Source organism: Microbacterium enclense (assembly GCF_001456955.1).
GTDB lineage: Bacteria > Actinomycetota > Actinomycetes > Actinomycetales > Microbacteriaceae > Microbacterium > Microbacterium enclense.
Genome location: NZ_KQ758474.1, coordinates 113746 through 168114, shown reverse-complemented (window position 1 = coordinate 168114; position 54369 = coordinate 113746). Strand labels below are relative to the sequence as shown.

Below are 54369 nucleotides of genomic sequence, written 5' to 3'. Positions count from 1 at the left end.
GGCTTGGACGGTGCCGGCTTCGAGGGCCTTGACCTGGGCGGGGCCGGCGTCGAAGCCGACGATGGTGACCTGTCCCTGCTTGCCGGCCTGCTGGACGCCGGTGGCGGAGCCTTCGGCGGCGAAGAGGTTGGCGGCGAAGATGCCGACGATGTCGGGGTCCTTCTGCAGCGCAGCGGTCACGATCTCCGCGGCGGTGGAGGGCTCGTTGTGCGAGTACTGCACGCCCACGGATTCGAACTTGCTGTCTTCGGCGACGGCGTTTTCGAAGCCTTCGGCGCGGGCGTCGGTGGTGGACACACCGGGGTCGGTGGAGACCACGAGCACCTTGCCGCCGTTGGGGTTGGCATCCTGGATCGCCTTGAAGGCGGCGGCGCCGCCGCCTTCGTTGTCGGAGGAGATCTGCGAGACCGCGCCGGAGGGGTCTTCGAGCGTGGTGTCGACGAGGACGACCTTGATCCCTGCCGCCTCGGCCGCAGCGATCGGCGCCTGCATCGCGGAGACGTCGGTCGGCGCGATCAGCAGCGCGTCGGGCTTCGACGCCACAACGGCGTCGACGATCGGCTTCTGAAGCGTCGGGTCGAACTTCTCCGGACCCTGGGTGGTGACGGTTGCGCCTTCCTTCTCTGCTTCGGCCTCGATGCCGCACTGCATGGAGATGTAGAACTCATCCCCGGCGACGCCCTGCACGAACGCGATCTTGTACCCGCCGTCGCCGCCGCCGGACGCGCCGCCGGAGGCCGAACCGCCGGAGCAGCCCGCGAGGGTGAGGGTCGCCGCCATGCCGAAGACCGTCAGTGCGGTCGCTTTGTTGTTCCACTTCATTGTGATCACCGTTCTCGAGTGTCGGGTTCTGGGTTGGGGGTGGAGGAAGGGATGCCGCCGCGGCTCAGCCGCGCCGACCCCCGCTGACGAACTTGCGCCAGAGGCTCTGGGAATTGCCGCGGGTCGCGGCGGTGCGGCGCACCTGGTCGACGTAGACGGCCGTGATCAGCACCGCGCCGACCGCGACCTGCTGCCAGAAGGGCTGCACGCCGGTGATGACGAAGCCGTTCTGCAGCACCGCGGGGATGAACAGGCCCACGACGGTGCCCATGATCGTGCCGACACCGCCGAAGAGCGAGGTGCCGCCGATCACCACGGCCGCGATGACGTTCAGGTTCGTCTGCGACTGGCCGGCGATGGCGGTCGTGGAGAACTGCGAGAGAGACAGGATGCCGCCGAGCCCGGCCAGCGCGCCCGAGATCGTGTAGATCTTGATCAGCTGCGCGTCGACCTTCACACCGACCCGGCGGGCGGCGATCTCGCTCGATCCCACGGCCAGCGTGTACAGGCCGAAGCGGGTGTAGTGCAGCACGACCGCACCGATCACGACGACCACGAGCGCGATGACGCTGATGATCGGCACACTGCCGAAGACGTTGCCGTAGCCGATCGAGACGGTCAGCACGGTGGGGACGTCGCGGATGTCGACACCGCCGGTGAGGATCTGCGCGAGACCGAGGGCCATGCCGAGCGATCCGAGCGTGACGATGAGCGGTGGGATCTTCGCCTTGGCGATGAGGAAGCCGTTGAGCAGCCCCCAGCAGACACCGCTGAGCACCGCGACGAGGATGCCGACGATGGCGACGCCCCAGCCCTCGCCGCCCATGGCCCGCATGACGAGGGCCGCGACGACACCGGAGAAGACCAGGACCGACCCCACCGAGAGATCGATGCCGGCGGTGATGATCACGTAGGTCATCCCCACGGCGAGGACGGCGAGGATGGAGGCGTTCTGGATGATGAGGCGGAAGTTCGTCCACTGGGCGAACGACTCGGGGGCGAGGATGCTGAAGACGATGATGATCGCGAGCAGCACCAGCAGGATCTGGAACGCCTGGGTACGCAGGACCGCGGCGATCGGGTTGACCCTCTGATTGTCGAGGGTGCCGATGGCGACGGTTTCGGTCGGGGGTGTTTTGAGGCTCATTTCTGGTCGTCCTTCGTGACGGCGCCGGTCATGAGCCCGACGAGTTCTTCCATGGAGGTGTTCTTCGCGTCGATGTTGGCCACGCGGGTGCCCAAGCGGAGGACTTGGATGCGGTCGCAGACCTCCATCACGTGCGGCATGGAGTGCGAGATGAGGACCACGGCGATGCCCTTGTCGCGCACCCGGCGGATCGTTTCGAGGACGTTCTTCGTCTGACGCACCCCGAGGGCGGCGGTGGGTTCGTCGAGGAACACCAGGCGCCCGGCCCAGTGCACGGCGCGGGCGATCGCGATCGCCTGCCGCTGCCCACCCGACATCTCCCCCACCGGCGAGGAGAGCGAGCGCACCGTCGCACCGAGTTCGTCGAACGCGGCGCGGGAGGCTTTCGCCATGTCCTTGGTCTTCATGAACCCCAGCGCCCCGGCGATGCCCGGGCGGCGGATCTCGCGACCCAGGTACATGTTCTGCACCGGGTCCAGGTGCGGGGCGAGCGCGAGGTCCTGGTAGACCGTCTCGATGCCCAGCGATGACGCGACCTGCGGGTTGGTCATCTCGATCGGCTTGCCGTCGAAGAGGATCTGCCCCTCGTCGACGGCGAGGTTGCCCGACAGCGCCTTCACCAGGGTGGACTTGCCGGCACCGTTGTCACCGATCAACGCGGTGACCTCCCCGGGGTAGACCTCGAAATCGACGTTGTTCAACGCCCGGACATGACCGAACTGACGCGACAACCCGCGCGCCTGCAACACCGGCACGGTCGTGGTGGTGCTCATGACGAAGCTCCTTCGTGATGGCCGAGGCCCCCGGCGGGGGCGTCGGAGACGGTGATGACGAGGTGGGCGCGGTGGCGTCCGCGTTCGACGACGGCCGCGTTGGCCTCGTCGACGTCGCGGACCCACGCGACGGCCTCGTCGTGGGGGTGGTCGTGGGAGAGGCGGCGGGCGACGAGCCGCTCGCGGCGCTCGGCGGCCTCGACGTCGAGGAACCAGATCTCGTCGAGACGGGATGCCACGGCATCCCACCCGAAGGCGTCGTGCAGCAGGTAGTTGCCCTCGGTGATGACCAGGGGCACCTCTGCGGGCACGAGCACGGCCGAGCCGATCGACTCCTCGAGGCTGCGGTCGAAACGCGGCGCGTAGACGGTGCGCCCGGCGCGGATGCGGTCGAGCAGCGCGATGTATCCCTCGACGTCGAACGTGTCGGGAGCGCCCTTGCGGCCGCGGCGGCCGAGCCGCTCGAGCTCCTCGTTGGCGAGGTGGAAGCCGTCCATACCGACGAGGATCGCCTCGTCGCCGAGAGCGCCGAGAAGCGCGTCGCTGACGGTCGACTTGCCGGCGCCCGGGGTTCCGGCGATGCCCAGCAGGCGACGCTCGCCGGTCGCGACGAGCGCCCGAGCGCGGTCGACGAGGTCGTCGATGCTCAGGGTCGCAGCGGCGGGGGCGCCGGCGTCATCGAAGGTGGGGGTCACGGCTGTGTGGGTCCTTCCGGGCGGCGCCGCACGTCGTGTGCTGCGTCGATGGAGCGGGTTCGGCGAGGTGGTCGCCGGTCGAACTCTGGTCACCGTACGGCCACCATGTCACCGGTGTCAACAGTCGTGACGAATTCGTCATGACACCGAAGTCATCCGCGTGATTCTGTGGTTATAGTGGGCCGCGACGACACCGATGTCGTCCTCGACCACCCGACCCGCGAAAGAGCCGCCCCATGACCGAATTCACCGACCGCACCATCCTCGTCACCGGCGCCGGCGGCGGCATCGGCGGAGCGACCGTCCGCCACCTCGTCGCCGCGGGCGCCACCGTGCTGGCCGCCGGGCGCACGGCCGACAGCGTCGCCGCGATCGCCGACGAGACCGGCGCCGAGCCGGTGGTCTTCGACCTGGAGTCCGAGGACGAGATCCGCTCCGCGATCGAGGGTCGCGACCTCTACGGCGTCGTCAACTGCGGCGGCTGGGGCGGCGAGATCGCCACGCCCATGGAGACCGACATCGACGTCTTCGACAAGGTCATGAGCATCAACGCCCGCGGCTCGCTGCTGGTCACCAAGTACGCCTCCCGCGAGATGATCCGCGTCGGCAAGGGCGGCGCGATCGTCAACGTCTCGAGCCAGGCCAGCCTCGTGGCTCTGACCGGCCACATCTCGTACGGCTCGTCGAAGGCGGCGCTCGACAACATCACGCGTGTGTCGGCCCTCGAGCTCGGCGGCTACGGCATCCGGGTCAACAGCGTGAACCCGACCGTCGTGATGACGCCGATGTCGGCCTGGTACTGGGGTCGCCCCGACATCGAGGGACCGTTCCTCGAGGCCATGCCGCTGCACAAGTGGGCGACCGAAGACGACATCGCCGCCCCCATCGTGTTCCTCCTCAGCGACGGCGCCGGCATGATCTCGGGCGTCTCGCTCCCCATCGACGGCGGCTACTCGAGCCGCTGATCCCGGATGCCACGCCGGCGGCGCCGCGGTGGGCGGCGTCGCTCGCGTGGTTCGCTTCCGTCGGGGGAACGCGCGGAAGGTTCGGCGCGTCCGCGTTCCCGCTGGTGGGATATCCGTCGTTGCGCACAACCTCCGCGATGCGCGCATAGTCAGTGGCATCCGGACCGAGTCTGCTGAGGTTGTGCACATCGCGGAGTACGCGCCGCACGTGTCGACGGATGCCACGAGGTCGAGGATGGCGCCGTTGCCCGCCGACGTCGTCGCGCACAACCTCCGTGATGCGCGCAAAGTCAGTGGCATCCGGGCCCGCTCTGCTGAGGTTGTGCACATCGCTGAGGTTGTGCACATCGCGGAGTACGCGCCGCACGTGTCGACGGATGCCACGAGGTCGAGGATGGCGCCGTTGCCCGCCGACGTCGTCGCGCACAACCTCCGGGATGCGCGCAAAGTCAGTGGCATCCGGGCCCGCTCTGCTGAGGTTGTGCACATCGCTGAGGTTGTGCACATCGCGGAGTACGCGCCGCACGTGTCGACGGATGCCACGAGGTCGAGGATGGCGCCGATGCCCGCCGACGTCGTCGCGCACAACCTCCGCGATGCACGCAAAGTCAGTGGCATCCGGGCCCGGTCTGCGGAGGTTGTGCGCATCGCTGAGGTTGTGCACATCGCTGAGGTTGTGCACATCGCTGAGGTTGTGCGCATCGCTGAGGTTGTGCACATCGCTGAGGCTATGCTGCGACCTGCCGCGACCGAGCCTGTGCGCTGGGTTACAGCCCGAGCGTGCGGCGGAGGAAGTCGTTGCGGAAGACGCCTCGCGGGTCGGCCGCGCGTGCGGCGCCCACGAACTCGTCGACCCGCTCGAGCGTCGCCCGCACGTCGGCCCCGGGCATCGTGAACGCCTTGCCCCAGTGCGGCCGCACCTCGAACGGGGCGAGAGCGGCCTCGATGGCGGGCAGCACGCCGAGCACTCCGGCGGTGTCGTTGCGCCAGGTGAAGTGGATGGCGAGCACGTCACGCTGATACGCGGGGCTCAGCCAGAGCTCGTCGGCGGCGACCGTGCGCAGCTCGGTGACGAGCAGGTGCGCGTCGAACGCGGGCGCGATCGCCCGCACTGCCGCGAGGGCCTCACGCGCCGAGGCGAACGGCACGAAATACTCGGATTGGATCTCATCGCCGTCGCTCGGCAGCGCGTCGGCGCGGAAGTGCGGCAGGCGCGTGTGCCAGGGCCCGGGCGTTGCGCGCGGGGTGGTGTTGTCGACGGTGCGGATGCGACCGAGGTGGATGTCGTCGCCGACGGGCTGCCCGCCGAGTTCTTCGACCCACGCCGGGTCGCCGTCGTCGCTCTTGGCCCAGATGAGGTCGTGCGCCGGGTCGCCCCAGGTGGTGAAGACGCTGACGCTGCGCGAGCCGCCGAACACCCGCTCGGGGTCGCCCGCGATATCGCTCCACGAGACGCCGGTGTACGCCTGCTGCGTGACCTCGTAGGTGGGCTCGGTCTGCAGCTCGACGGCGGTGACGACGCCGAACGCCCCGATCCCGACCGCCGCCGCGGGGAACCACTCGTGCGTCTGATCGATGCGCTGCGTGTGCCCCTCGGCATCCATGATCTCGAGCGCCCGCACCGCGCTCGACAGGTTGCCGTTCCGCACCCCGGAGCCGTGCGTGCCGGTCGCCGTGGCTCCCGCGACCGAGATGTGGGGGAGCGAGCCGAGGTTGTGCAGCGCGCGCCCCTCGGCCTCGATCACGGGCGCGAGCTGCGCGAAGGTGACCAGGCCCTCGACGCGGACGCGGTCGTCGATCATCTCGATGCGGGTCGGCAGGCGCTCCAGCGAGACGAGGGAGGCATCGCAATCGGCGACGTCGTTGAACGTGTGCCGCGTCGCCTGCACGCGCAGCGAGTCAGCGGATGCCACGACCTCGGCGAGCTCGTCGAAGTCGCTCGGCAGCAGCACTTCGGTGGCGCGGTAGCGGTGGTTGCCCGACCAGGTGGCTCCGGCCTCGCGTGTCTGGATCACGCTTCCATCCTGCCCCGCCCCGCCGACATCGGGGTCGGGCCGGCGGTCTTCGCTGTCGCGGGGGAGGTGGGCGGAGGGGTGGGAGGGAGGTTCGGGACGGTCTCATCGGTCGATGGGGAGGCGGACGGAGGCGCCGGCGGGAGGAGATTCGGGGAGGGGAGGATGCCGCGGTCCTCAGGGGTCCTCCGCACGCGGAATGTCCTCCCGTGCCGGCGTCGACCGCGGGTGCCGGGTCTCGTGTCGGCGTCGGTCGCGGTCGCCCGGTTTCGTGCCGGTGTCGATCGCGGAGGTGCGGTCCGTGCCCGCGTCGGTCGCGGCCGCCCGGTCCCGTGCCGGCGCCGACAGCGGCCGCCCGGTCTCGTGCCCGCGCCGGTCGCGGTCGCCCGGTTTCGTGCCGGTGTCGATCGCGGCCGCCGTGAGATCGGCCCCGCCCCGCCTCAGCGCGTCGGGAACAGCTGCGCCTCGAATACCGCCTCGGCGGCGCCGACGAGCAGGCGGTCCGCGCCCAGTTCCGCGACCGCCAACCGCAGGTCGTCGGCGCAAGCGGGCATCGTCTGCGCGCGGACGGCGGCGTCGAGACCATCGAGGTCGTGTGCGGCGAGCACCGCGAGGAATCCGCCGAGCACGATCACGGCCGGGTTCAGCACGTTCGCCGCGTTCGCCAGGGCGGTCGCGAGGATGCGTCGCTGGCGCTCGATCTCGGCGAGCGCCGACGGATCGACGGTGGATGCCAGGGCTGCGGCCAGGGCGGTGTCGTCACCGCCGTCGAGACCCACGGCCTCCAGCAGCAGCGTGCGGCTCACCTCGTCTTCGAGCACGCCGTCGAGCGCCCGGCGGTCCGCCGGGTCGACGATGCCCGGACGGTTCTGCCCGAACTCCCCGGCGTACCCGCCGGCGCCGCCGAGCAGCGCGCCGCCGATGATGACGGCACCGCCGATGCCGCTCGCGCCGCCATTGAGGTAGACGACGTCGTGCGCGCCGCGCGCGGCACCGAAGAGGTACTCGGCCAGCGCGCCGTGGGCGGCGTCGTTGCCGACATGGGTGGGGAAGGCCGTGGCATCCGTCATCAGATCGGACAGGGGGGCGTCGAGCCATTCGAGGTGGGGGGCCTCGCGTACGAGTCCGTCGGACGCGCGCACCGGACCGGGCACGGCGACGCCCACGCCCACGACGTGGGATTCTGCGAGCGGACCGCTGCGCCAGTCGGCGAGGGTCGCCTCGACGAGCTCGACCGTGCGTTCGGGGGTCAGGAGGGCGCTCTGCTCGAGTCGCTCGCGCGCGACGATCTCACCGTCGAGCGCCACCGCGCCGATGTCGAGGGCGTCGACCTCCGGGTTGACGGCCACGGCGACGACGCGCGGGTCGGGCGCGACGATGGGGGAGGGGCGGCCGACGCGACCCAGTCCCTCGGACGCGCGCTCGACGACCAGGCCCGCGCGCTGCAGTTCGCCCACGAGGTCGGCGATGGTGGAGCGGTTCAGGCCGGTCGTCTCGGTCAGGGCGGCACGCGAACGCGGACCCTCGCGGTGCACGGTGCGCAGCACGAGCGCAAGATTGGCGCGGCGCATGCCGTCGCCTCGACTCCCCGCGGTGACCATGCGACAACTGTGCCACGGGCGGGCCGGTCGGCGCGGCTCGCGAGAAACGCTCGGCGCCCGCACAAACGCCGCGCCGCGCCGTTTCTTCCGCGCGATGCCGTTTCTCGACGGCTCTTACGCTGCGGCGCGCCCGCTTCTTGCGCGCGATCCCATCGCACCGCCGTACCCACCCCGCAACCCCGCCCGGTCATGCGGGCCGGTCGGCGGGGCCCGCGAGAAACGCTCGTCGCCCGCACAAACGCCGCGCCGCGCCGTTTCTTCCGCGCGATGCCGTTTCTCGACGGCTCCCGCCCCGCAGCCGCGCCGCTTCTTCCGCGCGATGCCGTTTCTCGCCCGTACCCACCCCGCAACCCCGCCCGGTCATGCGGGCCGGTCGGCGGGGCCCGCGAGAAACGCTCGTCGCCCGCACAAACGCCGCGCCGCGCCGTTTCTTCCGCGCGATGCCGTTTCTCGACGGCTCCCGCCCCGCAGCCGCGCCGCTTCTTCCGCGCGATGCCGTTTCTCGCCCGTACCCACCCCGCAACCCCGCCCGGTCATGCGGGCCGGTCGGCGGGGCCCGCGAGAAACGCTCGTCGCCCGCACAAACGCCGCGCCGCGCCGTTTCTTCCACGCGATGCCGTTTCTCGCCGGCTCCCACCTCGCAATCGCGCCGTTTCTTCCGCGAGGCGCCGTTTCTCGCCGGCTCCCACCCCGGTCGAAGCCGGCGGTGCGAGGATCGGAGCATGGACCTCTCCGGCATCCCCGTCACGACCCTGCAGGGCGAACAGACCACCTTCGGCGCACTCACCGACGGCAAAGCCGCGCTCGTGGTGAACGTCGCTTCGCGCTGCGGGCTCTCCGGCCAGTACGAGACCCTCGAAGAACTGCACAAGCGCTACGCCGACCGCGGGTTCACCGTGATCGGCTTCCCCAGCAACCAGTTCCTGCAGGAGCTGAGCGACAGCGAGAAGATCGCCGAATACTGCTCGTCGACGTGGGGCGTCACCTTTCCGATGACCGAGAAGGTCAAGGTCAACGGGCGAAACGCCCACCCGCTCTACAAGGAGCTCACGCAGACTCCGGATGCCGAGGGCAAGACCGGCCGTATCTCGTGGAACTTCGAGAAGTTCGTCGTGGCTCCCGACGGTCGCGTCACCCGCTTCAGCCCGCGCACGCAGCCCGACGCCCCCGAGGTCGTCGCCGCGATCGAAGACGCGCTGCCGCGCTGAGCCGCCTGCCGGTCGCGCGCATCTGGGTGGGGGGCTGGACGTCGCACCCTCCGGGGTATATGTTGTGAACACCAACAAAACCGGCGCGCATCACCGCGCGCTCGAGCGTCTCCATGCGAAGGAGCAGGAATGCCCACCCCCACCCGCGACGACAAGTTCTCGTTCGGCCTCTGGACCGTCGGCTACAACGGCACCGACCCCTTCGGCGGCCCGACGCGTAAGCCCCTCGACGTCGTGCACGTCGTGGAGAAGCTCGCCGAGCTCGGCGCGTACGGCCTGACCTTCCACGACGACGACCTGTTCGCCTTCGGCTCCACCGACGCCGAGCGCCAGACGCAGATCGACCGGCTCAAGGGCGCGATGGATGCCACCGGCATCGTCACGCCGATGGTGACTACCAACCTCTTCTCGGCCCCGGTCTTCAAAGACGGCGGCTTCACCTCGAACGACCGTCAGGTGCGCCGTTTCGCGCTGCGCAAGGTGCTGCGCAACCTCGACCTCGCCGCCGAGCTCGGCGCGAAGACGTTCGTCATGTGGGGCGGCCGCGAGGGCGCCGAGTACGACTCCGCGAAAGACATCCGCCAGGCGCTCGAGCGCTACCGTGAGGCCGTCAACCTGCTCGGCGACTACGTCACCGACAAGGGCTACGACATCCGCTTCGCTATCGAGCCCAAGCCCAACGAGCCCCGCGGCGACATCCTGCTGCCGACCCTCGGCCACGCGATCGCGTTCATCGACTCGCTCGAACGTCCCGAGCTCGTGGGCCTGAACCCCGAGGTCGGCCACGAGCAGATGGCGGGCCTGAACTTCGCCGCCGGCATCGCCCAGGCGCTGTACCACGGCAAGCTCTTCCACATCGACCTCAACGGTCAGCGCGGCATCAAGTACGACCAGGACCTCGTCTTCGGCCACGGCGACCTGCACAACGCGTTCGCGCTCGTCGACCTGCTCGAGAACGGCGGCCCCGGTGGCGTGCCCGCCTACGACGGACCCCGTCACTTCGACTACAAGCCCTCGCGCACCGAAGGCGAGACGGGTGTCTGGGATTCGGTGTCGGCCAACATGAACACGTACCTGCTGCTCAAGGAGCGCGCCGCGGCCTTCCGCGCCGACCCCGAAGTGCAGGAGGCCCTCCAGGCCGCCAAGGTGTTCGAGCTCGCCGAGCCCACGCTGAACGAGGGGGAGTCCTACGACGACTTCCTCGCCGACCGCTCGGCCTACGAGGACTTCGACGCCGACGCCTACCTCGGCGGCAAGGGCTTCGGCTTCGTGCGCCTGCAGCAGCTCGCGACCGAGCACCTGCTCGGCGCGCGCTGAGCCTCGAAGGACCCGGATGCCGCGGCGTCCGGGTCCTGCCGGCTCCCCGTCGGATGCGCTCGTGTGTCCGCGCGCCTCCGGTTCGGCGGCGGCGCGGGTCGGATCCTGCGCCTCGCTTCGACCCTCGACATGTGCGAGACACGCCGCGCCGGTCGCGGCGTTTCTGCGTCGCGGAACATCGAGTCGCGGCCGGGGCCGGCCACGCAATACCGGGTGGCATCGGACCGCCGTCCGCGGCATCCATTCGTCGAGCATTCACGACACGTCGCACGGGCCGCATCCGCTAGGGCTTCTGCGGGACACTCGATCAGGGCGGCGACCGCAGCCGCAGCATCACACCGACATCACGCCGCGCCGAAGAGGGCGCGGCAGACAGAAGGGCAGAGCATGGCGCTCGTCATGGGAGTCGATTCGTCGACGCAGTCGTGCAAGGTCGTCGTGGTCGACGCCGAGACCGGACGTGTGGTGCGCGAAGGGCGAGCGTCGCACCCCTCCGGCACCTCGGTAGACCCCGAGGCGTGGTGGAGCGCGCTCCAGGATGCCATCGCCCAGGCGGGCGGTCTCGACGACGTCGCGGCGGTGTCGATCGCCGGTCAGCAGCACGGCATGGTCGTGCTGGATGCCGAGGGGAACGTCATCCGCGATGCCCTGCTGTGGAACGACACCCGTTCCGCGCAGGCGGCCCGCGACCTCATCGACGAGGTCGGCGCCGACGCCTTCGCCGAGCGCACCGGTGCCGTGCCGGTCGCCTCGTTCACCGGCACGAAGCTGCGGTGGCTGCGGGATGCGGAGCCCGACAACGCCGCGAAGGTCGCCGCCGTCGCCCTGCCGCATGACTGGCTCACCTGGCGTCTGCGCGGGTTCGGCCCGGGCGATGCGGCGCTCGACGAACTCGTCACCGATCGTTCCGACGCCTCGGGCACCGCGTACTGGGGTGCCGACGGCTACGACCTCGACCTCTTCCGCCGCGCGTTGGGCCAGGACGCGGTGCTGCCGCGCGTCCTCGGCCCGTGGCAGAGCGCGGGGACCCTGCCCGGCGGCGCCGTCGTCGGGCCGGGCGCCGGAGACAACGCCGGCGCGGCGCTCGGGCTGGGCGCGGGCGTGGGCGACGTCGTGGTGTCGCTCGGCACCTCCGGCACGGTGTTCGCCGTCGCCGACGCGCCCACCCATGACACCACCGGCACGGTCGCCGGGTTCGCCGATGCGACGGGCAGGTTCCTGCCGCTCGTGGCCACCCTCAACGCCGCCCGTGTGCTCGACGCCGTCGCCGGACTCCTCGGTGTGACGCACGACGAGCTGGGCGCTCTCGCCCTCGAGGCCGAGCCCGGCGCCGGCGGCGTCGTGCTCGTGCCGTGGTTCGAGGGGGAGCGCACGCCGAATCTGCCGCACGCCCAGGCGTCGCTGACGGGGCTCACCCTGGCATCCACGAACCGCCCGAACCTCGCCCGCGCGGCGATCGAAGGGATGCTGAGCGGCCTGGCCGTCGGGCTCGAGGCCATTCAGGCTCAGGGCGTCGAGGTGCGGCGCATCCTGCTGATCGGCGGCGCGGCCGCCAACGACGCGGTCGCCCGCATCGCCGCGCAGGTCTTCGACGCCGAGATCGTCGTGCCGGCCGCGGGGGAGTACGTCGCCCTCGGCGCGGCGCGGCAGGCGGCCGGTGTGCTGGCGGGCGGTCCCGTCGACTGGGCCGTCGCCACGACGCGCGCCGTCGAGCCCGACCACCGCCCGTCGATCCGCGACCGCTACGACGTCGTCGCGGGTCTGCGTGCGGCAGAGTAGACCTGGGGCCGCCGGCATCTTGTAAGGGGGATGCCGGCGGTCTCAGCCCGTGACCGGCGCTCGTGATCCGCCACCCGGCGCGTCGACGGGATGCCGGTCGTCTCAGCCCGCGGCCGGCCGCCGTCGTCAACCACCTGGCGCGTCCACGCTGCCGCGCCGTACGGTCCTGCCATGACTCGCATCCGCCTGCACGCGCCCACCCTCCAGCGCGACGTCGACGTCGATGCCGCCGACGACCTCATCGAGGCCGAGGGGATGACCTGGGTCCGCGACGGAGACGTCGACGGCCTGCCGCGCTACGTGCCCGTCGCCGCGGGCTGAGGCGTCGCCGGCATGCGGATCGGGGCGTCGTCGGGCTGAACGCGCACGTACGACGGCTGGCGCGCCGCCCGAACCCACGCGTAGGTGCGCGCACCCGGGACGGGGTGGCGAATCGCGTCGAAGCGCAGGCCTTCGTCGGCTTGATCCGGGTCGAGCCGCACCTCGAGCTCGGCGAACGGATGCCACGGCCCCCATGCCGTCGCGTGACCGAGCGTCAGCACCCACGGTGCGGTGTCGCGGGTGGGGAGCTCGCGTGGATCCGTCGCCGGGGGCTGCCCCGACCGCGTGCGCGCGATGAGGAGGACCGGACCGCGGTCGCCCCGATAGGGCAGCAGGATGCCGAGACGCGCGCGTTCCGCGCGGCGATGCGCGAGCAGGGTGAAGCGCAGGGGCACGTTCCAGCCGGTCGAGGCGAACTCGATGTCGGCGGGTCGGCCCGCGACCTCGAACCTCACGGCCAGGCCGATCACATCGGGCAGCGGCGCGGGGAGGCCGATCGAGCGCGAGAGGCGCGCGACGACGGGGACCGGTCGCGTCGGGGCATCGTCGACGAACGCGAGGCCGGCGGGCCGAGCGCCCTGCAGCCACCGCATCTCTCCACCGAGAACGACTCCCCGGCTGTGGATCGGGCGCGGGTTGCGCAATCGCTGCGCGACCGTGAACGCGCGCGCCAGGGCGGATCCCGCGGCACGAGCGACAGGTGCGCGGGTGGGGGAAGTGATGCCGGTGGGCGGGTTCATGCCGACATCGCACCCCGGCGGGGCGAGTCTTCCGAGGGGGTTGCGCGCCGGCGTGCGGCGGCGAGGAACTGTGGGTATCCGGCCTCGCAGAAGGGCGGATCACGGCGCTCGGACGGAATGCGACAGCCTCAGGACAGTGTGCGATGCCGGTCGGCGACGGACCTATGAATCCGTTGTGGGAATTTGTGGTGAGAGGTAACTTAATCGGAAGTTAGCGCTCACACCCCCCCCCCGGATCGTGGGCGCGACGCTCCATCCCGGAGCGATCTCTTCCGGCAAAGGAGCCGTGACATGATCGACCGTTCCCCGACGACGTCCCCGCGTGGCCGCCTCCGCCTCCGCCCCGGCGCCGCCCTCGGCCTCGCCGCGGAGGTCCGCACGTCGTACGACGCGCGATCCTGCGGCTGATGAGCGGCCACGAACTGCTCCCCACGACGTCTTACCGGGTCCGGGCTCTCACCGGCCCCGGTACGACCGGCGGCTCCTCGGGGCCGACGAACTCCCCACACCGACGAAGGAGAGAGAACGTGCAACGAACACACACGCGACGCACCCCGTTCCGGGCGCTCGCACTGGCTGCGGCCGGGGTGCTGCTGGCGGCGGGTTTCGCCGTCACCACCCCCGCCAACGCCGCGCAGGAAGAACTCATCGCCAACGGCGGCTTCGAGAACGGCACGACGTCGTGGTTCTCGAACAACGGCAACGCAGCCGACGGGGCCACCCTGGCATCCACGACCGACGCCTACTCCGGGTCGCAGGCGATCCGCGTGACGCAGCGCAAGACCACCGGCTCGGGGCCGATGCAAGACCTGTCGGGCAAGCTGCAGGCGGGCCAGACCTACACGGTCAAGGCGCGCGTGAAGTACGACAACCCCGAAAGCCCCGCGACGAAGCAGTTCTTCGTCACGATGCACTACGGCGGCGGCACCTACACCAACCTCGGCAGTGCCACCCCGGCGCGCGGGGAGTGGGGCTACGTCAACTCCACCTTCACCATCCCCGCCGGCCAGAGCGTCGCGACGACCCGCCTGTTCGTCGAGACCCCGTGGACCTCGGCCGCGAACGCGGCGGCCGCTCCGGCCACCCACCTCATGGACTTCACCGTCGACGACGTCTCCCTCGTCGGTGCGGCACCGCCCGCAGCGCCGTCGAAGACCATCGAGGTCGTCGGCAAGCTCCCCGGCGAGCACAACCCGCTGATGGGCCACAAGTTCGGTGCCGACGGCTACGGGTTCGTGCACGACGGCCGCGTGTACATGTACATGACGAACGACACGCAGGGCTACGCTCCCGACTCCAACACCGGCATCTCTCCGCAGATCAACTACGGCGCGATCAACCAGATCACGCTGATCTCGTCGGACGACCTCGTCAACTGGGTCGACCACGGTGAGATCCAGGTCGCGGGCCCGAACGGTATCGCCCCCTTCACCGGCAACTCGTGGGCTCCGGGCATCGAGAGCAAGGTCGTCAACGGCAAGGAGAAGTTCTTCCTCTACTACGCCAACGGCGGCGGCTCGAGCAACGTCGTGACCGGCGACTCCCCGCTCGGCCCCTGGACGAGCGAACGCACCAGCACGCTCATCAACAGCAGCACTCCCGGTGCGCAGGGCGTCAACTGGCTGTTCGACCCGGCTCCGCTGGTCGACGACGACGGCAAGCAGTACCTGTTCTTCGGCGGCGGCCCGGCCTCGACGAGCTTCCCGGCCGAGGAGCGCTTCAACAACCCCAAGAACATCCGCGTCATCGAGCTCGGCGACGACATGATCTCGACCAAGGGCACGGCGGCCGTGGTCGACGCGCCCGTCGCCTTCGAAGCGGCTCAGGTGTTCAAGCGCGGCGAGAAGTACTACCTGTCGTACTCGTCGCACTTCGGCGGCAACGACTTCGGTGGCAACCAGCCCCGCGTGCCCGGCTACCCCGGTGGCGGCGAGATCGGCTACATGATTTCGGACGACCCGATGTCGTGGCCCAAGGAGGCGTACGCCGGCGTGATGTTCCCGAACCAGTCGCAGTTCTTCGGTGCGGGTACCGGTGGCAACAACCACCAGTCGGCGTTCGAGTACGAGGGCAAGTACTACTTCTCGTACCACGCGCCCACGCTCAACAAGCGCATCAACGGCAACACCACGCAGGGCTACCGCAGCGCTCACCTGCAGGAGCTGACCTTCAAGGAAGACGGCACCGTCAACCAGGTCGTCGGCGACTACGCCGGTGTCGAGCAGGTGCGCGACTTCAACCCGTTCCGCACCTTCGAGGCGGAGACCCTCGGCTGGACCAAGGGCATCGCCACCGCGAAGATCGACGGCGGGTCGGCGGAGTTCGGTGCCGCGGCGCCCAACCTCGTCGTGAAGGACATCGACAACGGCGACTGGACGGGTCTGTCGTCGGTGGCGTTCGGTGAGAACGGCGCTGCCAAGGTGAGCGTCAAGGTCAAGCCGCTGCAGTCCGGCGGTTCGATCGACGTGCGCTCCGGCAGCGCCACCGGCCGGATCCTCGGGACGATCCCCGTCACCGGCGAGGCCGGTCAGTGGACCGAGCTGTCGGCAGACCTGGCGGGCGCCACCGGAACGCAGGACGTGTACTTCACGTTCAACGGCCCGACCGGCGACCTCTTCGAGATCGACACGTACGCGTTCACCGAGGCCGAGGCGGCACCGTCGCTCGACGTCGCGGCCGCGGCGTCGGTCCGGTGCATCGCGGGCAAGGCGTACGTCGCGGTGCAGGTGACGAACAACGACGACACCGCCGCCGCGGTGGAGGTCTCCTCGACCTACGGGACGAAGTCCTTCGCCTCGGTCGCGGCCGGCAAGGTCGCGTCGCACGTGTTCACGACCCGTCAGGTCGACCTCGCCGCCGGTGAGGTCGCGGTCACCGCGACCGCGACGGTCGACGGCCAGCAGGTGGGATCCCAGGTGAGCGCCGCCTACCCGGCACGCTCCTGCGGCTGAGCCTGCGCCTCCCGGTGCGGGCTCCGGGCCCGCACCGGGAGGCATCCCCCTCCGGTCCCTCGACACGGCACGCCGCGCCGAGGGGCGCCCGATAACCCTCCTCTTCGACGACCGGACAGTCCGGTGGTCGTCTGTCGCGACCGGCATCCGCGCCGGTCGGAAAGTGAAGCAACCATGAAGTCGTCCCAGGGCCTCTCCGCCCGCCTCGCCGTGGCCGCCGTCGGTGGCCTCCTGCTCGCCGGTACCGCCGGTGCCGCCTTTGCCGCCGACGAGTTCGGCGACAGCGACGTCGACGTGAACGTCGACATCGCCCCCGTGGTCGCGCCGGGCTCGCTGAGCATGACCGTCGCGGGCACGAGCGCGACGCTGACCGAGGTCGCCTCGGGTGACGCCCTGCTCCGCCAGTTCGACGGCACGCTGCCGACCGTGACGGTCACCGACACCCGCGCCGTCGACGACATCGGCGCCGACCGTTGGTGGTACGTGCTCGGTCAGGCCACCGACTTCGTCGGCGATGCCGGACAGCCCGCCATCGGTGCCGGTCACCTCGGCTGGACCCCCGACGTCATCGACGACGGAGACGGACTCGTGCTCGAAGGCGATCAGGTTGACACCGTCGAAGACGGCGGCCCCAACGCGGTGGGTCTGGTCGACCAGGAGCTGCTGTACGGCGCCTTCGACTCGGCCGCCCTCGTCGACGCCGGCGGCACGTCGTGGACCGCGAACGCGTCGCTCTTCCTCAAGACGGGCGCCGATGTGGCTCCCGGGTCGTACTCGTCGACCCTGACGCTCTCGCTGTTCGAGGACGCCATCGGCTGATCACGTCGCACATCGGCAGGGGCGGGCTCCTCCGGGGGCCCGCCCTTCTGCGCGACGCACGCGGATGCTGGTGGCCCGTGGTTCCGGAGACGTCGAGGCCGGCCCTCAGTGCACGGCATCCCTCAGAGACCCGTCCACCCACCGCTCGACGTCTCGCGGGCGGCGCAGGCGCACCACCGGCAGGTCGGAGCGCACGGCCGCGACCCGGTCGCGGTAGACGTTGCGCGTCGAGAACGACCAGCGCACGATGTGTTCGGGGTCGGTGAAGAACGTGTGGAACGGCGGCTCGACGTTGCCGTTCCACAGTTGCTGTCGCGTCATGCGTCGCCGCACCGTCCGCGCGACGACGCGGGGCAGGGTCACGGTCGCGAACGGCAGATCGAGCCAGACCAGGAGGTCTGCGCGCGCGGTCAGAAGCGGGCGCGCGCCGCCGTACTGCCACTCCGTGACCCACTCGTCGCGCGCGACGAAGGCGCGCACGTCGTCGAGGAACTCCGGCCGCGGCGTCCAGTCCCGACCGTGGAACAGCGCGTCGATCTCGACGTGCGGGATGCCGACCACCTCGGCGATGCGCGCCGACAGCGTCGTCTTGCCGACGCCCGAAACCCCGGCGACGACGATGCGCCGCGGGCGCGCGGGCAGCGGGTCGGTGGCGTGGAGCATCCGTCCACGCTACGCCGCGCAGCGCTTCGCGCCCAGGCCGCGTCGCTGCCGGGACCGCAGGTCTGCCGGGAGGGGCGGATTCGGGGCGACTTCGGCCGTTCGGGGCGGGATTTCTCCGCCCCGAGTGGCGGATCGCGCCCCGAACCGACGGTGGGGAGGGCGGCCTACAGCCGCTGCCCCAACGCCCACAGCCGGTCGGCGCGGCCCGAGATCGCCTCCGACAGTGCGAAGGCCTGCGAATCGGTGAGGGATGCCACGTAGTCGACGATCCCGCGGCTTCGCGCGAGCGTCTCGGCTTCGGCATCCGAGGGTCGACGGTCGCCGGGGAGGGCCGCGTACTGCTCGCGGGCGAGCGCGATGAGCTCGCGCAGGCGCCGCGGGGTGCGGGCGCGGTCGAGGTCGTCATCGAGCCATTCGCCCAGCGCCCGCACCGAGCGGGCGAGGATGCGACTCATGCCGCGTTGCTGGATCGCCAGGTCGGGGCGGCTCAGCACGAAGCGCTTGTGCACGAACTTCAGCACCTCGACGTGGTGCCAGGCCCATGGCGACAGCACGACGGGCCCGGCGCGCGGGGTGTCGAGCGGACGCAGGCGCGCCGACTCCTGGAATCGACGGATCCACCGGTCGGTGAAGCCTGCGAGGCGGCGCTCCGCCGTCAGCGAGCCGTCGAAGGGGCGGGCGAGCAGGTCGGTGACCATCTCGGCATCCACGTCGCTCACCGCGGCGAGGAAGGCCTCGTCGTCGGCGATCCACGGGTCGTCGCGGCGCATCTTGCGGCGCAACCTCTCGAGACCGGCGCCCGGAGCGAGCTCGGCGCGCACCTCGGCGTCGTCGCGCTCGCGCCACTCGAGCACGTCATCGAGCCAGCCGCGGAACTCGGCCGCGATGGGAGCGTGATCCAGGATGCCGGCGCGATAGAAGTCGTCGACGTCGTGCACCGAGTACGCGATGTCGTCGGCGAGGTCCATCACGGCGCCCTCGATGCTCTGGCGCAGGGGCTCGGCATCCACGCCCTCCCGGGCGGCGTCGAGATCGGCGAGGTCGAGGTCGTAGGCGGAGTACTTGTGCACGCGATACGCCCCGTCGGAGGAGCGACGGATGCCACGGGGCGGGCCGATCCGCTCGACGTCAGCCGCCTCGACGGACGGGGCCCACGGATACTTCGCCGAAGCGGCGCGCACGGCCGCCGTGAGGTTCAGACCGCGCGGGGCGTCCTCGACCACATCGAGCGCGGTGAGGATGCGGTAGGTCTGCGCGTTGCCCTCGAAGCCGTCGGAGAGGCCCAGCTCGGTGCGCGCGAGGCGGTCGAGCGTCGATTCGCCGAGGTGCCCGAAGGGCGGGTGGCCGAGATCGTGCGCGTAGGCGGCGGCCTCGACGACGGTGGCGTTGCACACGTCGCCCTCGCCGGCCTGCCGCGAGCGGGTGTTGAGCTGCAGCGCGACGACGCGCGCGATCGCGCTGACCTTGAGCGTGTGCGTGAGGCGGTTGTGCACGGGCGCTCCGCCGATCGACGGCGACACGACCTGGGTCACGGCCGATAGGCGCGAGAAGTACGGCGAGAACTGGATGCGCTCCAGGTCGATCGACCACGGATCGGCGCGGGCGTCGTCGCGATCGGGGTGGATGCGGGATGCCGGGTTGCCGACGATGGCGTCGGGCGCTGACGCGGTGCCGGGCGCTGATGCGGTGCCGGGCGCTGATGCGGTGCCGGGCGCTGATGCGGCGGGGCGCGAGTCCGTGGCCGGGGGAGCGGTCTCGTCGTGCAGTGTCATCGGATCCTTCCGCGGCGTCGATGGCGTGGGTCCACGCTAACGCGGATGCGGTACGGGAGCTCGTGGGGAGCCTCCTCGCGCACGACTCCGGTCCACGTCGGTGCGGGACGTGTCGAGGGGTTCCCGGGCACGGCCCCGTCGACATCGGCGCGGGGACTGTCGAGGTGTCTCCGAGCACGTCAGCCGATGTCGGTGCAGGGAGTGTCGAGGATTCCCGGGCACGACTCCTGCATATCTCAGTGCCCGCAGTGACGGAGCCGCCCCGCGGCCCCGGTCTTCAGGAGCTGTGCACCCGCTCCGGAACGCGACGCCCACCGTCGTGCGGGAGCAGGACCGGTTCGGGGCGGTGGCCGGGGCGTGCACAACTCCTGCGGAAGCCGGTGCGACAGCGCGGTGCGGCCTTGAAGCGTCGCGTTCTGCAGGAGTCATGCGCGGGCGGGCGGTTGCACGCAGCGGCCCGCCCACGCGAGGCAACCGGGGCCGTCAGTCCCGCCGCACCTCCACGTCGACGACGCGCGCATCGCCGACGCTTAGCTCGTACAACGGGCCGGTGATCCGCAGTGCCACCGCCTCATCGACCTCGGCGCATGAGGGCCCGAGGCGGAGCTCGACGTCGCCCGGCTCGACGACGCGGCGCATCGCGCGGTCGCTGTAGGCCAGCCGCGACGCGGGCACCGTGAAGCGCACCTCGGCGCTCTCGCCGGGCTCGAGGTCGACACGGGCGTAGGCCACCAGCTGTGCGACGGGGCGCGTGACGCTGGCGACGGCGCGATGCGCGTAGACCTGCACGACGTCGGCACCGTGCCGGGCTCCGGTGTTCGTCACGCGAGCCGACACGGTGAAGGCGTCGCCCGCGCGAACGTCGGCGACAGTTCCGGAGCCCGGCACCTCGACCGCCGCGATGCCGCTCGAGACCGCGGCCGAACCGGACACCCCGTCCGCCCGCAGATCCCCGCGCTCGAACGTCGTATACGAGAGCCCGAACCCGAACGGCCGCACGGGCGTCGGGTCGGTGCTCGTCACCCCCGACGGCCCGCCGAGCAGAGGGTGCAGGTACGAGTACGGCTGCGCACCGGCCGAGCGGGGGAGCGAGACGGGCAGGCGGCCCGAGGGGGTTGCATCCCCCGCCAGCAACGCCGCGAGCGCCGGCGCCCCCTCCTCACCGGGGAAGAAGGCCTGCAGCACCGCCGCGGGGCCGGACGCACCGTCGAGCGCCCAGTCCAGCGCGTAGGGCCGCCCGGTCAGCAGCACGAGCACCACCGGCGTGCCGGTCGCGACCACCGCCTCGACGAGCTCACGTTGCACGCCCGGCAGATCGAGCGAGTCGGCGTCGTTGCCCTCGCCGACGGTTCCGCGGCCGAAGAGGCCGGCGCGGTCGCCGACGACGACGATCGCGATGTCGGCAGCCTCGGCGGTGGCGACGGCCTCCGCGAAACCAGTGGTGTCGGAACCCTCGACGGCACAGCCCGCGGCGTACGAAACCGCCCCGAACCGCGAAGCCAGAGCCTCGCGCACCGTCGGCAGCGAGAACCCGAGGGGAACGCCGGGGTGGTGGGCGAGCACGTGGTTCGCGAACGAATAGCACCCCATCAGCGCCTCGCCGCTGTCGGCGTTCGGACCGATCACCGCGATGCGCCCCGGCGCGCGAAGCGGCAGCACGCCGTCGTTGCGCAGCAGCACCACACTTTCGAGAGCGAGACGGTGAGCGAGCGCCCGGTGCTGGGCGTCGTCGAGGTCGATCTCGGCCGGGGCATCGGTGAAGTCGGCATCCAGGAGTCCGAGGTCTTCCTTCTCGGTCAGCACGCGTGCGACGGCGCGGTCGACCACGGACTCCGGAAGGGCTCCGGATGCCACTCGCTCGGCCAGGTGCGGATACGCGTCGGGCCCGGGCAGCTCGACGTCGATGCCCGCCTCGAGAGCGAGCTGCGCCGCCTCGCCGAGCGAACCCGCGATGCCGTGCATCGACCGCAGGAACTCGACGGCGAAGTAGTCGGAGACCACCGTGCCGTCGAAGCCCCAGCGGCGTCGGAGCAGGTCGGTCAAAAGGTCGGGGTTCGAGGCGACGGGCACCCCGTCGATCTCGGTGTACGAGTTCATGACGCTGCGCACCCCGCCGTCGCGCACGGCCATCTCGAACGGCGGGAGGAAGACGTCCTGCAGCTCGCGTTGCCCGGCCGACACGGGCGCGTGATTGCGTCCGGCACGCGAGGCGGAGTAGCCCACGAAGTGCTTGAGCGTCGCGTGCACGCCGGCGCCCTGCAGCCCCCGCACGTAGGCGGTCCCGATGGTGCCGACCACGTAGGGGTCTTCCGCGATGCACTCGTCGACGCGGCCCCATCGCGCGTCGCGCACGACGTCGAGCACGGGAGCGAGCCCCTGGTGCACGCCGACCTCTCGCATGGAGCGTCCGATGGCGGATGCCATGAGCTCCACGGCATCCGGATCGAACGAGGCGCCCCAGGCGAGCGGCGTCGGGAACGTCGCCGCCTGCCACGCCGCGAAGCCCGTCAGGCACTCCTCGTGCACGAGGGCCGGGATGCCCAGACGCGTCTCGGTCTGCAGGCGGCGCTGCTCGCCCCACAGCCATTCGGCGCGCTCGACCGGATCGACCGGCCGCGTGCCGTAGACGCGGGTGAGGTGACCGAGGCCGTGCACCGTGGCATCCGTGTAGGCGGCGGTCGTGACCTTCTCGCCCGAGAGGGGGGCGACGACCTCGTCGCCCTGGTCGACCCAATAGCCCACGAGCTGCGCGAGCTTCTCGTCGAGGGTCATCTCGGCCACGAGCGCCTGCACCCGGGGGGAGACGCCCGCGGGGAGGGCAGCGCCGACGTCGGTGTTCTGGATGGTCATGATCGGATCAGCCCTTCACGGCGCCGGTCAGGCCGCCGACGATCCGCCGCTCGAAGACGCTGAAGAACAGCAGGGCGGGGATCATCGACAGCGAGGTGAACGCGAGCACGCGCGCGGTGTCGACGGAGTACTGCGAGGCGAACGCCTGGGTGCCCAGCGGCAGCGTGTAGGCGGCTTCGTTGTTGAGGATGAACAGCGGCAGCATGTACGAGTTCCAGCTGTTCACGAAGGCCAGGATGCCGACCGTCACCACCGCGGGAACGGCGAGCGGCAGCACCATGCGCCAGAAGAAGCCGAGCCGGCCGAGGCCGTCGATGGATGCCGCCTCCTGCAGTTCGTTCGGGATGGCGGCGAGGAACGGCGACAGGATGATGATCGTCAGCGGCAGCGCGAAGGCGATCTGCGGCACGACGACGCCGGCGAGAGAGTTCGTCAGCCCGAGGTTGCGCACGAGGATGTAGAGCGGCGTGATGGCCACCGTCATCGGGAACATCAGTCCCGCCGTGAACAGCGCGTACGTCGCACCGCGTCCGCGGAAGCGGTACCGGGCCAGGGCATAGGCCGCCATCATCCCGAGCGCGACGACGAAGAGCGTCGTCGCGACGGCGGCGATGGCGGAGTTGCCGACCTGGCCCCAGAACACGCCGCTGCCGAGCACGTCGGCGTAGTTCTGCCAGTTCCACACGGTCGGGAACCCGGCGGGGTCGACGGTGATCTCGGCGTTCGAGCGGAACCCGCCGAGGATGATGTACACGACCGGCGCGAGCATCATGCCGATCAGCAGCAGCGCGACGAACCCGACGAGCACCGACGAGCCGCGGTTCGCCCCGGCCGGACGCCGACGCGGAGCCTTCGCGCCGCGGGGTGTCACGAGGGTGGCGGTGGCGGTCATTTCGAGCCTCCCGTGAGAGCGCCGGCGGTGTCTCGGCGCAGAACGAAGCGCTGGTACACGAGGGCGACGGCGAGCGAGATGAGGAACATCACGACGGCGACGGCGCTGCCGTAGCCGAAGCTGCCGGCGTTGCGACCGTTGGCGACCATGTAGGTGGCCATGGTCGAGGTGCCGGCGGTCGAGGCGACGTACTGGCCCCAGATGATCCAGACGAGGTCGAACAGCTGCAGCGAGCCGATGATCGACAGGAACGCCCAGATGCGGATCGTGGGGCCCATCAGTGGCAGCACGATGTGGCGCTGGATCTGCCAATACGACGCGCCGTCGATGGCGGCCGCTTCGCTGAGCTCCTCGGGGATGCCCTGGAGACCGGCGAGGAAGAGGATCACGGCGAAGCCGATGTACTTCCACGTGATGATGATCAGCAGCGTCCAGATCGCCAGCGCGGGGTCGGAGATCCAGTCGGCACGGAGCGCGCCGAGGCCGATCTTCTCCAGCGCCCCGTTGAGCGCTCCGCCCGACTGCAGCATGAGCCCCCACCCGAGACCCACGACGACCTCGGAGATGACGTACGGCACGAAGATCAGCACGCGGATCAGCGACTGCGCCCGCATCTTGCGGTTCAGAAGTAGCGCGAGACCGAGCGCGAGCGGCCCCTGCAGCACGAGCGAGCCGATGACGATGAACGCGTTGTGGCCGAGCGCCTCGTGGAAGGCGGGGTCGGTGAGGATCGTGACGTAGTTGCGGACTCCGACGAAATCGACGGGGGTGCCGAAGCCCGACCAGCTGTAGAAGCCGTAGTAGGCCGCGAGCACGACGGGCAGGATGACGAACGACACGAACACCACCAGGGCGGGCCCGAGCAGGATCGCGAGCTCGCCGCGGATGCGCCAGTTCTCCGTACGTCGCCGCACGGGCGGCCGCCCGGCCGAGGGGGCACGGGTGGCGCCCTCCCCGGCCGGGCGGCGAGCGCCGGCCTCTGTCGCCTGGGAGGCGAGTTGGCTGGTCATGTGCGGTGTCCTCAGGAGCGCGCGGCGGCCGCGTTGACGCCGTCGACGATGCTCTGCGGGGTGCCCTTGCCGGCGAACATGTCGACCACGGCGACGTTCAGGGCGTTGCCGATGTTCTGGCCGTAAAGGGTGTCGAGCCACACCGAGACATACGGCGCGTCGGTGTAGGCCTCGAGCGCCGACTGCAGGGCGGGCGTGGTGACGGCGCCGGTCGCTTCGCTGGAGGCGGGGATCGTCTGGAAGGCGTCGGCGTAGCGCTCCTGGTTCTCCTGGTTCACGAGGAAGTTCAGGAAGTCGGTGCACTGCGCGGGAGCGTTGACCCAGCACGAGTAGCCGTCGACGCCGCCCATGATGGCGCCCTCTTCGCCGTCACCGCCGGGAACCTCGGGGAACGGGAACCAGCCGAGGTCGGCGAGCGGCTGCTCGTCGGGTGTCAGCGATGCGATCACGCCGGGGTTCCACGCGCCCATGAGCTCCATGGCGGCCTGGTGGTTGGCGAGCAGACCCGCCGACGACCCCGCGCCCTGCTGGGCGGCTGTGGTCAGGAAGCCCTCGTTGAACGGCTGCGTCTCGAGGAACGACTGCAGGTTCTCGCCCGCCTCGAGCCAGCACGGGTCGTCGAAGCTGCGGCTCTCGGCCGCGGCATCCAGGACGTCCTTCGAACAGGCGCGCAGGGCGAAGTTGTAGTACCAGTGCGCGGCGGGCCACGCGTCCTTCGCGCCGACGGCGATGGGAGCGACGCCGGTCGCGCGGATCTTCGCGTTCGCGGCCTCGAGGTCGCTGATGGTCGCGGGAGCGGCGGTGACGCCGGCGGCGGTCAGCAGGTCCTGCGAAGTGAAGATGCCGGAGGGGAGCACGGCGACGGGCATGCCGTAGTTCTTGCCGTCGACCTCGAACGCGCCGAGCGAGGTGCCGAGCGCCGTCTTGGCCTCGGGGGAGATCTTGTCGGTAAGGTCCATCGCCTGGCCGGCCTCGACGATGTCGGCGAGCTTGCCGCCGCCGCGCGCCATGAACAGGTCGGGGGCGTCTCCGGAGTTCAGTGCGGTCTGGAGCTTGCCGTCCATCTCCTCGTTCTGCAGGGACTGGATCTCGATGGTCACACCGGGGTTGGCCTCTTCGAAGGCGGCGGCGGTGTCTTCCCAGTACTGCTTGCCGTCGCCGGTGGTGGAGTTGTGCCACAGCGTGAGGGTGACGGAGCCGTCGGCGTTCTGCCCGCTGCCGCCGCCGGCGCAGCCGGCGAGGGCGAGGGTGCCGGCGACGGCGAGGGCCGTTCCGGCGAGGATCGTGCGCGTGTTCATGTGAGTCCCGTTTCTCTTCGTCGAGGTGCGTCCGCGGGGGAGCGCCGGTTGTCATCGGCGGCGATGCCGTTGTGCGGGGCGGTGCGGCGGCCCCGGGTCTGAGCAGTGTGACCCGGCGCGGGAAGGTCGTCAAACGTTTTCGAAAATGTTTTCCACGCTAGGGTCGAATGCCATGACCAGACGCGCGACCATCCACGACGTCGCCGCGGCGGCCGGTGTCTCGGTGGCCACGGTGTCGAAGGCCGTGAACGGCCGTTACGGGGTGTCGCCCGCGACGGTCGGGAAGGTCCTGGATGCCGTGAAGTCGCTCGGCTACGAATCCAGCCTCGTCGCCAGCAGCATGCGCTCGCGCCGCACGGGCGTGATCGGGGTGCTCGTCGCCGACATCGAGCCGTTCTCGGCCGAGATCCTCAAGGGCGTCGGGGGAGCGCTCTCCGACACCGGATACGACCTGCTCGCCTACACCGGCGCGCGGCGCGACGGCGAGGGGTGGGAACGGCGCTCGCTCAGCCGCCTCAGCGGCACCCTGATCGACGCGGCCATCATCGTCACCCCCACCGTCGTCAACGTCGCGGGCGAGGTGCCGATCGTCGCGATCGACCCGCACACCGGCCGCGGCGACGTGCCGACGGTCGAGTCCGACAGCTACACCGGCGCGCAGCAGGCGGTGCACTACCTCCTGCAGCTCGGCCACCGCCGCATCGGCTTCATCGCGGGCCGCCCCGATCTGCGGTCGGCGGTGGCCCGCGCCTCGGGTTATCGCGCCGCGCTGTCGGCCGCCGGCATCCCGTTCGATCCGGCCCTGGTGGGCGTGGGGCGGTACGAGCAGGACGTCGCGCGCGAAGCGGCGGAGGCTATGCTCGCGCTCGCCGATCCGCCCACGGCGGTCTTCGCCGCGAACGACCTCTCGGCGCTGTCGATCGTCGAGGTCGCCCGCGCGCGCGGGCTGCGTGTGCCCGAAGACCTCTCGGTCGTGGGGTTCGACGACGTGCCAGAGGCCGCCCGCGCCCAGCCCGGCCTGACGACGGTGCGCCAGCCGATGAAGCGCCTCGGCGCCGAGGCCGTGCGCATGGTGCTCGCCCTGCTCGCGGGCGACGACCTGCCCGAGACCCACATCGAACTGCCCACGCGCCTCGTCGCCCGCGGCACGACGGCGCCGCCGCGGACGCGCTGAGCCGGGTGGGCGCCGGGCCGGCGGCGGGTTGTGCCGCGCTCCGGAGCCTTGCGCCCTGTGGGGCGCTTCGGGCGGGCCCGAGCGGGTTATGCCGCGCTCCGGAGTCTTGCGCTCGGTGGGGCGGTGCGGCGGGGTGGCGGGGGTGGTTTCGGGCGGTTTGTCCGGAGCGCGGCACGGCGCAGGGCCGCGCAGCATCGGCACGCGCCGCCGCGGCCGCGGCCGCGCGCCCCCCGGCAGACGCGCGCCACCTCAGTCCGCACACCCCGACCCCGCACGCCCCGGCCACCCGTGCACTCCCCGGCCAGCCGCCACGACCCGTCCCGGGCGAAGACCGAACAGCCCCGGCTCAGCGCGCGGCGAGCCGGTACAGCACCTCGGGGCGGCCGCGGGCGCCGAAGCGGTGTGAGACGTCGACCTCGCCGCGAGCCACGAGCACGTCGAGATACCGCCGCACCGTGGCGCGCGACGCGCCCGACGCGGCGGCGATGTCGCGCGCGCTCGTGGGGGTCACGGGGTGGAGAGCTGCGCGGATGGTGTTCATGGTCGACTCGGCGACCCCTTTGGGGAGGAGGGGATCGGATGCCGTGACCGTGCGCACGGGAGCGGTCGCCGGTCCCACGAGCCGGTCGATGTCGCCCTGGCCCATGCTCACCGGGACCTCGGCGGGGCGCTCGGCGCGACCGCGGCGGTACTCCTCGAGACGGCGCACGAACGCTTCGCGGGTGAACGGCTTGGCGAGGTACCCGACGACGTGCGCGGCGGCGGCCTGGCGGATCGTGAGCGTGTCGCGCGCCGAGCTGATGACGAGCACGTCGACGTCCCACTCGCGCACGAGTCGCAGCCGGTGCAGCACCTCGACGCCGCTGAAGTCGGGGAGGTTCATGTCGAGCAGCACGAGGTCGACGTCGGTCCCGGTCGCCAGCGCCGCCCCCGCCACCCCCGTGCGCGCGGTGCCCACGAGCCGGAACCCGGGCAGCGCCTCGAGGTACGCGGTGTGCAACCGCACCACCGCGGGGTCGTCGTCGACGATGATGGTGCGGATCACGGCATCCGGGGTCATCCGCGCCCCCTGCCGATGTGTCGAGCGTCCACGACACGCCGCGTCGTCCGACGTGCACCGGCCCGCCCTGCACACGCGACCCGTCTCGACGCGGGGGAGTGCCCGCCCCCGCAGCTCATGCCCGCACCCCCGCGGCCGGCAGCTCCACCGTGAAGCGCGCACCGCCCGACGCCGACCGCCCGACGGTGACCGAGCCGCCGCGCGTGCCCGCGATCCGGCGCACGAGGTCGAGTCCGACGCCGCGACCGGAGGCGGCCTTCGAGCTCACCCCGCGGTCGAAGATGCGCGCCGCATCGGCGGGCGCGACGCCCGGGCCGTCGTCGGCGACGTCGATCGTGAGCCGCTCGTCGCCGGCGAGCACGAGCACGTCGACGTGTCCCCCCTGTCCGGCGGCCTCGGCGGCGTTGCGCACGAGGTTGCCGATCACGGTCAGCGCGTCGTCGTCGACCACTCCGCGCGGCACGAGGCTCGCGGGGTCCACCCGCAGCCCGGCGTGCTCGGCCGACAGTCCCTCCAGCAGGGCGCGCAGCGCCGGGTCGTCGATGGGGAGTCCGGATGCCACCGGCGCGAGCCCGCCGATGTAGGTCAACGCGTCGCCGGTCTCGCCCTCGGCGACGAGCCCGCGGATGACGTGCAAGCGGGTGTGGAATTCGTGGGTCTGGTCGCGTAGCGCGCCCGAGATGCGCCGCTGCGTCTCGAGCTCGCGTGCGTCGGCCTCGAGCCGTCGCACGCGCCGACGCAGCGCCGCGGTCAGCAGACCGCTCAAGACGACGCCGAGCACGATGGAGCCGGCCACCCAGGGCAGCAACCCTCCGACGGCTTCGTCGTAGCTGCCCGAGATCTCGGATTCGAGCACGCCGACCGAGGCCGTCCCGATGACGGAGGCGTCGGCGGCGCGCACGGGCACCTTCGCGCGCAGGCTCGGCCCGATCGTGCCCGTCTCCGTGCCGAGGAACGTCTCTCCGCCGAGCACCGCCGTGGCATCCGTCGACACGCTCCGCCCCCGCTCGGCGGGGTTCGGGTGGGTGAGTCGGATGCCGCGGGCATCGGTCACCACGACGTAGTCGACTCCGGATGCCGCGGCCACGACGTCGGCGAGGGGCTGGAGCTCCGCGGTGGCGGCGTCGGTGTCGAGCAGCACGGCGCTCTGCACCTGGTCGAGCTCGACGAGGCTCGTCGCGACGTCGAGCACGCGTTCCTCGGTGGCCGCGCGGATGCTGCGCTCCTGCACCGACATCGCGACCAGCGTCGTGGCGAGCACGCACACGAGCACGACCGCGCACTGCAGCGCGAGCAGCACGGCGAGGCGCACACGCACGGGCCGGGTCGTCGACATGAGCACCTCCTCGTGCAGCATCACCGCGTGAGCGGATCGTCGTGAGCATCAAAGAGCGCAAAGGCTCCCGGACGCGCCATCGGGGGAAAGGCGCTGACAACCTAGCTTCTCATCCGGAAACGACGATGTCCCGGGAGAGGACGAGCATGCAGCCATCAACCAGACGGCGGACCATCGGAGCGATCGTGGGAGTCGTCGCTGCGGCGCTCTTCGTGACGGCCGGTCTCAGCGCCGCCGCGAACGGCGGTGTCGCCAACCCCCGTACGAAGCTGACGATCGTGGCCCCCGCGGCCCCGGGCGGCGGGTGGGACACCTTCGGGCGCGAAGCCCAGCAGGTCATGCGTGAAGAGGGCATCGCCGGCGCGGTGCAGGTGATGAACATCCCGGGCGCCGCGGGCACGATCGGCCTCGGCGCGGTCGCCGAGATGGGCGACCGGCACGACATCATGCTCGTCACCGGCGGCGTGATGGTGGGCGGCGTGATCGTCAATCGCTCGCCGGTCAGCCTCGAAGACGTGCGTCCCATCGTGCGTCTCGCCGACGACTTCAACGTGCTGGTCGTCCCGGGCGACTCGCCCTTCCAGACGCTCGACGACTTCATGCAGGCGTTCCTCGCCGACCCCGAGGGAACGGCGATCGCGGGCGGATCGCTGGGCGGAATCGACCACCTGCTCGCCGGCATGCTCGCCCAGCAGGGCGGCATCGACCCGCAGCGGGTCAATTACCTCGCCTACCCGGGCGGCGGCGAGGTCGTCACCTCGCTCCTGTCGCACACCACGCAGGCCGGCCTGTCGGGCTACAACGACTTCCGCGACCAGATCGAGTCGGGCAACCTCCGCGCCCTCGCGCTCTCCGCCGAGGAGCCGCTCGACGACGTCGACGTGCCGACCTTCCGCGAGCAGGGCGTCGACGTGGCGATGTCGAACTGGCGCGGGCTCGTGGCGCCCCCGGGCATCGACGACGAGGTGCACGCAGAACTCGTGGCCATGGCGTCCGAGATGCGTGAGACCGCAGCGTGGCAGGAGGTGCTCGCCCGCAACAGCTGGGAAGACAGCTTCCTGGCGGGCGACGAGTTCGCCGCCTATCTGTCGGAGGAGACGAAACGCACCACCGCGATCATGAAGGAGCTGGGCCTGTGACCGAACCGTCCACCCTCACCACGGGGTCGTTGCGCGTACAGCGCACGCCCCGGTGGTACACCGGCCGCAGCGAGCTGGTGGTCGTCGCCGGGGTCTTCGTCCTCGCTTCGTTCATGACGTACGGCACCGCCACCATGCAGGTGCCCGCCGACGTCGCCTTCCCCGGCCCGCAGTTCTTCCCGATGCTGGTCAGCGGCTTCCTCTGGCTCGCCGGGATCGGGCTGCTGATCGAGGTGCTGCGCACGAGCCGTCGTTCGCACGTCGCCGACGACCCCGTCGAGATCTCGAACGAGATGCTCGAAGACCTCGGAGCGATCGACGAGACCGGCGAGATCCGCGTCGTCTCACCCGAAGACGTCGCGTCGACGTCGGCGCCCGCGGCGATCGACTGGCGCACGCTCGGCATCACGGTGGCCGGTCTGGCCGCGTTCATCGTCGTGCTGCCCGTGCTCGGCTGGATCATCTCGGCAGCAGCCCTGTTCTGGGTCATCTCGTGGGCCTTCGGCAGCCGTCGGCCCCTGCTCGACATCGGCGTCAGCGTGATCGTGTCGTCGCTCGTACAGCTCGCGTTCGGGGCCGGGCTCGGGCTGTCGCTCCCCGCCGGCATCCTGGAAGGACTCTCGCCGTGGATCAGCTGATCAACCTCGCCGACGGATTCGCGGTCGCCTTCACGCCGCAGAACCTCCTCTTCCTCGTCATCGGCGCCGTGCTCGGCACCGCCGTGGGCGTGCTCCCCGGCCTCGGCTCGGCCATGGCCGTCGCCCTGCTGCTGCCGGTCACCTTCAGCCTGGATCCCACCGGCGCGTTCATCATGTTCGCCTCGATCTACTTCGGTGGGCTCTTCGGCGACTCCACCGCCGGCATCCTGTTGAACACCCCCGGCAACTCCTCGGCGATCGCGACGACGTTCGAGGGCCATCGCATGGCCAAGAGCGGTAGAGCCGCGAAGGCGCTGGGCACCTCGGCGATCGGGGCGTTCATCGGCGGCACGATCGCGTGCGTGCTGGTGGTGTTCTTCGCGCCGTACATCGTCGAACTCGCGAAGGTCTTCGGCCCCGCGGAGTACTTCGCGCTCGCGGTGTTCGCCTTCGTCGCGATCTCGGCCGTCGTCGCCGACTCGATCGTGCGCGGCCTCGTCGCCCTGGGACTCGGCTTCGCCCTCGCCCTCGTCGGCATCGACGGGATGACGGGAGCCGAGCGCTTCACGGGCGGCAGCCCCGTCTTCTTCGACGGCATCTCGATCATCGTCATCACCGTGGGCCTGCTCGCCATCGGCGAGGTGCTGCACGTCTCGGGACACATCCGTCGTGCCGGCGGACCCGGCAAGCTGGTGGCGCCCAGCGGCTCGCCGCTGCTGTCGAAGCGGGAGTGGCGTCAGGCGCTTCCGGCGTTCCTGCGCGGCACGGCTTTCGGCGTGCCGTTCGGCGCCATCCCCGTCGGCGGCTCGGAGGTGCCCACGTTCCTCGCGTACGGCACCGAGAAGCGCCTGGCGCGCCGCCGCGGTGACACCGACTTCGGTTCGCGCGGTGCGATCCAGGGCGTCGCCGCCCCCGAGGCCGCCGGCAACGCCACCGCGGGCTCCGCCATGGGCGCCCTGCTCGGCCTCGGCCTTCCCACCTCGGCCACGGCCGCGATGATGATCGCCGCGTTCCAGCAGTACGGGATGCAACCGGGGCCCCTGCTCTTCGAGCGCTCCGGCGACCTCGTCTGGCCGCTGCTGGCCAGCCTCTTCCTGGGTCTGATCATCCTGCTGATCATCAACCTGCCGTTCGCGGCGGTGTGGGCGAACCTGCTGCTGATCCCGCGCCACTACCTGTACGCGGGCATCACCGTCGTCGCCATGCTCGGTGTCTATGCGATCGCCTCGCGCGTGGTCGACCTCTGGCTCGCCCTCGCGATCGGCGTCGTGGGATTCGTCATGCGGCGCTTCTCGATCCCGCTCGCGCCGGTGCTGATCGCCGCGATCCTCGGGCCCATGGCCGAGACGCAGATGCGCCGCGCGCTCGCGGTGTCGGAGGGCGACCCGACGATCTTCGTCTCGTCACCGCTGACCGTGGTGCTCTACGCCCTGCTCGCGATCATCGTGACCGTGAGCGTGCTGCAGCACGCCCGCCACGCGCGCCGCGAGCGTCTCGAGGCCGCCGCCCGCCGTGACGCCCCGGTTCCCGCCGGGCGTCGCTGAGTCCGGCACCGCCGGCCCGGCTCCCGCCTCGCGCGCGGAGCCGGGCCTTCCGCGTTCCGACGCGGTCCGGGGAGGGATTGCGTGGGGCCGACCCGCACTCGCGTCGCGCCCTCTCACCCCCGCGGCTCCGGTACCGTCGAAGCATGCCTACCGCGAGCAGCAAAGACGACGAGGTCGACCTCCTCATCGACGCGTGGTCGCAGCTGCTGCCCGAGGTCGATCTCACGCCTCTCGATGTGATGTCGCGCCTGCGCCGCGCGGCGTTCCACCTGTCGAAGCTGCGCGCCAAGGCGTTCGCGAGCGCCGGCATCGCCGTGTGGGAGTTCGACGTGCTCGCCGTGCTCCGCCGCGCGGGCACCGAGCTGAGTGCCACGCGTCTGATCACGGCCACGATGATCGGCAGCGCCGCGATGACCAACCGCCTCGACAAGCTCGCCGAGCGCGGCCTCGTGCACCGTCGCCCGAATCCGTCCGACGGCCGGGCGATCCTCGTCGCGATCACCGCCGAGGGCATCGAACGCGTGGATGCCGCCATGACCGAGCTCGTGCGCCTCGAGGCCGAGGCCCTGCGCGACGTCAGCCGCGGCGATCAGGCCTTACTCGCGAGCGCCCTCCGCGTGCTCGCGGCCGGCGAGACGCACGAGGCGTGATCGACCTCGCCGCCACCCTCGCGCACCGTCCCGTCGTGCTCGACGGGGGACTCGGCACGCTGCTCGAAGCCCGCGGGAACGACGTCGCGAGCGACCTCTGGTCGGCGCGCGTCCTGCGCGACGATCCCGACGAGGTGCGCGCAGCCCACGCCGTCTTCGCCGACGCCGGAGCCGAGGTCGTGATCACCGCGTCGTACCAGCTCGGCTTCGGCGGACAGATCCCGGATGCCGAGCTCGAGGCGCTCCTGCGGCGCTCGGTGTCGCTCGCGCGCGAGGCCGCCGACGTCGTGGTCGCGGCATCCGTGGGCCCGATCGGGGCGCTGCGCGCCGACGGCAGCGAGTACACCGGTGACTACGGTCTCGGCGTCGACCAGCTCCGTCGCCTTCACCGCCGTCGACTGCACGTGCTCGCCGACGCCGGCGCCGACCTGCTCGCCGTCGAGACCATCCCCTCGCCGCTCGAGGTCGAGGCACTGGCCCTCGAACTCGCCGACATCGGCGTTCCCGCGTTCGTGAGCGTGTCGGCCGACAGCACCGGATTCGTCGCGCCCGGCTCCCGGGCCGATGCCCTGCGCGCCGCGGCATCCGTTCCGGCCGTGCTCGCGGTCGGCGTCAACTGCTGCGCGCCCGAGACGGTGTCGGCCGCTCTCGCCGAGGCGCCGGGCGTCCCGCTCGTCGCCTACCCGAACACGGGGGAGCGGTGGGATGCCGCGACCCGCACCTGGCACGGCGCCCCGGCCCCGCTGGCCGCCGCCGTGCCGCAGTGGGTCGATGCCGGCGTGCGTCTCGTCGGCGGCTGCTGCCGCTCGACCCCGGCCGACATCGCCGCTATCGCCGCAGCCCTCCGCTGACCCGCAGCGTTCCGCCTGGTCGCGGCGCACGACTCCTGCGCGTGACGCGTTCGCGCGCGGTCCCGCCTTCACCCGGTTCGTTCTGCCGGAGTCGTGCCGCCTCCGGTCAGTCGAAATCGGCCGCGACGGCGTTGCGGTGGTACTCGAAGATGATGCTCGTGCGGGTGGATGCCACGCTGTGCCGCGCCGAGAGGTGATCCACGACGAAGCGGCGCACGGCGGAGGAGTCGTCGACGGCGATGTGCACGAGGAAGTCGTCGGCCCCGCCGAGGAAGAACAGCTGGATGACGTCCGGATGCCGGCGCACGTCGTGCGCGAACGCGCGGATGCTCTCCTGGCGCTGACCCGGCCGCAGGGTCACGCCGACGATGGCCTGCAGGCCGCGCCCGAGTCGGCTCTGGTCGACGGCGGCGTGGAAGCCCGTGATCAGACCGCGGTCGATCAGTGCGCGCACGCGCGCGTGAGCGGTGGATGCCGCGACGCCCAGTGTCTCGGCCAGAGCGGCGTTCGTCATCCGGGCGTCGGCGGACAGCAGCTCGATGATGCGCGCGTCGAGGGGGTGCAGCTCTTCGTCGGCCATCGCAGATCCTTCGCTCATCGCGGGCCAGCGGGCCCCTGGCATCCGACGATAGCCGCCGAGAGAACGCAACAGGCGAAGAAGATTCGGCGAAACACCACGGAAACGTCCGTTTCTGCGATTCTCTCGGCAACGCTCATCCGCTCGAGGAGGAACCCATGCGCGTGTCCGTGCCGACCGAGATCAAGAACAACGAGAACCGCGTCGCGATGACGCCCGCGGGGGTCGACGCGCTCGTGCATCGGGGCCATGAGGTGTTCGTGCAGGCGGGCGCGGGCGAGGGCAGCGGATTCAGCGACGAGCAGTACCGGGCGGCCGGAGCCGAGATCGTCGCCACCGCCGACGAGACGTGGGCGCGGGCCGAACTGCTCGTCAAGGTCAAAGAACCCATCGCGCCCGAGTACGGCTTCCTTCGGCGCGACCTGACGCTCTTCACGTACCTGCACCTGGCCGCGGACCGGCCGCTGACCGACGCGCTGATGGCGGCGGGCACGACGGCGGTCGCCTACGAGACCGTGCAGACCGCCGACCGTGCACTGCCGCTCCTTGCGCCGATGAGCGAGGTCGCCGGGCGCCTGTCGATCATCGAGGGCGCCCATCATCTGCTTCGCGCGTCGGGCGGCCGGGGGCTGCTGCCCGGCGGCGTCCCCGGCACCCCGCGCGCCAAGGTCGTCGTCATCGGCGGCGGCGTCGCCGGGGAGCACGCGGCGGCGAATGCGCTGGGCCTCGGTGCCCGGGTGACGGTCGTCGACATCTCGCTGCCCAAGCTGCGCCAGCTCGAGGAGCGCTTCGGCGGTGCCATCGAGACGCGCGCCTCGACCCGTCTCGAGATCGCGGAGCAGCTCGCCGACGCCGACCTCGTCATCGGCTCGGTGCTCATCCCGGGTGCCGCCGCCCCGAAGCTCGTCACCGACGACATGGTCGCCGCGATGAAGCCCGGGTCGGTGCTCGTCGACATCGCGATCGACCAGGGCGGATGCTTCGAGGGCTCGCGGCCGACCACGCACGACGCGCCCACGTTCCGCGTGCACGACTCGCTGTACTACTGCGTCGCGAACATGCCCGGTGCGGTGCCGCACACCTCGACGCGCGCCCTGTCGAACGCCACCCTGCCCTACATCACGCGCATCGCCGACGCCGGCTGGGAGGCCGCGGCATCCGCTGACCCCGCCCTCGCGAAGGGCCTGAACGTGCACGCCGGCGTCGTCGTCAACGAGGGCGTCCGAGCCGCCTTCGACCTCTGACGACGAGCGAGCGGTCAGGGTCAGCCGCGCACCCAGGCGTAGGTGATCTCGGGGCGCCCCTGTCCGCCGTAGCGGGGCTCGCGGCGCACGCGGCCGACGTCGGCGAGGTGCTCGAGGTACCGCCGGGCGGTGACACGCGACATGCCTTCGCTCTCGCCCACCTCGGTCGACGAGACTGCTCCGGATGCCGTGCGCACACGCTCGGCCACCGCCTGCAGCGTCTCGTCGCTGAGCCCCTTGGGCATGGCGGGCGGCGCGACGGTGCGAAGCGACCCGAGCAGGGCGTCGACCTCGGACTGGGTCGCCTCTCCCTCGGCGCGGTCCAGACCCTCGACGTACGCGCGGTACGCCTCCAGGCGCTCGCGGAACGCCGAGAAGGCGAACGGCTTGATCAGGTACTGCACGACGCCGATCGAGACCGCGGCGCGCACGGTCGCGGCATCCCGCACCGCGGTGACGGCGATGATGTCGACGCGCGAGCCCATCGCGCGCACGCGCCGCGCGACGTCGAGGCCGGCGCCGTCGGGCATCGTCATGTCCAGCAGCACGAGATCGAACTCCCGGGCGGGGTCGGTCAGGGCGGTCAGCGCCGCCCGGGCGCCCGCGGCCTGCCCCGCCACCTCGAACCCCGGCACCCGCGACACGTAGGCGGAGTGCAGCTCGAGCGCGAGCGCGTCGTCGTCGACGACGAGCACCCGGATCACGCCGACACCACCACGGGCAGGAACACGCGCACCGTCGTCGGCTCGGACGCGAGCTGCAGCGTCCCTCCGCGTGCGGCGACGATGTCGCGCACGAGCGCGAGCCCCACCCCGCGTCCGCCCGGGGCGTGCGCGGGCTTCGTCGACGCGCCGTAGGCGAACGGGTCGGCGAGAGAGGAGTCGAAACCCTCGCCGCTGTCGGCGACCTCGAACACGGCGTCGCCCTCCTTCTCGCTGAGCGTCACGCGCACCCAGCGGGGCTCGCCGCCCGCGGCCGCGGCATCCAGCGCGTTGTCGACCAGGTTGCCGACGACCGTGACGGCCTCCGGGGGAGCCAACGCGATGCGCGGCGCGGGTTCGGCGACGTCGAGGTCGAGACGCACACCGCGCTCCGCGGCCTCGTCGAGCTTGCCGAGCAGCAGCGCGACGATGACGGCGTCGTCGTCATCCGACACCAGGCGGTCGGCGAGCTCCTGCCGGTCTTCGGTGGATGCCACGATGAGCCGCCGCGCCTCGTCGATCCGCCCGAGCTCGAGCAGCGCCAGCAGCGCGTGCAGGCGGTTGCCGTGCTCGTGCGTCTGCGAGCGCAGGGTGTCGCTGAGCGTGCGAACGCCCTCCAGCTCGCCCAGCAGGGCCTGCAGCTCGGAGCGGTCGCGGAGGGTCATGACGTGTCCGCGTTCGGGTGCCCGGCGCCCGGTGAGATCGCGCGCCTCCTCCTGGTTCACCAGCAGTACGCGCTCGCCGTTGACCACCGTCTCCTCGACCATGCGGCGCCCGCTCGCGATGGCGTCGGCCAGGGTGGCATCCATGTCCGCATCGTGCGGGTCGAGCGACACCTGCCCGGTGATGGCGGGCGGAAGGCCCAGCAGATCGGCGGCTTCGTCGTTGTAGAGCACGATGCGCCCGTCGCGGTCGGTGACGACGAGGCCCTCGCGCAGCGAGTGGAGCACCGTCTCGTAGCTCTCGACGAGACGCGACAGCTCACGCGGCGTGTACGAGCCGGTGACACGGCGGGCGCTGCGGCGCACGAACATGGCGCCGAGCACGCCGAAACCGACGATGGCGGCGGATGCCGCGACGATGAGGGGAACGCGGGCCGCGAGGTCCTGCTGCACGGCGCCGAGGGTCACGCCGACCGAGACGAGGCCCACGATGGGGCCGTCTTCGTCGCCGCCGTCGCGGATCGGGGCGATGGTGCGCACCGAGGGGCCCAGCGTCCCGACGTAGACCTCGGTGAACGTCTCGCCGGCGAGGGCCTCACCGCGCGAACCCTGGTACTGTTCGCCGATCTCCGAGCGGTTCCGGTGGGTGAGACGGATGCCGTCGGGCGTCATGATCGTGACGAACGACAGGTCGGCGTCGGGCAGGATCTGCTCGACCATGGGCTGCAGACGGTCCGAGTCGCGGGCGGCGACGAGGTCGGCGATCTCGGCTTCGTGCGCGAAGGTCTCGGCGACCGAGCGCGTCACCTTCTCGGCTTCGCGCTGACCGGAGTCGCTCAGCTGCACCGACAGCAGTGCCGCGAGGACCCCGGCGACGAGCACGACGACGCCGAGCGACACGAGGGCCAGGCGGCCGCCCACACTCAGTCGCATCCCGCGCCCTTTCTCGCCCATGCCGTGAACAATACGACCACAAATCGCCGTGGAGCTCGCTGTCGACCACAGTCGTCTCATCCACCGGCGGTCCGGCCGGCAGGAACGAGACATCTCACCCACCCGGCGATCCCGCCGGAATTAACAATGACGTTAGGAAGAGGGATAGACGCTGATGGCACTCTCACTCCGCACCACGCGCGACGGTCGGCCGCGTAAGAAGATCGACCGCAACCACTGGCTCTACATCTCGGTGATCATCGCCGTTCTCGGCGGTATCGTCGTGGGCCTCGTCGCTCCGGCGTTCGCGACGACGCTCGAGCCGATCGGCAAGGGCTTCGTCAGCCTGATCAAGATGATGATCGCCCCGGTCATCTTCTGCACGATCGTGGTCGGCATCGGCTCGATCGCCAAGGCCTCCACGGTCGGCAAGATCGGCGGCCTGGCGATGGTCTACTTCCTGATCATGTCGTCGTTCGCGCTGGTCATCGGCCTCATCGTCGGCAACATCATCCACCCCGGTGAGGGCCTGAACATCGCGGGCGCCACCTACGAGGCCGCGGCCGAGCCCACCACCACGCAGGACTTCATCCTGGGCATCATCCCGACCACCTTCTTCTCGGCCTTCACCGGCGGCAGCATCCTTCAGGTGCTCTTCATCGCCCTGCTGGTCGGCTTCGCCCTGCAGCGCATGGGCGAGCGCGGCGCGCAGATGGTCGACGCCATCCGCAACTTCCAGGTGCTCGTCTTCCGCATCCTCGGCATGATCCTCTGGCTCGCCCCGATCGGCGCGTTCGGTGCCATCGCCGCGGTCGTCGGCAAGACCGGCTTCGCGGCCGTGATCAGCCTCGGCATCCTGATGGGCGCGTTCTACCTCACGTGCTTCGTCTTCATCGTCGGCGTCCTCGGCACGCTGCTGTACGCCGTGACCCGCGTCAACATCTTCACGCTCATGAAGTACCTGGGCCGCGAGTACCTGCTCATCGTCGGCACCTCGTCGTCCGAGGCCGCGCTGCCGCGCCTCATCGCCAAGATGGAGCACCTGGGCGTCTCCAAGCCGGTCGTCGGCATCACCGTTCCGACCGGTTACTCCTTCAACCTCGACGGCACCGCCATCTACCTGACCATGGCCTCGCTGTTCATCGCCTCGGCCATGGGTGCGCCGATGTCGATCCCCGAGCAGATCGGCCTCATGGTCTTCATGATCATCGCTTCCAAGGGTGCGGCCGGTGTCACCGGTGCGGGCCTGGCGACCCTCGCCGGCGGCCTCTCGGCCTACCGTCCCGACCTGGTCAACGGCGTCGGCGTCATCGTCGGCATCGACCGCTTCATGTCCGAGGCCCGCGCCGTCACCAACTTCACCGGCAACGCCGTGGCCACCATGCTCATCGGCGCCTGGACCAAGGAGTACGACGGCCAGCGCGTCCGCGAGGTGCTCGCCGGCAACATCCCGTTCGACGAGAACCTGCTCACCGGCGACGACCACGGGTCGGTCAACAAGGCGGCGGATGCCAAGGAGCTCGCCTCGGCAGAGGTCGGCGCCGGACCCACCACCGTCGACACCGACACGCTCGACGCCTTCCGTGCCAAGGCGGAGGCGGAGGCGGCGGCTCGGAGCCGTTCGTGACCATCGCGCACACCCCGGCGGGGGCGGCTTCGGCCGCCCCCGCCCCCGCGCGTGTCGACCTCGCCCGCACGTGGATGCTGCGCTCGCCGCTGGCCGGTGGCCTCGAGACCGCAGCCGACGTGCTCGTGCTCGACCTCGAAGACGGTCTGCCCGCCGGGCGCAAGGCCGAGGGACGCGAGCGGGCCCGTCGCGCGGCCGCCGGGTCTCCGGTGTGGCTCCGCATCAGCGCCGCCGGAACCCGTGACGGCGAGCACGACCTCGCGCTCGGTCGCGAGCTCGACGACCGCCTCGCGGGGGTCGTGCTGGCGATGTGCGCCGGCCCCGACGACGTCGCCCACGTGGCGGCGTCCCTCCCGGGCGGCACCCCGATCGTGGCGATGGTGGAGTCCGCCGCGGCGCTTCTCGCCGCTCCCGCGATCGCCGCGCACCCGTCGACCCGCCGTCTCGCCTTCGGCACCGGCGACTTCCGCCGCGACACCGGCATGGCGGCCGACCGCATCGCCCTGTCGTGGCCGCGCGCGCAGCTCGTCGTCGCCTCGGCCGCGGCGGGTATCGCCGGACCCATCGACGGCCCGTGCGGTCCGATCGAGCAGGCCCGGGATGCCGCCCTCCACGCGGTCGCGATGGGCTTCACGGGCACGCTGGCGTTGCGGGATGCCGCCGTCGCCGGCGCTCACGCGGGTTTCACGCCCTCGCCCGCCGAGGTGGAGGCCGCGCGGTCGCTGCTGTCGCAGACGCCCGACGGTCCGGTCGACGGCTCGTACGCGCCGACGCTCGCCCGAGCGCGGGCTCTCGTCGAACGCGCGGAGGCGCTCGCCGCGCTCTGACACCGCGGGCTCAGCCACCTCGCCCGACAGGGCCGCGGTTCACCGCCGCCCGAACCACCGCCGCCGTCGCACCGGGGCTTCCACCGCGGCCGCTTCCTCACGCGCGCGGCGCCGGGCGGCCCACGCGGCCACCTCGGCATCCACGTCCACCGTCGGCGTCACCACCGGCGGCCCGCCGAGCAGCTGTCGCCGCGCCTCGATCACCCGGCGGTTGAAGTCCTGCACCGCTTCCCGCACCTCGGGCTCGCGCGCGATGGCATCCAGGCGCTCCGCAAGCTCGGCGTGCTCGACGCGCAGGGTGAGGGCCGGCGGACCGAGTCCGGTGAGCTTCTCGGTCTCGATCTTGCGCCGGATCCACCAGTCGGGATCGTGCGACGACCCCAGGTCGGGCAATGGCTTGCCGGCTCCCGGCAGGTCGTCGAACTCCCCGCGGCGGATCGCCTGCTGGATCGCCGTCTCGACGAACGCGGCGCGTTCCGCGGCGGTGGATCCGCGGGCGGGCGTCGAGCGCGCCTCGGGCGCCGCGTCCTCGCGCGCCGCTTCGTCCGGCGCGGGCTCGAGGCCCGCCGCCCGCAGCTCACGGTCGAGCCGGTAGCGTTCGGCCGACTGCCGGGGATCCTCGTTCACGCCGCCTCCCGCTCCAGCCTCCGCAAACGCTGGCGCGCCATGTCCTGGGCGCGCGGGCCCGAGCCGAGCGCTCGTTCGGTGATGCGCAGGACGACGCGGGTGAGCGTGAGCACGGGCAGCGGCCACCGCCGCACCCCCAGCATCCTGCGGTATCGGCGCGGGATGGTGGCCACCGCGGCCGCGAACAGCACGCGGTACGCCACGCCCATCGCGCCGGGGAACGGCGGTCGGCGCAAGAACCGCACCACGTCGTCGACGCGCTCGCCGCCGCGCAGTTCGCCGCGCTCGAAGAACCCGTCGATCTCGCCGCGGAGCGCCGCACGGGTGAGGGGCGGGTCCACCACCCGCATGAGGCGACCGGCCGTCGCCCAATCGGCGACATAGGCGTCGGCGCCGCCGGGGATGGGCAGGCGAGACACCTCGTGCCCGGCGAGGAAGGCATCGGTGAAGGCGAGGTGCACCCACCGCACCAGGTCGGCCGCCTCCGCCGTGTAGGTCCGCTCCGACCCGTCGCCGGCCCGGTACTCGCCCTTCACGCGCTGGTGGAAGCGTCCGACGCGTCGAGTCTCGGCATCCGCCTGCGTCTTCGAGCCGTAGGTCAGCGTGATGACCCAGCGCACCGTGCCGGTGAGGCGTCCGATGGGGTCTTCGCGGTAGCGCGACCAGTCGTGCACGCCCGCGAGCGCTCCCGGGTGCAGCGCCTGCAGGAGCAGGGCCCGGATGCCGGCCACCAGCGTCCCCATTCCGGCGTGCACCGTCCACGCGGGGCCGTTCTCGGCGAAGTAGCCGGCGTCGTCGCCCTCGGCGATGTCGCGCACGTAGGGGGCCATGCCCGTGGGATCGCCCGCGAGGGCGGTGAGGATCTTGCCTCGCAATGACGAGATCCAACCCGGGACGGGGGAGGAGGGGACGTCTGTCACCCTTCCAGCGTGCCACCGTCCGGGCGGCCGGGCGCCGGAGGTACCTCGCTCGTGGAGGTCTTGCGGACGAGATCAGTGCCCGTCGTGGGTGATGACGGGCAGGGTCCCGTCGTCGCGCAGCAGGACCGCGTTCTGCGTGGCGCCGAGAGCGGGCGTGACCACGACGGCGATGACGGCGGCGGCCACGAGGAGTCCGATGACGCTCATCGGCTGCGCCGACCGGTCGGGCGCTTCCGCGCGTCGCATCCGTCGCACGTGCGCGGCGGCGGTGGCGCCGACGACGACGAGGAGGAGGGATGCCGCGGCGGCACCCATGATGCTGGTGTGCGCGGGGTCTGCGAAGACGAGGGCGCCGGTCAGCACGAGAGTCACGAGCGAGCCGCCGAGGATCGTCCGCGGCAGCACGAAGCGGCCGGTGGCCAGCGCGGCACCGCCCCACAGGAGAAGGGCGAGGCCGAGCGCCACCGCTCCGGTTCCGAGGCCGATGGTGACGGCCTCGGAACCGGGGCGGACGATCGCGCCCGCACCGAGGGCGACGGCGATCAGGCCGGCCCCCCATGCGGACACGGAGGGCCACGACCGCGTGAAGGTCGCGGCGGTCACCTCACACCGCCGAGGTGCGGGGAATGCTGCGCTCGGTGCCGAGGCCGACACCCAGCAGCACGACGGCGCTGCCGAGGTGCAGGAAGTGGTCGGGCACGTTGAGCGCGAGGATGTTCGCCGGACCCATGAGGAAGAAGCCGACGATGCCGAGCAGCAGGTAGACGGCGCCGACGGTCGTGTTGACGCCCTTCGCGGCGCGCGCGTTGGCCAGACCGGCGACGAGCAGTGCGCCACCGATCAGGAGGTGCGCGATGTTGTGCAGCGGGTTGACCTCGAAGATGCCGAGCAGCAGACCGCCCTCGTTCGAGATGAAACCGACACCGCCGGTGACGGCGAAGCCGAGCAGGCCGACGAGCAGGTAGACAGCGCCGAAGACGGTGGCCACGAGTCGATTGGGTGATGAGCTCATGATGAACCTCCCAGTGTGTTGGCAGCGACCGTCCGGCCGCCTTTCCACATCTTCGGAGACAATCCCGCGTTCGGATTGGGCTTTGCGCATCGCCGGATCCATCCGGTAGAACCCGACCACGACGTGGTGCCACGGCATCCGGATCACGCCCGTCGGCGAGCGGACCCCGGAAACGACAGAAGGCCCCCGAGTACTCTCCGAGGCCCTCCGCAACGAGGGTGACGCTACGGGGCCGCCCATTCGGATCGAGGGGGCTTGCGCTTCATCCGATGTTCACCTATCGGTCCCCGCAGGAGCGACCGGTCATCAGGCCGCGCGGCTCCGCTCGGCTCTGCGTTGTGCGGCCGCCGCGCTGCGCCGGGCCCGCACCGCGTACTCGCGGATGAGGCGGGTGGCGTCGGGCGACGCGGCCGCCGCGCTGATCGCGCGTGCCTCCGCGTCGAGGTGGCGGCGGAACTCCTGGGGATCGGCCCCGCGGAAGAGGGCGCGGGATGCCGCCATGTGCCCCTGCGGGCGCGCGGCGAGCCGGGTCGCCAGCGTCTGCACCGCGTCGTCGAAGTGCGCCGACGGCACGATCTCGTGCACGAGTCCGACGTCGCGGGCGCCGTCGGCGTTCAACCGCAGACCGACCGCGCTCATCGCCCGGGCGCGAGAGGCGCCGATGACTCGCGGCAGGAGGTACGACGCACCACTGTCGGGGCTCAGCCCGATCGCCTCGTACGCCGTCAGGAAGAGAGCCCGCTCGGAGGCGACGACGACGTCCGCGCAGAGCGCCAGGCCGAGCCCCCCTCCCGCAGCGACACCGTCGACGGCCGCGATGATGACGGCGTCGAGATCGGCGAGGTCGGCGAGTGCGCCGTGAAACGTCGTGGCCAACTCGTAGACGAAGGCGCCGATATCGTCGGCCGCGGCCATGTCGACCACATCGCCGCCCGTGCTGAAGGTGCCGCCCGCCCCGGTGACGACGACCACGCGCGAGCCGGCCGCCGCGATCGTTCCGACGATCTCGGCCAGCGCGCGAGCGAGATCGAGGGTGATCGCGTTGCCGTCGTCGGGACGGTTCAGGGTCACGCGAGCGACACCATCTGTCATCGAAAGCTGAACCGGTCCGGTCATCGTCATCGCCACTCGTCAGTGCGAACCCCGCGGGCGACCCCTGCCCCCGCATCGCCGCTGCATCTTGTTCGGAGCGTACGCTGCGGGGGATTGGCCTCCGGCGCTCTTGACGCGTGGGGATGAGTGACCCGGGCGGGCGGCTCTGCCACAATGACGCGCATGCGCTTCGACACGACTCTCTCGCAGACGGGCAACAACACCGGTATCGAGGTGCCGCCCGAGGTCATCGACGAGCTCGGCGGCGGCAAGCGTCCCGCCGTGGTGGTCGACGTCAACGGCTACGTCTACGCCAGCACCATCGGGGTGATGGGCGGACGTTTCCTCATCCCCTTCTCGTCCGACAAGCGCGCCGCGACGGGACTGTCGGGAGGGGACGCCATCACCGTCACCCTCACGCTCGACACCACGCCGCGAACGGTAGAGGTTCCCGACGATCTGGCCGCGGCGTTGGCCGCGGCGGGTGTCCGGGCGTCGTTCGACGCGTTGTCGCCGAGCGCCCGCAAGGCGCACGTGACCAGCGTGCAATCCGCCAAGGCCGCCGACACCCGCGCGCGCCGGATCACCGCGGTCGTCGACAAACTGTCCTGAGGGTCGTGCCCCGCGGGCGATAGCCTGGGACGGGAGGTTCCGTGGGGCGCACGAATGAGGCCATCGCCGAGGGGCTGTCTATTGCGACAGCGGCGGCGCGTCTTGCCGTGCGCAACCGCATCCTCGTCCAGACCATCGCGCGGGGCGGGCAGTTCGACGGTGAGGTGTTCGCCGAGTACGCGCGCAAGACGCTCAACTCCCTCGCCGACGAGCAAGACCAGGCGGCCGAGCGGGTGACGCACCAGCGCAAGCGCGCCTGGGGGCGTTTCTCCGACTCCTCCGGCACCCACGATTACCGCGACCGTGACACCCGGAACCTCCGCCGCCGCGCGAAGCAGTCGCGCGGGGTGGCGAAAGAGCTGCGCGCATTCGCCGACGATCCCCAGCGCGTGGCGGGACTCGTCACCGATGCACGGATCGCCGCGTGGGGCGATGTCGAGGCCAACCTCAGCCAGCGTCTCGACGTCGAGGGCATGACGGCCGACGCCGACCCCGAATACGCCCAGATGCGCAAGGCCCGCATGGACGCACTGCGCATGGTCGATCTAGCCCGCCTCGCCTCGCAGGCGAAACGACGGGCGAAAGAGAGGGCCGCCGTCGAGGAGTCGACGCCCGACCAGCCGGCCGCAGACGGCGACAAGGCCGAGAAGAGCAAGAAGAAGAAGACCGCCGCGCGCTGACCCGCCATCGCCCCGCGGCGCGATACTCTCGGCCGCGAACGGAAGGTGGATGCCATGACGGAGCGACGATTCGGCCGGAAGGCGCGGGTGCCGCGTCCGGGTTATGCGCTGGTCTCGGTGAGCGCACGCGACGCGAACGGCTTCGTGCACCACTACGACGAGATCGAAGCGCCCCTGGGCTCGCTGCGCGAGTCGCTCGCGATCCTGCACCTGCACTCGTCGGAGACGGATGCCGCGCACCGCGGCGAGGAGGCGGCCTCGAGCTGACCCGCCGCTGCGGTGCGTCTTTTCTGGCGTGAGGTGCCGAGAATAGTCGCTCGAACGGCGTCCGCGGCGACAATTCTCGGCGACTCACGCGCGGAGACCCACGCCCGGATACGGAAAAAGCCCCGGCCGGAGTTTCCTCACGGCCGGGGCTTGTCACTGTCTCAACACAGTGTGCGCCCGAAGGGACTCGAACCCCTAACCTTCTGATCCGTAGTCAGATGCTCTATCCATTGAGCTACGGGCGCAGGACCTCCGCGCGATACGGCGCGCAGGCCGTGGTCCAGCATAGCCGGGACCCCGGGAGACGTCTAATCGGCCCCCAACGCGATGCATCCCGGGCGTGGCGCGGAGGTGTCTGTCCGGTGTCGGAACGGCGACGTACGCTGGCGGGATGAGCGCATACACCTCCGCGTTCGAGCTGTTCTCCATCGGGATCGGACCCTCGAGCTCCCACACCGTCGGCCCCATGAAGGCCGCTGTCGATTTCGTCACGAGACTGCGGGGCGACGGCGCCCTCGATCGCGTGGCGTCCGTCTCGTGCGCCCTCTACGGCTCGCTGGGCGCCACGGGCATCGGTCACGGAACACCGGATGCCGTCGTCGCGGGCCTCCAGGGCCTCGACCCCGAGACGGTGGATCCGGATGCCGTGCGGCGGGCGTGGTCGGACTGGCCCGAGGGTCGGATGCTCGAGCTCGCCGGCTCGCACGAGATCTCGTTCGCGAAGGCCGACATCTCGCTCGAGCCCCGAACGCGGCTGCCGGGCCACCCCAACGCCATGACGCTCATCGCGCGCGACGCCGACGGCGCGGTGATCGCCGACGACACGTATTATTCGATCGGCGGGGGCTTCATCCGTCGTGACGGCGAGCCGCCGCGCGTGGCGTCCGCACAGATGCCGCTCGCCTTCGACGATGCGGCCACGCTCATCGCCCTCTGCGACGAGCGCGGCATCACGATCGCCGAGGCGGCGCGGCTCAACGAGGCCGCGCTGCGCTCCGATGAAGAGATCGCCGCGGGCCTCGACCGCATCTGGGACGCGATGGCGGCCTGCGTCAACGCCGGACTCGAGAACGACGGCGTGCTCCCCGGCATCCTGAAGGTGAAGCGGCGGGCCGCCGTGATCCGGGGGCAGCTCGACGCGATCGCGGCCGAGGGCCACCGCGAGCTGCCGGGGGAGTGGCTCGGCGCGTTCGCCCTGGCGGTGAACGAAGAGAACGCGGCCGGCGGGCGCGTGGTGACGGCGCCGACGAACGGGGCGGCGGGCATCCTTCCGGCCGTGGCGATGTACTGGTGGCGCTTCCTCGCCGACTCCGGACTGGGGGTGGGCAATGCGGTGACGCCGCACGGCGAGCTCGTCGGGAGCGCCCTCCTCGGATATGACGGCCACGCCGTCACACGCACCGAGGTATCGGCGTGGGACGACGATGACGTCGCCGAGGCGAACCGCCGCCGTGGCATCCGTCGATTCCTGCTCACGGCGACGGCGCTCGGCTCGCTGTTCAAGGCCAACGCGTCGATCTCGGGCGCCGAGGGCGGCTGCCAGGCCGAGGTGGGATCGGCGTGCGCGATGGCGGCCGGTGGACTGACGGCCGTCATGGGAGGCACGAACCGGCAGATCGAGAACGCCGCCGAGATCGCGATGGAACACCACCTCGGGCTCACGTGCGACCCCGTCGGGGGTCTCGTGCAGATCCCGTGCATCGAGCGCAACGCCATCGCCGCGTCGACGGCCGTGACCGCGGCCCGACTCGCCCTGCGCGGTGACGGCAGTCACTACGTGTCGCTCGACGCGGTCGTCGAGACGATGCGGCAGACGGGCATTGACATGTCGACGAAGTACAAGGAGACGAGCGAGGGCGGCCTCGCGGTCAACGTCATCGAGTGCTGAGGGGGCGGCCACCGCCGTGTCGAGCAGAGGGGGCTGAGCCCGTCGAAGCCTCCCGGTATGACGGGGCAAGAAGAGAGGGGGCTGAGCCCGTCGAAGCCTCCGTGCCCGGCTCAAACGACACGCGGCGCCCGAGAGGCGAACCCGAGCGGCCGCAGCGCGTCAGGCCCCGCCGCGCAGCTTCGCGGTGAGAGCGTGCAGTTGAGCGAGCTCGTCGTTGTCGAGGCGGGCCATGCGCTGGGCGATCGATCGTCCGTGCGATGCGGCGATGCGGCGGAACACGACAGCGCCGTTCTCGGTGGCGGTGACGAGCGAGCCGCGGCCGTCTTCCGGGTCGGCGCACTTGGTCAGCAGCCCTCGCGTGACCATGCGTTCGACCAGCCGCGAGACGCTCGGCTGGCTGATCAGCATGTTGCCCGTGACGTCGCGCAGACGGGCGGTCATCTGCGGCGCGCGGGTGACCGTCAGGAGCACGTCGTACTCGGCCTGCGTCAGGTCGGTGCCGTCGAAGTCGCTGCGGATGTCTTCGAACACCTCGTGCTGCGCGCGGAAGAGGCTCTCCCAGGCCTGCACAGCGAGGCGTCGATCGGTCATCCCTTCAGCGTAGAGCCGACGGGGCTCGTTCCGCCGCGGTGTTCCGCGGCGCGGCGCGGGTGAGATATGGGTGTTCGCGCCGACAGAGTAAGGGCCGGTCGGAGAGGCTTCCGACCGGCCCTTGTCCCTGCACCAAGAGTGTCCTGCAATCACATGTCGGCAGCTGCCACAGCAAAACAACTACCGTGCGAGCACTCTATAACGGTGGGGTAACGGAAGGGAAGAGTCCGTCGTTACATTCTCGTGATGAATTTTCGCGCGGTCCTCTGCGGGTTCCGTCCCGCCCTACGGGTCACCGACCCCGCACGTGGTTCCACTGTGTGATGACCTCGGTTCCATGCTCGAACCCGAGCTCGCTCACCGCCGACGTGCCGAGCACGAAGTAGCGGCCGCCGGCGGCGGTGAGACCGAGCCACGTACCGGCGAGGGCGCGCAGGAAGTGCCCGTGCGAGAAGAGCAGGATCTGTTCGCCGTCGCGCACCCGCGGGCGGAGCTCGTCGAGCAGGGACTCGGCCCGCGCGGTGACGGCGGCGACATCCTCGCCCGGCGTATCGCCCGCGGGCGTGCCGTCCCACACCGTCCACGGGTGGCCGAGGCGCTGGATGATCTCGGGCGTCGTCAAGCCCTCGTAGGCGCCGTAGTCCCATTCGACCAGTCGCGGTTCGGGCCGCGCGTCGGGGTAACCCGCGCGGGCGGCGGTCTCGACCGCGCGCTGCAGAGGACTGGTGAGCACGAGGTCGTAGCGACGCATCGCCAGCAGGGTGCCGGCGAGTTCGGCCTTGTACGCGCCCGTCTCGGTCAGGGGGATGTCGGTCAGGCCCGTGTGCCGTCCGTTCCGGCTCCACTGCGTCTCGCCGTGGCGCACGAGTACGATGCGGCCGTCGGGTTCGGTGAGTTCCGCGTCCTTCACCCGTCCATCCTCGCCCTGTCGCCGCCGGGGCGCCAGGCGCCGAGCCGTGCCCCGCCGCCCTCGCGGTCGCGGCGCGGGACCGAGGGCCAGGTGTCGAGCGGCATCCCGCGTCAGACGAAGACGGGCCGGTCGGAGATCCCGACCGGCCCGATCCTGCACCAGAGTGTCCTGCAATCACATGCCGGTAGCTGCCACAGCAAAACAACTACCGTGACTGCACTCTATAACGGTGAGGTAACGGAGGGGAAGAGGTCTCCGTGATCTTTCCGTTATTCATATGTTTCCCAGGGTCGGGAGCGCTGGCGACGGCGACGAGCGCTCACCCGCTCGTCTGACCCAGGCTGCGACGTGGAGGATGTCGTGAGGGAATCGGGCGACGACGGACGCCAGCTCCGGCGACACGTGATGCACGAGCACCTGACTGCGGAAGCGACCCTCGTCGTCCCAGCCGATACCGAATGCGTAGGGCTCCGGCGCGGTCTCGATGGCCGCGCTCTCCGCCTCGTTCACCTGGTCGAGGGTCCACGCGCTCGGAACGACGTGCAGGCACGGCCCCAGCAGGGGTTCCAGGGCGTCCCGCACGGCAGCGACATCGACGGCGGACGCGAGCCCGAACCACCCCCGCGGTCCCCGCGCCGCGAGAAAGGCGACGAGAGCGTCGCCGCGGAGTGCGTCGCAGGCCTCGAGCACGTCGCCGCGCAGGATCTCCGACCGCGTCGGAACGGCGCCCACCTCGGGAAAACTCATCTTGTCGAGTCGGGCATAGCTCTCGACGCCCCGGCCGCCCTCGGCGACGGTCGCGTCCACGACCGCTTCACCCGTCCACACGCCACGGACGGTGACCATCCCGCTGGGCTGCGGGCCGGCCAGGCCCGAGACGGGCAGGGCGAAAGCATCCGTCTCACCGACGAGCTCGCCGTAGAGTCCCTCGCCGCGCAGGAGGAGTCGATGCGACGACCCCTCCTCGACGAGCACTCCCGCGGCAACGACCCGATCGCCCGCCACCACCGGTTCGATGTTCGAGTCCCGCATCGGTTCTCCCTCGCCCTCTCGGCATCGACCGCGCCCGCAGGATCAGCCTGGCACGACCCGTCCCGAACGCGCCGAGGAACATCGCACGCACGGACGGAAGCGTGTCCGAGCCCCATCGGCGCCTGGGAGGATGGATGCCGTGACCCCCGACATCCGCCTGGTCGCCGTCGACATGGACGGCACGCTCCTCGACGGTGACGGCAACGTCCCCGAGCCGCTGTGGGAGATGCTCCCGCGGCTCGCCGAACGGGGTGTGTCCTTCGTCCCGGCATCCGGGCGCCAGCTCGCCACCCTGCGGGCCACGTTCGGCGAGGCGGCGAATGCCATGACCTTCATCGCCGAGAACGGCGCCTACGTCGTGCGGGCCGGTGTGGAGGTGGCATCCGACGCCCTCGAACCGGAGGTCGTCGCACGTGCGGTGCGCCACCTGAGGTCGTTGGCCGCGGAGGGGTACGACCTGGGCGTCGTGGTGTGCGGCAAGCGCTCCGCCTACATCGAGCGCACCGACGAGGCGTTCCGGCTCGAGGCGTCGACCTACTACGCCGCGCTCGAGGCGGTCGACGACGTGCTCGCGATCGACGACGACGTGCTGAAAATCGCCGTGTACGACTTCGCCGTCGCCGAAGACAGCGTCGGGCGCGCGCTCGACGACATCGCGCGGACGCACCGCGTCGTCGTGTCGGGGCGGCACTGGGTCGACATCATGAACCCGGGCGTCGACAAGGGCGTGGCGCTCCGCCGCCTGCAGGACGCGCTCGAGGTCACCCCCGCGCAGACCGCGGCGTTCGGCGACTACCTCAACGACCTCGAGATGCTGGATGCCGCGCACTGGTCGTACGCGATGGCCAACGCCCACCCCGAGGTCGCCGCCCGCGCCCGCCATCGGGCGCCGTCGAACACCGAGCACGGCGCGCTGACCGCGCTCGAGACGCTGCTCGCCGAAGCGTAGACGCAGACACGACGACCGGATGCCGTCGGCATCCATTACTCTGACCTGCGTCGCCCGGACGCCTCGATGGCTCCGGGCTCGATCGTGATTGCGAGACCCCATGACTCGACCCGCTGCCTCGTCCATCGACGGAGCGCCCGCCCCGCGCACCCTCCGGCGGGCGATGGATGCCAGGCACCTCGTCATGATCGCGCTCGGCGGCGTGATCGGGTCGGGTCTGTTCCTCAGTTCGGGGTACACGATCCACCAGGCCGGACCCCTGGGCGCGGTGCTTGCCTACCTGCTCGGCGCGTTCGTGGTGTGGCTCGTCATGGTGTGCCTCGGCGAGCTCGCCGTCGTCTACCCCGTCTCGGGCTCGATCCACATCTACGCGGCCCGCACGATGGGGCCCGCGACCGGCTTCGCGACGGCGTGGCTGTACTGGCTGTGCTGGGTCGTGGCGCTCGGGTCGGAGTTCACGGCATCCGGGATCCTCATGCAGAGGTGGTTCCCGAACGTCGAGGTGTGGGTGTGGTGCATCGTCTTCGCGGGCGTGCTGTTCACGTTGAACGCCATCTCGGCCCGCGTGTTCGGCGAGACGGAGTTCTGGTTCGCGCTCATCAAGGTGGTCGCGATCGTCGCCCTCATCGTGCTGGGGACGATGGCGATCTTCGGCTTCACGCCGCTGTCGCCCGAGCCGCATCAGGCGGTGGGACTCACCAACTTCGCGACCCCCGACGGGCTGCTCCCGGCGGGCCTCGGCGGGGTGCTCATCACCTCCCTCGCCGTCTTCTACGCCTTCAGCGGCGCGGAGCTGGTGGGTGTCGCGGCCGGCGAGACGAAGGATCCGGGCAAGAACATCCCGCGCGCGCTGCGCTCGACCGTGCTGCGCCTGCTCGTGCTCTTCGTCGGGTCGATCATCGTGATCGCCGCGCTTCTGCCGTACGAGCAGGCGGGGCTCAGCTCCAGCCCGTTCGTCGACGTCTTCGAGTACGTGGGCGTGCCCTACGCCGCCGACGTCATGAACTTCGTCGTCATCACCGCCCTGCTCTCCGTCGGCAACAGCGGCCTGTACTCGTGCGCGCGCATGCTCTTCTCGCTGGCCGAGGAGGGATACGCGCCCCGCGCCTTCACGAAGCTCACCCGCCGCGGCATCCCTATGCTCGCCCTGCTGGTCAGTCTCGCAATCGGTCTCGTCTCGCTGATCACGAGCGTCGTCGCCGCCGAGACGGTGTACCTCGTGCTCGTCTCGATCGCCGGCTTCGCGGCCGTCGCGGTGTGGATGGCGATCGTCGCCGCCCAGTTCTTCCACCGGCGACAGTTCCTACGCGGCGGCGGCGATCCGTCGACCCTCGCCTTCCGCACGCCGTTCTACCCGCTCGTGCCGATCCTGGCGTTCGTGCTGCTGACCGCGTCGATCGTCGCCATCGCGTTCGACCCGAATCAGGCGCCGGCGCTGTACTTCGGCATCCCGTTCGTCGCGCTCTGCTACCTCGCCTTCTGGCTGCTGTACGGGCGCAAGGGCATCACGCCCGTCCACCGCGACGAGGAGGCACCCGTCGACTGACGCTGTACGCGTCGTCCATCCGGGCGGTATCGGCCCTCCAGAACGGCGGATGCCACGGGACTCACGACCGCAGTACGGTCGCGGGACCACGAGCCCGCGGAGGACACATGCAGTCGGTCGACACCATCGTCGTGGGTGCGGGCGTGGCGGGCCTCGCCGCCGCCCGCCTGCTCGCCCGGGCTGGACGCCGAGTCGTGGTGCTCGAGGCGCGATACCGCATCGGCGGCCGGGTCTTCACCGACCGCACGGGCGGGCACGTCACCGACCGCGGCGCCTCGTGGATTCACGGGATCACCGGCAGCCCCGTGGCGTCGGCGGCACGCGCGTTCGGCATGCCCATGGTGGAGTTCACCGTCGGCGGGTATCAGCCCGACAGTCGGCCGCTGGCGTATTTCGATGCCGCAGGGCACCGGCTCGACGCGGTCGCGGTGCAGCAGTACGCCGACGACGTCCGCGCGCTGAACCGCGCGCTGGTGGGGATCATCGCGGGGGCGCCGGCCGACGCCACTTACGCCGATGTCGTCGCCCGGGCCCTCTCGATGCAGGACTGGGATGCCGAGCGGAAGGAACGCGTGCGCGAGTACAACGACCGCCGCGCCCAGGAGCAGTACGGCATCGGCATGGACGGCCTCGGCGCACACGGTCTCGACGACGACACGGTCGACGGTGACGAGGTCGTCTTCCCGCGCGGCTACGACGAACTCGCGCAGCACCTCGCCGAAGAGCTCGATGTGCGCCTCGCGCACGTCGTGTCGGCCGTGCGCTGGTCGGCATCCGGGGTCGAGATCGAGAGTGACCGGGGGACTTTCGGGGCGCGCGAGGCGGTCATCACCGTCCCCGTCGGCGTGCTGCACGGCGACGATTTCGTGATCGAACCCTCGCTGCCGGCCGCGCATCGACGTGCCCTCGGGCTGCTCCGTATGAACGCGTTCGAGAAGGTCGTGCTGCGCTTCGCCGAGCGGTTCTGGGATGCCGGGGTGTACGGCATCCGTCAGCTCGGCGACGAGGGGGAGTGGTGGCACTCCTGGTACGACCTCGGGCGCCTGCACGACGAGCACGCCCTGCTCACGTTCGCCGCCGGCCCGGCCGCCGTGGCCACGCGCACCTGGAGCGATGCCGAGATCGTGGCATCCACTCTCGCGCAGCTTCGCCGGATCTACGGCGATACGGTGCCCGACCCCACCAGCGCGGTCGTGACCCGGTGGCAGGACGACCCGTTCTCTCGCGGGTCGTACGCCTACATGCTGCCCGGCTCGGTCGGCGCCGACCACGACGTGCTCGCCGAACCCGTGGGCGGCGTGCTGCACCTGGCCGGCGAGGCGACGTGGGGCGACGACCCGGCGACGGTACCCGGCGCGATGCTGTCGGGCCACCGTGCGGCCCAGAACGTGCTGGGCCGCGAGATCGCGGTGACCGACCTCTGGACGTAGCCGCCCTTCCCGCCGGCCCCGCGCCGGCCGCCCCCGCCCCGCCGCGCCCCCGCCGCGCCGCGCCCCGCCCCACCCGGCCGCTGACTTGCGCCGTGTGTTCGCGGCGGTGCGTTGTGCGCGAGCACACGGCGCAAGTCATCGGGGTTGGGCTGTTTCGGCGATGGGCTGGCTGTTGACTTGCGCCGTGTGTTCGCGGCGGCGCACTCGAAGCGGGC

At 71.3% G+C, this 54369-nt stretch carries 49 protein-coding genes and 1 tRNA gene; 23 read left to right on the top strand and 27 right to left on the bottom strand.

The window, feature by feature from the left end; genetic code table 11:
* The 4 genes from AS029_RS15080 to AS029_RS15065 all read right to left on the bottom strand — a co-directional run.
* Positions 1-822, bottom strand: an 822-nt coding sequence (locus tag AS029_RS15080; protein WP_082642333.1) for an ABC transporter substrate-binding protein, incomplete at its 3' end; no start/stop codon positions are given.
* A 64-nt stretch (positions 823-886) separates the two neighbouring features.
* On the bottom strand, positions 887-1969 hold the full coding sequence (locus AS029_RS15075; RefSeq protein WP_058233411.1) for an ABC transporter permease: 1083 nt from the start codon (positions 1967-1969) through the stop codon (positions 887-889).
* Positions 1966-2742, bottom strand: a complete 777-nt coding sequence (locus tag AS029_RS15070; RefSeq protein ID WP_058233410.1) for an ATP-binding cassette domain-containing protein — start codon at positions 2740-2742, stop codon at positions 1966-1968. Before AS029_RS15070 ends, AS029_RS15075 begins: the two co-directional genes overlap by 4 nt.
* Positions 2739-3437, bottom strand: a complete 699-nt coding sequence (locus AS029_RS15065; protein WP_228375962.1) for a nucleoside/nucleotide kinase family protein — start codon at positions 3435-3437, stop codon at positions 2739-2741. The genes AS029_RS15070 and AS029_RS15065 overlap by 4 nt, the downstream gene beginning before the upstream one ends.
* A 236-nt stretch (positions 3438-3673) precedes the next feature.
* Between AS029_RS15065 and AS029_RS15060 the strand changes: the two genes are divergently transcribed.
* On the top strand, positions 3674-4402 hold the full coding sequence (locus AS029_RS15060) for an SDR family oxidoreductase (protein WP_058233409.1): 729 nt from the start codon (positions 3674-3676) through the stop codon (positions 4400-4402).
* A 767-nt stretch (positions 4403-5169) separates the two neighbouring features.
* Here the strand turns inward: AS029_RS15060 and AS029_RS15055 are convergent.
* A complete protein-coding gene (locus tag AS029_RS15055) occupies positions 5170-6417 on the bottom strand; it encodes a D-arabinono-1,4-lactone oxidase (RefSeq protein ID WP_082642332.1) in 1248 nt (415 codons plus the stop codon).
* Between the two features lie 437 nt (positions 6418-6854).
* The gene (locus AS029_RS15050) at positions 6855-8015 is read right to left on the bottom strand and encodes an ROK family transcriptional regulator (protein ID WP_058233408.1); all 1161 of its coding nucleotides are present in this window, start codon (positions 8013-8015) and stop codon (positions 6855-6857) included.
* Between the two features lie 722 nt (positions 8016-8737).
* Here AS029_RS15050 and AS029_RS15045 point away from each other — a divergent pair.
* The 4 genes from AS029_RS15045 to AS029_RS17720 all read left to right on the top strand — a co-directional run bounded on the left by AS029_RS15045 (position 8738) and on the right by AS029_RS17720 (position 12640).
* On the top strand, positions 8738-9223 hold the full coding sequence (locus AS029_RS15045; protein ID WP_058233407.1) for a glutathione peroxidase: 486 nt from the start codon (positions 8738-8740) through the stop codon (positions 9221-9223).
* A 129-nt stretch (positions 9224-9352) separates the two neighbouring features.
* Complete coding sequence (xylA, locus tag AS029_RS15040; protein ID WP_058233406.1) at positions 9353-10540, top strand: xylose isomerase; 1188 nt, start codon at positions 9353-9355, stop codon at positions 10538-10540.
* A gap of 387 nt (positions 10541-10927) precedes the next feature.
* Positions 10928-12319, top strand: coding sequence for a xylulokinase (gene xylB / locus AS029_RS15035; protein ID WP_058233405.1), 1392 nt, complete (start codon positions 10928-10930; stop codon positions 12317-12319).
* A gap of 171 nt (positions 12320-12490) precedes the next feature.
* Positions 12491-12640 (top strand): hypothetical protein, encoded by a 150-nt coding sequence (locus tag AS029_RS17720; RefSeq protein WP_167345287.1) that lies wholly within the window; start codon positions 12491-12493, stop codon positions 12638-12640.
* Here AS029_RS17720 and AS029_RS15030 read toward each other — a convergent pair.
* Complete coding sequence (locus tag AS029_RS15030) at positions 12616-13380, bottom strand: hypothetical protein (RefSeq protein WP_058233404.1); 765 nt, start codon at positions 13378-13380, stop codon at positions 12616-12618. The genes AS029_RS17720 and AS029_RS15030 overlap by 25 nt on opposite strands.
* Before the next feature lie 527 nt (positions 13381-13907).
* Between AS029_RS15030 and AS029_RS15025 the strand changes: the two genes are divergently transcribed.
* The gene (locus AS029_RS15025) at positions 13908-16331 is read left to right on the top strand and encodes a family 43 glycosylhydrolase (protein WP_058233403.1); all 2424 of its coding nucleotides are present in this window, start codon (positions 13908-13910) and stop codon (positions 16329-16331) included.
* A 174-nt stretch (positions 16332-16505) separates the two neighbouring features.
* Positions 16506-17150: a hypothetical protein gene (locus AS029_RS15020; RefSeq protein ID WP_058233402.1), complete on the top strand. Its 645-nt coding sequence runs from the start codon at positions 16506-16508 to the stop codon at positions 17148-17150.
* 105 nt (positions 17151-17255) lie between these two features.
* Here AS029_RS15020 and AS029_RS15015 read toward each other — a convergent pair whose 3' ends face one another.
* The 6 genes from AS029_RS15015 to AS029_RS14990 all read right to left on the bottom strand — a co-directional run bounded on the left by AS029_RS15015 (position 17256) and on the right by AS029_RS14990 (position 25635).
* Entirely contained in the window at positions 17256-17813 is a 558-nt protein-coding gene (locus AS029_RS15015) for a P-loop NTPase family protein (RefSeq protein ID WP_058233401.1), read from the bottom strand.
* A 164-nt stretch (positions 17814-17977) separates the two neighbouring features.
* Complete coding sequence (locus AS029_RS15010) at positions 17978-19585, bottom strand: deoxyguanosinetriphosphate triphosphohydrolase family protein (RefSeq protein WP_058233400.1); 1608 nt, start codon at positions 19583-19585, stop codon at positions 17978-17980.
* 483 nt (positions 19586-20068) lie between these two features.
* A complete protein-coding gene (locus tag AS029_RS15005; RefSeq protein ID WP_058233399.1) occupies positions 20069-22435 on the bottom strand; it encodes a beta-xylosidase/alpha-l-arabinosidase in 2367 nt (788 codons plus the stop codon).
* A gap of 7 nt (positions 22436-22442) precedes the next feature.
* Entirely contained in the window at positions 22443-23327 is an 885-nt protein-coding gene (locus tag AS029_RS15000) for a carbohydrate ABC transporter permease (RefSeq protein ID WP_058233398.1), read from the bottom strand.
* Positions 23324-24337 carry a carbohydrate ABC transporter permease gene (locus AS029_RS14995; RefSeq protein WP_058233397.1) on the bottom strand — a complete coding sequence of 338 codons (1014 nt, stop codon included), beginning with the start codon at positions 24335-24337 and terminating at the stop codon, positions 23324-23326. The genes AS029_RS15000 and AS029_RS14995 overlap by 4 nt, the downstream gene beginning before the upstream one ends.
* A gap of 11 nt (positions 24338-24348) precedes the next feature.
* On the bottom strand, positions 24349-25635 hold the full coding sequence (locus tag AS029_RS14990) for an ABC transporter substrate-binding protein (RefSeq protein ID WP_058233396.1): 1287 nt from the start codon (positions 25633-25635) through the stop codon (positions 24349-24351).
* A gap of 172 nt (positions 25636-25807) precedes the next feature.
* Between AS029_RS14990 and AS029_RS14985 the strand changes: the two genes are divergently transcribed.
* Positions 25808-26809: a LacI family DNA-binding transcriptional regulator gene (locus tag AS029_RS14985; RefSeq protein WP_058233395.1), complete on the top strand. Its 1002-nt coding sequence runs from the start codon at positions 25808-25810 to the stop codon at positions 26807-26809.
* 346 nt (positions 26810-27155) lie between these two features.
* Here AS029_RS14985 and AS029_RS14980 read toward each other — a convergent pair whose 3' ends face one another.
* Both AS029_RS14980 and AS029_RS14975 read right to left on the bottom strand, forming a co-directional pair.
* Positions 27156-27869, bottom strand: a complete 714-nt coding sequence (locus AS029_RS14980; RefSeq protein ID WP_058233394.1) for a response regulator — start codon at positions 27867-27869, stop codon at positions 27156-27158.
* A gap of 115 nt (positions 27870-27984) precedes the next feature.
* On the bottom strand, positions 27985-29205 hold the full coding sequence (locus AS029_RS14975) for an ATP-binding protein (protein WP_058233426.1): 1221 nt from the start codon (positions 29203-29205) through the stop codon (positions 27985-27987).
* A gap of 185 nt (positions 29206-29390) precedes the next feature.
* On the opposite strand from AS029_RS14975, the gene AS029_RS14970 reads away from it, so the two are divergent.
* From AS029_RS14970 to mmuM, 5 genes are all read left to right on the top strand, one after another.
* Positions 29391-30344 (top strand): Bug family tripartite tricarboxylate transporter substrate binding protein, encoded by a 954-nt coding sequence (locus AS029_RS14970; RefSeq protein ID WP_228375961.1) that lies wholly within the window; start codon positions 29391-29393, stop codon positions 30342-30344.
* Positions 30341-30982: a tripartite tricarboxylate transporter TctB family protein gene (locus AS029_RS14965; RefSeq protein WP_058233392.1), complete on the top strand. Its 642-nt coding sequence runs from the start codon at positions 30341-30343 to the stop codon at positions 30980-30982. Before AS029_RS14970 ends, AS029_RS14965 begins: the two co-directional genes overlap by 4 nt.
* Positions 30970-32526, top strand: a complete 1557-nt coding sequence (locus AS029_RS14960; protein WP_058233391.1) for a tripartite tricarboxylate transporter permease — start codon at positions 30970-30972, stop codon at positions 32524-32526. Before AS029_RS14965 ends, AS029_RS14960 begins: the two co-directional genes overlap by 13 nt.
* A gap of 143 nt (positions 32527-32669) precedes the next feature.
* Positions 32670-33176 carry a MarR family winged helix-turn-helix transcriptional regulator gene (locus AS029_RS14955; protein ID WP_058233390.1) on the top strand — a complete coding sequence of 169 codons (507 nt, stop codon included), beginning with the start codon at positions 32670-32672 and terminating at the stop codon, positions 33174-33176.
* The gene (gene mmuM, locus AS029_RS14950) at positions 33173-34027 is read left to right on the top strand and encodes a homocysteine S-methyltransferase (protein WP_058233389.1); all 855 of its coding nucleotides are present in this window, start codon (positions 33173-33175) and stop codon (positions 34025-34027) included. Before AS029_RS14955 ends, mmuM begins: the two co-directional genes overlap by 4 nt.
* 106 nt (positions 34028-34133) lie before the next feature.
* Here mmuM and AS029_RS14945 read toward each other — a convergent pair whose 3' ends face one another.
* Entirely contained in the window at positions 34134-34607 is a 474-nt protein-coding gene (locus AS029_RS14945; RefSeq protein WP_082642329.1) for an Lrp/AsnC family transcriptional regulator, read from the bottom strand.
* 155 nt (positions 34608-34762) lie between these two features.
* Here AS029_RS14945 and ald point away from each other — a divergent pair, with 155 nt between their 5' ends.
* Entirely contained in the window at positions 34763-35848 is a 1086-nt protein-coding gene (gene ald, locus AS029_RS14940; RefSeq protein ID WP_058233387.1) for an alanine dehydrogenase, read from the top strand.
* A 20-nt stretch (positions 35849-35868) separates the two neighbouring features.
* Here the strand turns inward: ald and AS029_RS14935 are convergent, their stop codons facing one another.
* Together AS029_RS14935 and AS029_RS14930 are read right to left on the bottom strand one after the other, a co-directional pair.
* Positions 35869-36552 (bottom strand): response regulator, encoded by a 684-nt coding sequence (locus AS029_RS14935; protein WP_058233386.1) that lies wholly within the window; start codon positions 36550-36552, stop codon positions 35869-35871.
* The gene (locus AS029_RS14930; RefSeq protein ID WP_167345286.1) at positions 36549-38165 is read right to left on the bottom strand and encodes a sensor histidine kinase; all 1617 of its coding nucleotides are present in this window, start codon (positions 38163-38165) and stop codon (positions 36549-36551) included. Before AS029_RS14930 ends, AS029_RS14935 begins: the two co-directional genes overlap by 4 nt.
* Before the next feature lie 154 nt (positions 38166-38319).
* Between AS029_RS14930 and AS029_RS14925 the strand changes: the two genes are divergently transcribed.
* The gene (locus tag AS029_RS14925; RefSeq protein WP_058233384.1) at positions 38320-39771 is read left to right on the top strand and encodes a cation:dicarboxylate symporter family transporter; all 1452 of its coding nucleotides are present in this window, start codon (positions 38320-38322) and stop codon (positions 39769-39771) included.
* The gene (locus AS029_RS14920; RefSeq protein WP_082642327.1) at positions 39768-40598 is read left to right on the top strand and encodes an HpcH/HpaI aldolase/citrate lyase family protein; all 831 of its coding nucleotides are present in this window, start codon (positions 39768-39770) and stop codon (positions 40596-40598) included. The genes AS029_RS14925 and AS029_RS14920 overlap by 4 nt, the downstream gene beginning before the upstream one ends.
* A 39-nt stretch (positions 40599-40637) precedes the next feature.
* Here AS029_RS14920 and AS029_RS14915 read toward each other — a convergent pair whose 3' ends face one another.
* The 5 genes from AS029_RS14915 to AS029_RS14895 form a co-directional block, all read right to left on the bottom strand.
* Positions 40638-41225: a DnaJ family domain-containing protein gene (locus tag AS029_RS14915; protein WP_058233383.1), complete on the bottom strand. Its 588-nt coding sequence runs from the start codon at positions 41223-41225 to the stop codon at positions 40638-40640.
* Positions 41222-42145, bottom strand: a complete 924-nt coding sequence (locus tag AS029_RS14910; RefSeq protein ID WP_058233382.1) for an oxygenase MpaB family protein — start codon at positions 42143-42145, stop codon at positions 41222-41224. Before AS029_RS14910 ends, AS029_RS14915 begins: the two co-directional genes overlap by 4 nt.
* A 72-nt stretch (positions 42146-42217) precedes the next feature.
* Positions 42218-42712, bottom strand: coding sequence for a hypothetical protein (locus AS029_RS14905; RefSeq protein ID WP_139168143.1), 495 nt, complete (start codon positions 42710-42712; stop codon positions 42218-42220).
* A 37-nt stretch (positions 42713-42749) separates the two neighbouring features.
* Positions 42750-43157 (bottom strand): DUF4383 domain-containing protein, encoded by a 408-nt coding sequence (locus tag AS029_RS14900; protein WP_058233380.1) that lies wholly within the window; start codon positions 43155-43157, stop codon positions 42750-42752.
* Positions 43158-43463: 306 nt separating this feature from the next.
* Positions 43464-44249 (bottom strand): enoyl-CoA hydratase/isomerase family protein, encoded by a 786-nt coding sequence (locus tag AS029_RS14895; protein WP_228375963.1) that lies wholly within the window; start codon positions 44247-44249, stop codon positions 43464-43466.
* A gap of 183 nt (positions 44250-44432) precedes the next feature.
* On the opposite strand from AS029_RS14895, the gene AS029_RS14890 reads away from it, so the two are divergent.
* Genes AS029_RS14890 through AS029_RS14880 form a run of 3 tightly spaced genes read left to right on the top strand, consistent with a single transcriptional unit; the run spans position 44433 to position 45808 of the window.
* A complete protein-coding gene (locus AS029_RS14890) occupies positions 44433-44861 on the top strand; it encodes a YdeI/OmpD-associated family protein (RefSeq protein WP_058233424.1) in 429 nt (142 codons plus the stop codon).
* 41 nt (positions 44862-44902) lie between these two features.
* Complete coding sequence (locus AS029_RS14885; RefSeq protein WP_058233378.1) at positions 44903-45541, top strand: hypothetical protein; 639 nt, start codon at positions 44903-44905, stop codon at positions 45539-45541.
* 54 nt (positions 45542-45595) lie between these two features.
* The gene (locus tag AS029_RS14880) at positions 45596-45808 is read left to right on the top strand and encodes a hypothetical protein (RefSeq protein ID WP_058233377.1); all 213 of its coding nucleotides are present in this window, start codon (positions 45596-45598) and stop codon (positions 45806-45808) included.
* A 172-nt stretch (positions 45809-45980) separates the two neighbouring features.
* Here the strand turns inward: AS029_RS14880 and AS029_RS14875 are convergent.
* A tRNA-Arg gene (locus AS029_RS14875) sits at positions 45981-46053 on the bottom strand.
* Between the two features lie 146 nt (positions 46054-46199).
* Between AS029_RS14875 and AS029_RS14870 the strand changes: the two genes are divergently transcribed.
* Positions 46200-47696 carry an L-serine ammonia-lyase, iron-sulfur-dependent, subunit alpha gene (locus AS029_RS14870; protein ID WP_058233376.1) on the top strand — a complete coding sequence of 499 codons (1497 nt, stop codon included), beginning with the start codon at positions 46200-46202 and terminating at the stop codon, positions 47694-47696.
* 159 nt (positions 47697-47855) lie between these two features.
* On the opposite strand, the gene AS029_RS14865 is transcribed toward AS029_RS14870, so the two are convergent.
* The 3 genes from AS029_RS14865 to AS029_RS14855 form a co-directional block, all read right to left on the bottom strand.
* A complete protein-coding gene (locus tag AS029_RS14865; RefSeq protein ID WP_058233375.1) occupies positions 47856-48287 on the bottom strand; it encodes a MarR family winged helix-turn-helix transcriptional regulator in 432 nt (143 codons plus the stop codon).
* A 292-nt stretch (positions 48288-48579) separates the two neighbouring features.
* Positions 48580-49197, bottom strand: coding sequence for a histidine phosphatase family protein (locus AS029_RS14860; RefSeq protein ID WP_058233374.1), 618 nt, complete (start codon positions 49195-49197; stop codon positions 48580-48582).
* A 273-nt stretch (positions 49198-49470) separates the two neighbouring features.
* Entirely contained in the window at positions 49471-50229 is a 759-nt protein-coding gene (locus AS029_RS14855; protein ID WP_058233373.1) for a hypothetical protein, read from the bottom strand.
* A gap of 130 nt (positions 50230-50359) precedes the next feature.
* On the opposite strand from AS029_RS14855, the gene AS029_RS14850 reads away from it, so the two are divergent.
* The 3 genes from AS029_RS14850 (at position 50360) to AS029_RS14840 (ending at position 54154) form a co-directional block, all read left to right on the top strand.
* A complete protein-coding gene (locus AS029_RS14850; protein WP_058233372.1) occupies positions 50360-51178 on the top strand; it encodes a Cof-type HAD-IIB family hydrolase in 819 nt (272 codons plus the stop codon).
* Between the two features lie 100 nt (positions 51179-51278).
* On the top strand, positions 51279-52724 hold the full coding sequence (locus AS029_RS14845; protein ID WP_058233371.1) for an amino acid permease: 1446 nt from the start codon (positions 51279-51281) through the stop codon (positions 52722-52724).
* Between the two features lie 107 nt (positions 52725-52831).
* On the top strand, positions 52832-54154 hold the full coding sequence (locus tag AS029_RS14840) for a flavin monoamine oxidase family protein (protein WP_058233370.1): 1323 nt from the start codon (positions 52832-52834) through the stop codon (positions 54152-54154).
* Positions 54155-54369 lie beyond the last annotated feature (215 nt).

Coding starts and splice junctions, on each gene's coding strand:
- AS029_RS15075 (WP_058233411.1), bottom strand. CDS start 1,969: ATGAGCCTCAAAACACCCCCGACCGAAACCGTCGCCATCGGCACCCTC.
- AS029_RS15070 (WP_058233410.1), bottom strand. CDS start 2,742: ATGAGCACCACCACGACCGTGCCGGTGTTGCAGGCGCGCGGGTTGTCG.
- AS029_RS15060 (WP_058233409.1), top strand. CDS start 3,674: ATGACCGAATTCACCGACCGCACCATCCTCGTCACCGGCGCCGGCGGC.
- AS029_RS15050 (WP_058233408.1), bottom strand. CDS start 8,015: ATGGTCACCGCGGGGAGTCGAGGCGACGGCATGCGCCGCGCCAATCTT.
- AS029_RS15045 (WP_058233407.1), top strand. CDS start 8,738: ATGGACCTCTCCGGCATCCCCGTCACGACCCTGCAGGGCGAACAGACC.
- xylA (WP_058233406.1), top strand. CDS start 9,353: ATGCCCACCCCCACCCGCGACGACAAGTTCTCGTTCGGCCTCTGGACC.
- xylB (WP_058233405.1), top strand. CDS start 10,928: ATGGCGCTCGTCATGGGAGTCGATTCGTCGACGCAGTCGTGCAAGGTC.
- AS029_RS17720 (WP_167345287.1), top strand. CDS start 12,491: ATGACTCGCATCCGCCTGCACGCGCCCACCCTCCAGCGCGACGTCGAC.
- AS029_RS15030 (WP_058233404.1), bottom strand. CDS start 13,380: ATGAACCCGCCCACCGGCATCACTTCCCCCACCCGCGCACCTGTCGCT.
- AS029_RS15020 (WP_058233402.1), top strand. CDS start 16,506: ATGAAGTCGTCCCAGGGCCTCTCCGCCCGCCTCGCCGTGGCCGCCGTC.
- AS029_RS15015 (WP_058233401.1), bottom strand. CDS start 17,813: ATGCTCCACGCCACCGACCCGCTGCCCGCGCGCCCGCGGCGCATCGTC.
- AS029_RS15010 (WP_058233400.1), bottom strand. CDS start 19,585: ATGACACTGCACGACGAGACCGCTCCCCCGGCCACGGACTCGCGCCCC.
- AS029_RS15005 (WP_058233399.1), bottom strand. CDS start 22,435: ATGACCATCCAGAACACCGACGTCGGCGCTGCCCTCCCCGCGGGCGTC.
- AS029_RS15000 (WP_058233398.1), bottom strand. CDS start 23,327: ATGACCGCCACCGCCACCCTCGTGACACCCCGCGGCGCGAAGGCTCCG.
- AS029_RS14995 (WP_058233397.1), bottom strand. CDS start 24,337: ATGACCAGCCAACTCGCCTCCCAGGCGACAGAGGCCGGCGCTCGCCGC.
- AS029_RS14990 (WP_058233396.1), bottom strand. CDS start 25,635: ATGAACACGCGCACGATCCTCGCCGGAACGGCCCTCGCCGTCGCCGGC.
- AS029_RS14985 (WP_058233395.1), top strand. CDS start 25,808: ATGACCAGACGCGCGACCATCCACGACGTCGCCGCGGCGGCCGGTGTC.
- AS029_RS14980 (WP_058233394.1), bottom strand. CDS start 27,869: ATGACCCCGGATGCCGTGATCCGCACCATCATCGTCGACGACGACCCC.
- AS029_RS14975 (WP_058233426.1), bottom strand. CDS start 29,205: ATGTCGACGACCCGGCCCGTGCGTGTGCGCCTCGCCGTGCTGCTCGCG.
- AS029_RS14955 (WP_058233390.1), top strand. CDS start 32,670: ATGCCTACCGCGAGCAGCAAAGACGACGAGGTCGACCTCCTCATCGAC.
- AS029_RS14945 (WP_082642329.1), bottom strand. CDS start 34,607: ATGGCCGACGAAGAGCTGCACCCCCTCGACGCGCGCATCATCGAGCTG.
- ald (WP_058233387.1), top strand. CDS start 34,763: ATGCGCGTGTCCGTGCCGACCGAGATCAAGAACAACGAGAACCGCGTC.
- AS029_RS14930 (WP_167345286.1), bottom strand. CDS start 38,165: ATGGGCGAGAAAGGGCGCGGGATGCGACTGAGTGTGGGCGGCCGCCTG.
- AS029_RS14925 (WP_058233384.1), top strand. CDS start 38,320: ATGGCACTCTCACTCCGCACCACGCGCGACGGTCGGCCGCGTAAGAAG.
- AS029_RS14900 (WP_058233380.1), bottom strand. CDS start 43,157: ATGAGCTCATCACCCAATCGACTCGTGGCCACCGTCTTCGGCGCTGTC.
- AS029_RS14895 (WP_228375963.1), bottom strand. CDS start 44,249: ATGACAGATGGTGTCGCTCGCGTGACCCTGAACCGTCCCGACGACGGC.
- AS029_RS14890 (WP_058233424.1), top strand. CDS start 44,433: ATGCGCTTCGACACGACTCTCTCGCAGACGGGCAACAACACCGGTATC.
- AS029_RS14880 (WP_058233377.1), top strand. CDS start 45,596: ATGACGGAGCGACGATTCGGCCGGAAGGCGCGGGTGCCGCGTCCGGGT.
- AS029_RS14870 (WP_058233376.1), top strand. CDS start 46,200: ATGAGCGCATACACCTCCGCGTTCGAGCTGTTCTCCATCGGGATCGGA.
- AS029_RS14865 (WP_058233375.1), bottom strand. CDS start 48,287: ATGACCGATCGACGCCTCGCTGTGCAGGCCTGGGAGAGCCTCTTCCGC.
- AS029_RS14855 (WP_058233373.1), bottom strand. CDS start 50,229: ATGCGGGACTCGAACATCGAACCGGTGGTGGCGGGCGATCGGGTCGTT.
- AS029_RS14850 (WP_058233372.1), top strand. CDS start 50,360: ATGGATGCCGTGACCCCCGACATCCGCCTGGTCGCCGTCGACATGGAC.
- AS029_RS14845 (WP_058233371.1), top strand. CDS start 51,279: ATGACTCGACCCGCTGCCTCGTCCATCGACGGAGCGCCCGCCCCGCGC.
- AS029_RS14840 (WP_058233370.1), top strand. CDS start 52,832: ATGCAGTCGGTCGACACCATCGTCGTGGGTGCGGGCGTGGCGGGCCTC.